The sequence below is a fragment of the Companilactobacillus kimchii DSM 13961 = JCM 10707 genome (assembly GCF_001435445.1).
Classification (GTDB): domain Bacteria; phylum Bacillota; class Bacilli; order Lactobacillales; family Lactobacillaceae; genus Companilactobacillus; species Companilactobacillus kimchii.
Genome location: NZ_AZDH01000001.1, coordinates 1 through 57,671 on the forward strand (window position 1 = coordinate 1; position 57,671 = coordinate 57,671).

The 57,671-nt window shown below is 35.4% G+C and carries 56 protein-coding genes and 1 tRNA gene (1 of these 57 running past the window's edge); 20 read left to right on the top strand and 37 right to left on the bottom strand.

Annotated elements, in window-relative coordinates; all coding sequences use genetic code 11:
- Window positions 1–635: 635 nt before the first annotated feature.
- The 3 genes from FC97_RS00010 to FC97_RS00020 form a co-directional block, all read right to left on the bottom strand.
- Window positions 636–1,433: an FAD:protein FMN transferase gene (locus FC97_RS00010; RefSeq protein ID WP_054642577.1), complete on the bottom strand. Its 798-nt coding sequence runs from the start codon at window positions 1,431–1,433 to the stop codon at window positions 636–638.
- A gap of 123 nt (window positions 1,434–1,556) precedes the next feature.
- Entirely contained in the window at window positions 1,557–2,333 is a 777-nt protein-coding gene (locus FC97_RS00015) for an FAD:protein FMN transferase (protein ID WP_054642578.1), read from the bottom strand.
- Between the two features lie 103 nt (window positions 2,334–2,436).
- Entirely contained in the window at window positions 2,437–3,729 is a 1,293-nt protein-coding gene (locus FC97_RS00020) for a nucleobase:cation symporter-2 family protein (protein ID WP_054642579.1), read from the bottom strand.
- A gap of 128 nt (window positions 3,730–3,857) precedes the next feature.
- Here FC97_RS00020 and FC97_RS00025 point away from each other — a divergent pair, with 128 nt between their 5' ends.
- The 9 genes from FC97_RS00025 (at window position 3,858) to FC97_RS13630 (ending at window position 16,229) form a co-directional block, all read left to right on the top strand.
- Window positions 3,858–5,294 (top strand): C69 family dipeptidase, encoded by a 1,437-nt coding sequence (locus tag FC97_RS00025; protein WP_054642580.1) that lies wholly within the window; start codon window positions 3,858–3,860, stop codon window positions 5,292–5,294.
- Between the two features lie 139 nt (window positions 5,295–5,433).
- Complete coding sequence (greA, locus tag FC97_RS00030; protein WP_054642581.1) at window positions 5,434–5,904, top strand: transcription elongation factor GreA; 471 nt, start codon at window positions 5,434–5,436, stop codon at window positions 5,902–5,904.
- A 170-nt stretch (window positions 5,905–6,074) separates the two neighbouring features.
- On the top strand, window positions 6,075–6,992 hold the full coding sequence (locus FC97_RS00035; RefSeq protein WP_054642582.1) for a DMT family transporter: 918 nt from the start codon (window positions 6,075–6,077) through the stop codon (window positions 6,990–6,992).
- A 94-nt stretch (window positions 6,993–7,086) separates the two neighbouring features.
- Window positions 7,087–8,091 carry a D-2-hydroxyacid dehydrogenase gene (locus FC97_RS00040; protein WP_054642583.1) on the top strand — a complete coding sequence of 335 codons (1,005 nt, stop codon included), beginning with the start codon at window positions 7,087–7,089 and terminating at the stop codon, window positions 8,089–8,091.
- A gap of 433 nt (window positions 8,092–8,524) precedes the next feature.
- On the top strand, window positions 8,525–10,936 hold the full coding sequence (locus tag FC97_RS00045) for a hypothetical protein (RefSeq protein WP_200958240.1): 2,412 nt from the start codon (window positions 8,525–8,527) through the stop codon (window positions 10,934–10,936).
- A 598-nt stretch (window positions 10,937–11,534) separates the two neighbouring features.
- Window positions 11,535–12,662, top strand: coding sequence for a 5-methyltetrahydropteroyltriglutamate--homocysteine S-methyltransferase (locus FC97_RS00050; protein WP_054642587.1), 1,128 nt, complete (start codon window positions 11,535–11,537; stop codon window positions 12,660–12,662).
- A 237-nt stretch (window positions 12,663–12,899) separates the two neighbouring features.
- Window positions 12,900–13,283 carry a YxeA family protein gene (locus FC97_RS00055; RefSeq protein ID WP_054642588.1) on the top strand — a complete coding sequence of 128 codons (384 nt, stop codon included), beginning with the start codon at window positions 12,900–12,902 and terminating at the stop codon, window positions 13,281–13,283.
- A 213-nt stretch (window positions 13,284–13,496) separates the two neighbouring features.
- On the top strand, window positions 13,497–14,867 hold the full coding sequence (locus FC97_RS00060) for a DHA2 family efflux MFS transporter permease subunit (protein WP_054642589.1): 1,371 nt from the start codon (window positions 13,497–13,499) through the stop codon (window positions 14,865–14,867).
- A gap of 231 nt (window positions 14,868–15,098) precedes the next feature.
- Window positions 15,099–16,229, top strand: a complete 1,131-nt coding sequence (locus FC97_RS13630) for a GGDEF domain-containing protein (RefSeq protein WP_082397505.1) — start codon at window positions 15,099–15,101, stop codon at window positions 16,227–16,229.
- A 51-nt stretch (window positions 16,230–16,280) separates the two neighbouring features.
- Here FC97_RS13630 and FC97_RS13740 read toward each other — a convergent pair whose 3' ends face one another.
- The 6 genes from FC97_RS13740 to FC97_RS00090 all read right to left on the bottom strand — a co-directional run bounded on the left by FC97_RS13740 (window position 16,281) and on the right by FC97_RS00090 (window position 21,933).
- A complete protein-coding gene (locus FC97_RS13740) occupies window positions 16,281–16,415 on the bottom strand; it encodes a hypothetical protein (protein WP_256970469.1) in 135 nt (44 codons plus the stop codon).
- Window positions 16,416–16,627: 212 nt separating this feature from the next.
- Window positions 16,628–18,091 (bottom strand): DHA2 family efflux MFS transporter permease subunit, encoded by a 1,464-nt coding sequence (locus tag FC97_RS00070; protein WP_054642590.1) that lies wholly within the window; start codon window positions 18,089–18,091, stop codon window positions 16,628–16,630.
- 169 nt (window positions 18,092–18,260) lie between these two features.
- Window positions 18,261–18,536, bottom strand: coding sequence for a hypothetical protein (locus FC97_RS00075; protein ID WP_054642591.1), 276 nt, complete (start codon window positions 18,534–18,536; stop codon window positions 18,261–18,263).
- 134 nt (window positions 18,537–18,670) lie between these two features.
- Window positions 18,671–19,600 (bottom strand): DUF7916 family protein, encoded by a 930-nt coding sequence (locus tag FC97_RS00080; RefSeq protein ID WP_054642592.1) that lies wholly within the window; start codon window positions 19,598–19,600, stop codon window positions 18,671–18,673.
- A gap of 26 nt (window positions 19,601–19,626) precedes the next feature.
- Window positions 19,627–20,973: a PTS sugar transporter subunit IIC gene (locus tag FC97_RS00085; protein ID WP_054642593.1), complete on the bottom strand. Its 1,347-nt coding sequence runs from the start codon at window positions 20,971–20,973 to the stop codon at window positions 19,627–19,629.
- A gap of 312 nt (window positions 20,974–21,285) precedes the next feature.
- Entirely contained in the window at window positions 21,286–21,933 is a 648-nt protein-coding gene (locus FC97_RS00090) for an NAD(P)H-binding protein (RefSeq protein WP_054642594.1), read from the bottom strand.
- Window positions 21,934–22,151: 218 nt separating this feature from the next.
- Here FC97_RS00090 and FC97_RS00095 point away from each other — a divergent pair, with 218 nt between their 5' ends.
- On the top strand, window positions 22,152–22,577 hold the full coding sequence (locus tag FC97_RS00095) for a MarR family winged helix-turn-helix transcriptional regulator (RefSeq protein ID WP_056967589.1): 426 nt from the start codon (window positions 22,152–22,154) through the stop codon (window positions 22,575–22,577).
- 4 nt (window positions 22,578–22,581) lie between these two features.
- A complete protein-coding gene (locus FC97_RS00100) occupies window positions 22,582–23,520 on the top strand; it encodes a nucleoside hydrolase (protein WP_054642596.1) in 939 nt (312 codons plus the stop codon).
- A 57-nt stretch (window positions 23,521–23,577) separates the two neighbouring features.
- On the opposite strand, the gene FC97_RS00105 is transcribed toward FC97_RS00100, so the two are convergent.
- The 10 genes from FC97_RS00105 to yycF all read right to left on the bottom strand — a co-directional run bounded on the left by FC97_RS00105 (window position 23,578) and on the right by yycF (window position 34,888).
- Window positions 23,578–23,928 carry a bacteriocin immunity protein gene (locus FC97_RS00105; protein ID WP_054642597.1) on the bottom strand — a complete coding sequence of 117 codons (351 nt, stop codon included), beginning with the start codon at window positions 23,926–23,928 and terminating at the stop codon, window positions 23,578–23,580.
- A 194-nt stretch (window positions 23,929–24,122) separates the two neighbouring features.
- Window positions 24,123–24,752 (bottom strand): helix-turn-helix domain-containing protein, encoded by a 630-nt coding sequence (locus FC97_RS00110; protein ID WP_054642598.1) that lies wholly within the window; start codon window positions 24,750–24,752, stop codon window positions 24,123–24,125.
- 157 nt (window positions 24,753–24,909) lie between these two features.
- The gene (locus FC97_RS00115) at window positions 24,910–26,535 is read right to left on the bottom strand and encodes an SLAP domain-containing protein (protein WP_056967591.1); all 1,626 of its coding nucleotides are present in this window, start codon (window positions 26,533–26,535) and stop codon (window positions 24,910–24,912) included.
- Window positions 26,536–26,683: 148 nt separating this feature from the next.
- Entirely contained in the window at window positions 26,684–27,163 is a 480-nt protein-coding gene (rlmH, locus tag FC97_RS00120) for a 23S rRNA (pseudouridine(1915)-N(3))-methyltransferase RlmH (protein WP_025085807.1), read from the bottom strand.
- 394 nt (window positions 27,164–27,557) lie between these two features.
- The gene (locus tag FC97_RS00125; protein ID WP_082397506.1) at window positions 27,558–28,943 is read right to left on the bottom strand and encodes a S1C family serine protease; all 1,386 of its coding nucleotides are present in this window, start codon (window positions 28,941–28,943) and stop codon (window positions 27,558–27,560) included.
- 89 nt (window positions 28,944–29,032) lie between these two features.
- Window positions 29,033–29,857: an MBL fold metallo-hydrolase gene (locus FC97_RS00130; RefSeq protein ID WP_227005313.1), complete on the bottom strand. Its 825-nt coding sequence runs from the start codon at window positions 29,855–29,857 to the stop codon at window positions 29,033–29,035.
- On the bottom strand, window positions 29,829–30,644 hold the full coding sequence (locus tag FC97_RS00135; RefSeq protein ID WP_054642602.1) for a two-component system regulatory protein YycI: 816 nt from the start codon (window positions 30,642–30,644) through the stop codon (window positions 29,829–29,831). Before FC97_RS00135 ends, FC97_RS00130 begins: the two co-directional genes overlap by 29 nt.
- Entirely contained in the window at window positions 30,645–31,958 is a 1,314-nt protein-coding gene (locus FC97_RS00140) for a YycH family regulatory protein (RefSeq protein WP_054642761.1), read from the bottom strand.
- Complete coding sequence (gene walK / locus FC97_RS00145) at window positions 31,948–33,846, bottom strand: cell wall metabolism sensor histidine kinase WalK (protein ID WP_056955973.1); 1,899 nt, start codon at window positions 33,844–33,846, stop codon at window positions 31,948–31,950. Before walK ends, FC97_RS00140 begins: the two co-directional genes overlap by 11 nt.
- Before the next feature lie 340 nt (window positions 33,847–34,186).
- Window positions 34,187–34,888: a response regulator YycF gene (yycF, locus tag FC97_RS00150; protein WP_054642603.1), complete on the bottom strand. Its 702-nt coding sequence runs from the start codon at window positions 34,886–34,888 to the stop codon at window positions 34,187–34,189.
- Between the two features lie 181 nt (window positions 34,889–35,069).
- On the opposite strand from yycF, the gene FC97_RS00155 reads away from it, so the two are divergent.
- Window positions 35,070–35,142 (top strand) — tRNA-Lys (locus FC97_RS00155).
- A 313-nt stretch (window positions 35,143–35,455) separates the two neighbouring features.
- On the opposite strand, the gene FC97_RS00160 is transcribed toward FC97_RS00155, so the two are convergent.
- Both FC97_RS00160 and FC97_RS00165 read right to left on the bottom strand, forming a co-directional pair.
- A complete protein-coding gene (locus tag FC97_RS00160) occupies window positions 35,456–35,821 on the bottom strand; it encodes a TIGR02328 family protein (protein WP_054642604.1) in 366 nt (121 codons plus the stop codon).
- 4 nt (window positions 35,822–35,825) lie between these two features.
- Window positions 35,826–36,197: a YbgA family protein gene (locus FC97_RS00165; protein WP_025086119.1), complete on the bottom strand. Its 372-nt coding sequence runs from the start codon at window positions 36,195–36,197 to the stop codon at window positions 35,826–35,828.
- Window positions 36,198–36,383: 186 nt separating this feature from the next.
- Here FC97_RS00165 and FC97_RS00170 point away from each other — a divergent pair, with 186 nt between their 5' ends.
- The 4 genes from FC97_RS00170 (at window position 36,384) to FC97_RS00185 (ending at window position 39,781) form a co-directional block, all read left to right on the top strand.
- On the top strand, window positions 36,384–37,340 hold the full coding sequence (locus FC97_RS00170) for a LytTR family transcriptional regulator DNA-binding domain-containing protein (RefSeq protein ID WP_054642605.1): 957 nt from the start codon (window positions 36,384–36,386) through the stop codon (window positions 37,338–37,340).
- Window positions 37,341–37,444: 104 nt separating this feature from the next.
- Window positions 37,445–38,299: an ABC transporter ATP-binding protein gene (locus tag FC97_RS00175; RefSeq protein WP_054642606.1), complete on the top strand. Its 855-nt coding sequence runs from the start codon at window positions 37,445–37,447 to the stop codon at window positions 38,297–38,299.
- Window positions 38,296–39,018, top strand: coding sequence for a hypothetical protein (locus FC97_RS00180; protein ID WP_056967593.1), 723 nt, complete (start codon window positions 38,296–38,298; stop codon window positions 39,016–39,018). Before FC97_RS00175 ends, FC97_RS00180 begins: the two co-directional genes overlap by 4 nt.
- 16 nt (window positions 39,019–39,034) lie before the next feature.
- Window positions 39,035–39,781 carry a hypothetical protein gene (locus FC97_RS00185; protein ID WP_056967595.1) on the top strand — a complete coding sequence of 249 codons (747 nt, stop codon included), beginning with the start codon at window positions 39,035–39,037 and terminating at the stop codon, window positions 39,779–39,781.
- A 314-nt stretch (window positions 39,782–40,095) separates the two neighbouring features.
- Here the strand turns inward: FC97_RS00185 and FC97_RS00190 are convergent, their stop codons facing one another.
- The 4 genes from FC97_RS00190 to FC97_RS00205 are packed head-to-tail and all read right to left on the bottom strand — an operon-like array spanning window position 40,096 to window position 43,362.
- Window positions 40,096–40,974: a DsbA family protein gene (locus FC97_RS00190; RefSeq protein WP_056967597.1), complete on the bottom strand. Its 879-nt coding sequence runs from the start codon at window positions 40,972–40,974 to the stop codon at window positions 40,096–40,098.
- A gap of 3 nt (window positions 40,975–40,977) precedes the next feature.
- A complete protein-coding gene (locus tag FC97_RS00195) occupies window positions 40,978–41,340 on the bottom strand; it encodes a tautomerase family protein (protein WP_054642611.1) in 363 nt (120 codons plus the stop codon).
- Between the two features lie 9 nt (window positions 41,341–41,349).
- Entirely contained in the window at window positions 41,350–42,219 is an 870-nt protein-coding gene (locus FC97_RS00200) for an alpha/beta hydrolase (protein WP_054642612.1), read from the bottom strand.
- A 21-nt stretch (window positions 42,220–42,240) separates the two neighbouring features.
- Window positions 42,241–43,362: an NADH-dependent flavin oxidoreductase gene (locus FC97_RS00205; protein ID WP_087882328.1), complete on the bottom strand. Its 1,122-nt coding sequence runs from the start codon at window positions 43,360–43,362 to the stop codon at window positions 42,241–42,243.
- 195 nt (window positions 43,363–43,557) lie between these two features.
- Here FC97_RS00205 and FC97_RS00210 point away from each other — a divergent pair, with 195 nt between their 5' ends.
- Together FC97_RS00210 and FC97_RS00215 are read left to right on the top strand one after the other, a co-directional pair.
- Window positions 43,558–43,923: a winged helix-turn-helix transcriptional regulator gene (locus FC97_RS00210; protein ID WP_056967599.1), complete on the top strand. Its 366-nt coding sequence runs from the start codon at window positions 43,558–43,560 to the stop codon at window positions 43,921–43,923.
- 269 nt (window positions 43,924–44,192) lie between these two features.
- The gene (locus FC97_RS00215; protein ID WP_143442718.1) at window positions 44,193–44,489 is read left to right on the top strand and encodes a hypothetical protein; all 297 of its coding nucleotides are present in this window, start codon (window positions 44,193–44,195) and stop codon (window positions 44,487–44,489) included.
- Here the strand turns inward: FC97_RS00215 and FC97_RS00220 are convergent.
- The 4 genes from FC97_RS00220 to FC97_RS00235 all read right to left on the bottom strand — a co-directional run bounded on the left by FC97_RS00220 (window position 44,486) and on the right by FC97_RS00235 (window position 48,540).
- Entirely contained in the window at window positions 44,486–45,031 is a 546-nt protein-coding gene (locus FC97_RS00220) for a 5-formyltetrahydrofolate cyclo-ligase (RefSeq protein WP_054642615.1), read from the bottom strand. The two genes, FC97_RS00215 and FC97_RS00220, sit on opposite strands and share 4 nt — an antisense overlap.
- 67 nt (window positions 45,032–45,098) lie before the next feature.
- Window positions 45,099–46,688, bottom strand: coding sequence for a cation:proton antiporter (locus FC97_RS00225; protein ID WP_056967603.1), 1,590 nt, complete (start codon window positions 46,686–46,688; stop codon window positions 45,099–45,101).
- Between the two features lie 174 nt (window positions 46,689–46,862).
- The gene (locus FC97_RS00230; RefSeq protein ID WP_054642616.1) at window positions 46,863–47,483 is read right to left on the bottom strand and encodes an NADPH-dependent F420 reductase; all 621 of its coding nucleotides are present in this window, start codon (window positions 47,481–47,483) and stop codon (window positions 46,863–46,865) included.
- Window positions 47,476–48,540 (bottom strand): LLM class flavin-dependent oxidoreductase, encoded by a 1,065-nt coding sequence (locus FC97_RS00235; protein WP_054642617.1) that lies wholly within the window; start codon window positions 48,538–48,540, stop codon window positions 47,476–47,478. Before FC97_RS00235 ends, FC97_RS00230 begins: the two co-directional genes overlap by 8 nt.
- Before the next feature lie 347 nt (window positions 48,541–48,887).
- Between FC97_RS00235 and FC97_RS00240 the strand changes: the two genes are divergently transcribed.
- On the top strand, window positions 48,888–49,391 hold the full coding sequence (locus FC97_RS00240; protein WP_054642618.1) for a GtrA family protein: 504 nt from the start codon (window positions 48,888–48,890) through the stop codon (window positions 49,389–49,391).
- Window positions 49,392–49,462: 71 nt separating this feature from the next.
- Here the strand turns inward: FC97_RS00240 and FC97_RS00245 are convergent, their stop codons facing one another.
- From FC97_RS00245 to FC97_RS00265, 5 genes are read right to left on the bottom strand one after another with little or no spacing between them, the layout of a single operon-like run.
- Complete coding sequence (locus tag FC97_RS00245; RefSeq protein WP_056967605.1) at window positions 49,463–50,689, bottom strand: MFS transporter; 1,227 nt, start codon at window positions 50,687–50,689, stop codon at window positions 49,463–49,465.
- A 19-nt stretch (window positions 50,690–50,708) separates the two neighbouring features.
- A complete protein-coding gene (gene aroE, locus FC97_RS00250) occupies window positions 50,709–51,575 on the bottom strand; it encodes a shikimate dehydrogenase (RefSeq protein ID WP_054642619.1) in 867 nt (288 codons plus the stop codon).
- A gap of 3 nt (window positions 51,576–51,578) precedes the next feature.
- Window positions 51,579–52,472 carry a shikimate dehydrogenase gene (locus tag FC97_RS00255; RefSeq protein WP_054642620.1) on the bottom strand — a complete coding sequence of 298 codons (894 nt, stop codon included), beginning with the start codon at window positions 52,470–52,472 and terminating at the stop codon, window positions 51,579–51,581.
- Window positions 52,473–52,529: 57 nt separating this feature from the next.
- A complete protein-coding gene (locus FC97_RS00260; RefSeq protein WP_054642621.1) occupies window positions 52,530–53,369 on the bottom strand; it encodes an SDR family NAD(P)-dependent oxidoreductase in 840 nt (279 codons plus the stop codon).
- A gap of 25 nt (window positions 53,370–53,394) precedes the next feature.
- Window positions 53,395–54,246: a sugar phosphate isomerase/epimerase family protein gene (locus FC97_RS00265; protein WP_054642622.1), complete on the bottom strand. Its 852-nt coding sequence runs from the start codon at window positions 54,244–54,246 to the stop codon at window positions 53,395–53,397.
- 211 nt (window positions 54,247–54,457) lie between these two features.
- Between FC97_RS00265 and FC97_RS00270 the strand changes: the two genes are divergently transcribed.
- The gene (locus FC97_RS00270) at window positions 54,458–55,363 is read left to right on the top strand and encodes a LysR family transcriptional regulator (RefSeq protein ID WP_054642623.1); all 906 of its coding nucleotides are present in this window, start codon (window positions 54,458–54,460) and stop codon (window positions 55,361–55,363) included.
- A 63-nt stretch (window positions 55,364–55,426) separates the two neighbouring features.
- Here the strand turns inward: FC97_RS00270 and FC97_RS00275 are convergent, their stop codons facing one another.
- The 3 genes in view from FC97_RS00275 to FC97_RS00285 are tightly spaced (at most 15 nt apart) and all read right to left on the bottom strand, a layout consistent with a single transcriptional unit that may run on beyond the window.
- Window positions 55,427–57,352, bottom strand: a complete 1,926-nt coding sequence (locus FC97_RS00275; protein WP_054642624.1) for a copper-translocating P-type ATPase — start codon at window positions 57,350–57,352, stop codon at window positions 55,427–55,429.
- Window positions 57,352–57,624 carry a cupredoxin domain-containing protein gene (locus FC97_RS00280; RefSeq protein ID WP_054642625.1) on the bottom strand — a complete coding sequence of 91 codons (273 nt, stop codon included), beginning with the start codon at window positions 57,622–57,624 and terminating at the stop codon, window positions 57,352–57,354. The genes FC97_RS00275 and FC97_RS00280 overlap by 1 nt, the downstream gene beginning before the upstream one ends.
- 15 nt (window positions 57,625–57,639) lie before the next feature.
- Window positions 57,640–57,671, bottom strand: partial view of a cupredoxin domain-containing protein gene (locus FC97_RS00285; RefSeq protein ID WP_054642626.1) — the end only. It continues 340 nt past the right edge of the window; 32 of the gene's 372 nt are visible here — the last part of the coding sequence; its start codon lies beyond the right edge, outside the window; it ends in the stop codon at window positions 57,640–57,642.

Sequence of the window (57,671 nt, forward strand, 5' to 3'; positions counted from 1 at the left end):
TTGATGGGTTTTTCTGTCCACTTAAATGTTCAACTTAAATTTTACAATCTGCCTTACATTTAAGAATTCATATATATGAACTAATGAAACTATTTCTCCGCTAGTAAGAAGGTACAAGATAATTAGGTACATTCTTTGATCTTCGTTAAAATATCTGTTTGTATCGGGAATATTCTGTATCTGTTTTTCTAAAAAGTTTTTTGATTCATTAGGGATAAAGAATTGCCCTGAATTAGATCTAGTAATCGAGGACAAATTATTTCTTTTCAATTCAATATTTATTTTTTTCAATGAATATGAAAGTTGTCTCGGTGTTAAATTTAATTTACGTTCCAGTTCAAAACTTTTACTAACCTGAAAATGAATTATTTGCTTTAATACGACCGTTTCCCTGTCATCCAACATTTCACCTCCGCTCCACGTCTATAGATTAGCCCAGAAAATAGCAAATTGGAATGCGCTTTCATTTCGACTTTTGTCCTACATTTTCGAAATGAGTATGCAAAATTGAACTTACCTTCAATAGTGAAATTTTATAATTTTTAAACAAATACCATATCAGTAAGTTTTTCAGTACAAAAAAAGCTTCAATAATTTGAGTTTTCACATTCAAACTATTGAAGCTTTTTTGGGGTTTATTTATTTAATACTGTTTCTTTATTATCAATAATTGAGCCTAAATTGAAGTTCAAAATATTATCTTGTTTATCAACAACAATACCGGTTAAATTGTAATGTTTAATGAAGGACATGAACTCTTCCTTCTTAGATGAAGAACCTACTAGGGCCCAAATACTAGCCTCAATCAGACTACTCCTAATAACAGTTGTCTGATGATTATCGGCCTGGTTCATTTTATAAGTGTTACCTAAAAATTCGTCATTTTCAAAAGTCGAAATAGCGCCATTCTTCAAATAATAGGTCGTCAAATCTTCTTCAACGTTAGAAATATTAATTTCCCAATGGAAATCAGAATTTTGTTTGGTAGCAAATTTAATACTTCGATCACCACTCAAGTAAACTCCCACTACTTCGGGATTTTTCAAAAGTGGTTTGAGTGTTTCATCAAATACCTGTTCAATTGCCCAGTTTCTAACTATAACTGAAGGATCAAACTTACCTGCAAAGTATGGTTTATAAATACCATTAGTCATCTGTTCTGACAATATGGCTGAATTATAAATCTGTTTAAAATCATTTGAGGCTGTTAGAGGTTTTTGATCGCCACGTTGAAACTTGGATACTAAAGAGTCATATCTAAAGGCAGAAAATTGACGATCAATTTCTTGCAGACGTTCATCAATTCTTTCTGTCGCTACTTTTAGGAGTTCCATAACGGTAACGTTCGTTGTTAGTGTTGCTAATTTAATTAAAAAATTCATATTCATTTGATTGATTGTTTTAGTTTTTAAATAATACTTTTCATTTTTCATTTAATGTACCTCGGTTTCTAATTCTTAATACACTTTAAAGTATATCGGGTGAATTTGAATTATTTATGACTAAAATTAGAATAAAATGACAAAAAAATAAGATGTATAACGTCGTTATACATCTCACTTTAAAGCTATTTTATCTGTAAACCCATCACGAAAGTTTTCCATACCGAGATTCCTATCGACAATCATTCCAGTCAGATGGTACCTCTCGATGAATTGTGGGAACTTATTAGTTCCGGCAGATATTCCGGCTGAAGACCAAATCTTAGCATCCAAGGTATTATTAGTTACAATCGTTACTTGCTCAATATTGCTAGATTCTTTTCTCAAACTGTGAACTTCATTAGAAGTTGAAACTGCACCATTCTTCAAGAAATAAGTTGCCAACAGAATATCTAGATTATTGGGATCTTTAATGGCAATGCGCCAATTGAAATCAATATCAGGTCGACTAGCCAAACGAACATCTTCACCACATCTCAAGGATACTCCATCAATATTGTCGACACTGAGTAGTCTAATTAAATATTGATTGAACAGTTGGTCAATAATCCAACCATTTAACAAACCAACCGGATCATATTTACCATTATAGTAGGAACTAAAGTAATGTTGTGTCATTTGCTCAGCTGTAATTGTTTGTTCATAGACTTCTCTAAACGTTTCAGAAATCATTAAAGCTGTTTCGTCGCCATCTTGAAATCTGCTTAAGAAAGAATCCTTATTTTCTACTGAGAACAATTCATCATACTTCTTAACTTGGGTATCGACCTGCATAACAGTTTGATCTAAAATACTCTGATCAAAGATCTCTTCTTTAGGTACTGCCAACTTAATTTCGAGTGGCAGATCAAATTTATTTAAAACGGTACTTATGTATTTATATTCAGTCATATTTATCACTCCTTTGCGTAAAAAAATACGTATGCTCATCTAATTTATCGATAAGTATACGTACTAAATGTGATGAAAATATGACCAAAGTTTGTGGAAAGATTTAAGCTTCTTTTTTATTAGAATTCAAAAGTAAATTCAGAATAATTGCTGAAAAACTCCCGACAACTAAACCATTATTTAAAATAGTTTGTAGTGTTGATGGTAAGAAATGAAGTAGAGTTGGTTGAACTGTTACTCCAAGTCCCAAACTGATTGAAACAGCCATAATCATAATATTATTATTATTCATTTTAACTTTAGATAGCATCTTGATACCTTCAATACCAACGGTACCAAACATAATCAACATAGCGCCACCTAAGACGGCATTAGGAATCAATTCAGCTACCGCACCAACCTTAGGGATCAGGCCTAAGATGATCAATAAAAAGGCTGAGAAGTAAACTGGCTTATTCTTCTTGATTCCTGATAATTGAACAACCGCAACATTTTGCGAGAAAGTCGAGTATGGGAAAGTGTTAAAGATACCACCAAGAATAGCAGCTAACCCTTCAGATGCATATCCACGTTGCAAATCATTCTCATCCAAATCACGTTTTGTCAATTCAGCTAAAGCATAGTAAACACCAGTTGATTCGATCATACATGTTAAAGCTGCTAAGAGCATAACAAGAATTGATGACCATTCAAACTTAGGTGTTGCAAAATAAAATGGACGTGGAATTTGGAACCAGTGCGCTGAGCCAACACTTGCAAAACCAATCTGACCCATACCGATTCCCATTAAATATCCAGCCACAATACCAATCAGAACCGCAATCTGTTGAATAAATCCACGGCCCCAAATACTTACGACAACGATAATTAATGCTGTTGAAAATCCTAAAATTAAATTGGTTGGGTTACCGAACCCTTTAGCAGTAGCGTCCCCACCACCAATATTTTGGAAAGCTACCGGTATCAAAGTAAACCCAATCAAAGTTATTAGAGAACCAGTAACAACTGGTGGAAAAAATCTCTTTAATTTGGCAAATACTTTCGAAATTAACATGATAAAAATACCAGCCACGATAATAGCGCCATACATATAGGCTATTCCAAAGTGATGTCCTATATTTTGTAACGGTGTTACATATTCGACCGCCGATCCTAAAACAACCGGTAATCCAATCCCAGTCAAAGGTGTTCGCTTAATTTGTAACAGTGTGGCTACCCCACACATAAAAATATCTACTGAGATTAAGTATGTCATTTCCTTAGCGCTGAAGCCCAAAGATGCACCGATCAAGATCGGTATCAAGATATCTCCTGAGTACATGGCTAGTAAATGTTGAAATCCTAATAGCAGATTCTTAAAAAAAGAATCGCTCTTATCATTCATATTAAGATCCATTATTGCCCCTCCTATATTTAGAAAATTATAACATCTTTTCTGAAAGTTATTAAAGGCGAAGTTTGGATTAATTAAAACATTATCTATGATAGAATGAAGGCAGTATAAAATAGGAGGAATTCTAAGAGATGAATAAAAATCATTTAGATGACGCTTGTACAACTATCTTAGTTGGTAAAAACGCCAGTATCGACGGTTCAACAATGATCGCCAGAAATGACGATACATTTTTTGCCGTTGCCCCACACAGTTTCGTATTAAACCCTGCTGTTAAAGGTGAAAAAGGTCGCAAAGTTAAATCATGGTTAAACGGCTTCGAATCCGAAGTTCCCGAAAATGGCTACAAATGGCCTGCAGTTCCTAACGTTGACTACAAGAAATTCGGTTATTATGACGAAAGTGGTATTAATGGTAAGAATGTTGCTATGTCAGCTACTGAAAGTACTTACGGTAATGAACGTGCATTAGCCTTTGACCCATTAGTTAAAGATGGTATGGACGAAGACGTTATTGTTCGTATGGTTCTTCCTTATGTTGATTCAGCTAAAGCTGCCGTTCAACGCACTGGTGATCTTATCAAAAAGTTTGGTTCACCTGCTGGTAACTCACTTCTATTCAGTGATAAAGACGACGTTTGGTACATGGAAATTGTTACAGGTCATCACTGGGTAGCTCAAAGAATCCCTGATGACAGTTATGCCGTTTGTGCTAACCGTGTTTCTATCCAACAAGTTGATTTCAATAACTCTGATGAATTCATGTGGTCAGAAGGAATCCAAGAATTTGTTGAAAAGAACCATTTAAACACAGACAAAACTGGTTTCAACTTCAGACATATCTTTGGTACAGATAATCTTAAAGACCGTCACTACAACACACCACGTGTATGGTTCGGTCAAAAGTACTTCAACCCTGAGATTCAACAAGATCCAGAAGATGGTGAACTACCATTCATCATGAAGACAGATCACAAGATCACTGTTGATGATATTGAATATGTTCTAGGTTCACACTATAACGAAACACCTTATGATCCATATAGCCCATATGCTTCAGAAGATGACAAACATCGTTACCGTCCAATCGGTTTGAACAGAACACAAAACTCACATGTTCTTCAAATCAGAAATGACGTTCCTGAAGAATATGCTGCTATCATGTGGTTATGTATCGGATTCCCAACATTTACACCATACATTCCATTCTACACAAACATGAATGAAACAGACGATTCATATAACGACGCTTCACTCAAGTTTAACTTCAAGGATGCATATTGGATGTATAACGCTCTATCTGTTCTTGTTGAATCAAACTACAGTGAATTCATCCAAGATGATATTGACTACTTAACAGATATTCGCCAACAATTACGTGCCTCAGTTGCTGAAACTGATAAGCTTGCCGCTAATTATTCAGGAGACGAATTAGTTGAATTCTTAACTGACAGAAACCAAAAGGTTGTTAAGGAAATGAGAGACAAGACACATGACTTCTTTGGTGAACTTTATACAAAGGGTATCAATCTTTCAAAACTTACATTCAATATGGATGCTAACCTATAAAATCAAATGATAATCTCTCTGACTCTCGATGGGTTGGAGGGATTTTTTGTTATGTTTTATAGTTGATCTCCCCTTGCTTTCAAATTTAAATTGAACTATCTTTCTACTTAGAAATATTAATATATCGAGGTTTTTCAAAATGGAACCAACATTTAACAGGATGACTCCTGCCGGATATAAAGCTATTGAGCAAGAGATCAAACATTTGAAAGAAATTCGTCCCAGAAAGATTAAAATATTGGCTGCCGCTGCTGCTTTGGGTGATCGTTCTGAGAATACCGAATACTCAACTGCTAAAAGAGATCTTGGTCACTTGGAAGGTCGTCTACGCTTTCTATACAAACAGCTTCAATACGCTGATGTCGTCGTCCCTGCTGACAATGACAAGCTGGATATCGGTAAATTCGTAACGGTTGAATTCTTGGATGATCATGATCAAGTTACTTATCAATTAGTTGGTAAACAGGAAGCCAACCTAAATCAAAACAAGATTTCCTTTGCTTCACCGATTGGTAAAGCTCTGGAAAATCATAAGGTCAATGATGTCGTAACGGTAAGTGCACCTGATGGTTCCTATCAGGTCAAAATCATCGAAATCAAACTAAATTGATTTTATAATTATTTAAATATGGTACGTACCGATTTAAAAGAATGCCCGTTTAAAGCTAACCCTGTTACATACCTATTCTTGATAAACATCATGATATAAAAAAAAGAATAGTCAAAACTCGACAACCACGGGTATAATAAAGTATTGATTTTTTAGGAGGATGTTTTTTAATGGATGAAAGTAAAAAGTTGGCCAAGAAGACCCTTGATCGTGGTTTCTGGCTGGCATTTTGTGCTTCTGCTCTTTGGGGAGTTTCGGGTACCGTTTTACAGTTCGTAGCTAAGAACTTGAATATTCCCACAATGTGGTTTATTGGTACCAGAACACTTATAGCTGGTATCCTTTTGTTAGCAGTTGGCTTAGTCGTTTTACCTAAAAAGGAATTCTTTGCTGTTTTTAAAAATAAAAAAGATTTTCTAACACTACTTAGTTTTTCCGTTTTTGGTTTATTAGCTAATATGTTTACCTTTTTTCACGCTGTTAAAACTGGTAATTCATCAACAGCAACAATTCTACAGTACCTCTCACCTTTGTTTATCATGATTGGTGCCGTAATCTTTACTAAAAAGAAAACTTCACGTGTGGACGTAATTTCCTTTATCATTGCTTTAATTGGGGTTGTCCTTATGATTACTCGAGGTGACTTAGGACATCTCTCAATTCCATTTATTTCAGTTCTTTGGGGTATTGGTAGTGGTATCACCGCTGCACTTTATATTACGATCCCACAAAAGCTGATTGCTAAATATCATGGAATCTTAATTACCGGTTGGGGTATGTTAATCGCCGGATTAATTTCCAACTTATTCAATCCTTTCTGGGTCAATGCTCCTAAGATGACTGCTGGAAGTATTCTAGGTGTTGGTACAGTTATCTTGCTTGGTACAGTTCTGGCCTTCCTATTGATGGTTATCAGTACTAAATATACTACAGCCGCTATTGTTAGTATCACTGATGCTGTGCAACCTTTCACTACTTTAATTTTAAGCGTCATTTTTCTTCATTACGCGGTTAACCTTGCCGAAGTAATTGGTGCCGTTATTGTTATCGTAGCCATTTATGTATTGAACCGCTATGATACTGAATAATTGAATTTTTGAAGCTGAATAATTGATTCGGCTTCTTTTTTTTTCACAATTTTGTTTTAATAAGGGTGTGCGTTAAAAGGAGGAATATTCGTTTATGAAAATATTTGCATATGGAATTCGTGAAGACGAAGAACCATCTTTAAAGAAATGGGAAGAGGCTAATCCTAATGTTGAAGTAGGCTTCACTAAATACACTTTAACAGCCGATTCAGCTAGATTGGCTGAGGGGTCTGACGGTGTCGTAACATTACAGACTTCTCCCTACACTAGAGAAGCTTTGGAAGTACTTAATAAATTAGGTATTAAGTACATTTCTATTCGTAATGTCGGCTTTGATAACTTCAACTTCAAAGATCTCAATGATCTTGGATTTACTCTAACAAATGTGCCCGTTTATTCTCCAAATGCCATCGCTGAGCATACCGTTCTATTGATGGGACGTTTACTACGTCGTGTACCCGAATTCGATGAGAAATTCGATAATGGTGATTTCACTTGGGCTCCTACTATTGGTAAAGAATATCGTGAACAAACAGTTGGTGTTGTTGGTACCGGACATATTGGCCGTGTAGTTATCAAGATTTTACAAGGCTTCGGTGCTAAAGTTGTAGCTTACGATGTTTACCACAACGACGACATCGAAAAACAGGGATTGTACGTAGATAGTTTGGAAGAACTATACAAGCAATCAGATATCATTACTTTACATGTTCCATTATTCGATTCTAATAAATACATGATCAACGATAAGGCCATCTCACAAATGAAAGATGATGTTTATATTATCAACTGTGCTCGTGGTGAATTAATTGATACTGATGCTCTTATTAAAGGATTAGACAGTGGTAAAGTTGCTGGAGCTGGACTTGATGTTCTTGATAACGAGAACTCCGTCTTCGGTAAAGTTTGGAGTAGTGTTGACAACATTCCAAACGAAAAAATCAAGAACTTAGCTAAGAGAACGAATGTTATCATTACTCCACATAGTGCCTTCTATACAGAGACAGCAATTCATAATATGATTACAACTTCATTCGATTCAAACAAAGCCTTAATTGAAGGTCTTAAGCCAAATAATATTGTTGATACAACTAAATAGAACTTAACTAAGAGACACTTTCCTTTCGGAAACAGTGTCTCTTTTTTTGTAGCGTCACAAATATTTGTAACGATAAAACTTTGAATTTTATTTTTTTAATAATAATTAAAATTTCAAAAATAATAGTGTTGGTATAAGCTGTTTTAACAATATTTATAGATAATATTTTTACTTTCTAAAATTAAATAAATTTATATTGGCCTATTCTTCCTCAAATAATTGTCCCTATTGATTTCTAGCCATTATGTAACGATGCCACAAAATCGAGACACCTATTAATCAATCTTTCCGTTGCTATAATAAGGCTGATAGCCTTTACAGCCTGTAATTATTTTTTGAGGAAGGAATGGATTATATGGATGTATTCAAAGTCTTAAAACATCTGCTTATATTTTTTTGGATTGCTCTTTTATTTTGTTTAATAATCCTTTCTTTGGCAACGACAACAACCATTACTTTGGCCAACAGTACTACTGAAGACCAGGAAGCAATTGATAGCGCTCCTCCGGGGCTTGATATTCACAAATTTTTTAGAATTTCTCCACCCCAAAAGAATGTTAGTGATGATCCGTTTATAAATAACAACGCTCAAACTACTAAAAATGGACAAGTTCTTGATTTAGCAAATGGTTCTGGTGCCTATGGAGCAGCTTGGTCTGACACTTCGGCTGGAAACTATATAGATATCCGCAAAGATCAAACCGTCTCTGCTTGGTTATACTTTGGTGCAGCCACTAATAATGAGCTTTTAAATGGCCAAGGGATGGCTTTAGTTTTACAAAACGATCCTCGTGGTTATAACGCTATGGGTGCCGGTTACCAAGGACTTGGAGTTTATGGATACGACAAAGCAACTACCTCGTATTATTATTTTACAGAAGGATCCCCTGTCGTGGCTAACCGTGATTATATTGCTAGTACTGCTGTTAAAAACAGTATGGCTCTAGAATTCGATAGCCAAATAAATGACGTTCTTTCAACAAGAGATGAGGCCCCTATTCAACTTCTTTATAAATCGGGTGACTTGTCGAACCTTTACAAAGGTACATACTATTACACATTAAATGGATACGATACAAAGGATACTGCTAATAGAATTCCTATTCCTTCTACCTATCCCTCCAATTCTTCATTTGGAGCTAGCGGTGGTTACGGACATATTGCGGTAACTTATCCGGGCTTAGCAACTAGTTATGCTCTTTTACCAATAGGGGCTTCCAACCAATCCAACTCTGCTTGGAAGGGGTTCACAACGGCTGCTTCTATTATTCACTCTGGAGCTAAGTCGGCACAATTGGTTGATGCTGGTACCGATGACAATCCTATTTATTGGCATCATGTTACCTTCACTTGGAAACACGCTCAAGACGATAAATCAGCACAAATAAAATATGCTTTTAATGACAAATATTTAGATGGGACAATTAACAATGATAGTAGTACTCTTAGCGGATATCCTCGAGTTGATCAAACTGTAGACGTTGATCCTAGTGTTTTTGGTAGTATCAAGGACAATAAATTATATTGGGGATTTACCGGCGCCAATGGGAGTTCAAAGGGTGTTTACAGTAAATTAGTAGTTTTCGAATCAATTCCTGCACTAGTTCACGCCGATGCAAAAACAAATATCACTGACAACACTTTGGACAAAGTGATCACAGATGACTCTACTGACAAAAGCATTGCCCACGGTGACAAATTAACAATTAACTATGACATCAATTATGATACCGAAAATAGTCGTGTTGATTGGAATAATATTGCCGCCGAAATTGATTTACCATCTAATATTAATTATGATTCCGATAGCAATGGAAATATTGCTGCAATTAATTACAAAAATAGCTTAAATGGAAACACAAAAACCGAATACATCAGTGGCACAAACTTAACTTCCCAAACTTTGAAATTCAAACTAGCAGAGAACCTAGGCAAAGTTAGCAATACTGCTTATACCAGTGCCAATATTTCAATCAATGGTACAGCTGAGAACACAACTGACCACGACATCGACGTACCTGAAGAACCAGCCAAATTTTCAGGTGAGAATCAAATTTCCACAACTAGTACTCCAGAATTCACGGTGGCCTATCAGAAGAATTGGTTATTAACTTTTAAAAATCCTGCCCCAATAAATATAGTCTATAACGATGCTAACGAAAATTTAAATTTACCCACACATCTTAGTTATGACAAAAACCATCATTTCAAAGCAGAGGACCCTATTCGTTATGATATAAGTGTTGGCAATAAAACTTATACTACCAGTACTCAAGCCAACTCAACCGATACATCAGCTATTGGAACTATTCCTTTGAGAAGTATTATTGGCAATGATTTCTGGAATATTTTTAAAGAAAAAACTACTCAAAAGATTACCGTCACCGCTACCGATAAGGATGATATTAAATCGAATACTGTTACATATACCGTTAATGTCTTACAAAATAAATTTTTGAATGTGAATGCATCCAAGGACTTAGATTTCCAAGATGTCAACTATTTATCGACCAACGAATACTTAAAAAGAAAAAATGGATTCTCAGTCAGCGTTACAAGCTTAAGAAATCCTTGGAAACTATCCGTTTCAACTTCAGAAATTAAAAAAGGCAACGTTAATTTTAATGGAATATTAGTCTATAAAAAGAAAGATGGAACTGTTTATGATCTAACCTCAGAAGAAGTACCTATTGCCGAAAACGACGTTGTTAGTGATCAACTAGTAACAACAGTAATTTCAAAAGATTGGACAGATAATACTGGACCTTTACTGAAACAAACTGGAATTAGCGAAGCCGGCAAGTATAGTGGAACCGTAACTTGGTACGTCACCAACAGTATTTAAAAAGATGTTTGACAAAAGATAATTCGGGGTGTAACTTATTCACCAATCAAATAATTAAAATCTATTTAATCAAATTAGACGTTGAAGAGAAGAGTAAATTAATCCAGTAATTTCCCAGTGACCGTCAGCCAGTGAAAAGACGGAATGAACAATTAATTGAAGATGAGCTTGGAGTCTTATCCTAGTGAAAGCCAGGAATACGCAAGGATGCGATATCATCCCAGACATGACAGTGTCGTTGAGGTATTTTGTGTAAGCAAAGTATAAATTAGGGTGGTACCACGAGTAATCGTCCCTACAGTGCAGATAAATTCTGTATTGTAGGGACGATTTTTTTTACACTCCCTTAACGACTGTGTCGTTTTAGGGAGTGTTATGGGAATGTCCATAGGACATTCGTATTTCCTTTTATCTCTTAATGACTTTGTCATTTAGAGAGTGTTATGGGAATGTTCGTAGAACATTCGTATTTCCTTTTATCCCTTAACGACTCTGTCGTTTTAGGGAGTGTTATGGGAATGTCCATGGGACATTCGAATTTCTCTAACTCATCATTCAACCACCACAAAAGATTAAATAGACCCAGGAGGATTTAAATATGACAGTTAAAACAACAAGTAAAATTGGATTCCAACATGTAGGAAGTTTTCTCAGACCAGACGTCCTTAAACAGGCCCGCCAAGACTACTTCGATAATCAAATTACTCAAAAGGAACTAACCACCGTTGAAAATGAAGCCATCAAAGATCTTGTTAACAAAGAAGTTGCCGCAGGCTTAGATTACGCTACTGATGGCGAATTCCGTCGTTCATATTGGCATTTGGATTTCTTCTGGGGATTTGAGGGTATTGATCATATTCATTACGGCGAAGGTTATCATTTTGCTCATGAGGAAACTCGTGACGATACTGCTATCTTATCGGGACACATCAAATTTAATCCTGAAACTCATCCCTTCATCAAAGATTTTGAATTTCTCAAATCATTAACTGATCATTTAGACATCGAACCTAAGCAAACTATCCCTGCTCCTTCACAGCTCTATATCGAATTGATTCGTGGAACTAACGATGATAAGATTAAAGAATTTTACCCAAATATCAATGATTTATATTTAGACATCGAAAAAGCTTATCACGACGCTATTTTGGCTTTCTACGATAAGGGTGCTCGTGTCATTCAATTAGATGACTGTTCATGGGGATTATTCCTAGATGAAGGCTTTTTAAAAACCCCTGACGGTAAAGCTTATGCCAACTCAGGTATTCAAGATATTCTACTTGAATTGAACAACAAAGCTATTGAAAATCTTCCTGAAGACCTAACCATCAATACTCATGTTTGTCGTGGTAACTACCATTCTGACTTTGCCTTCTCCGGTGGTTATGGCCCTGTCGCTGACACACTATTTGCTAAAGAAAACGTTGATACTTATTTCTTAGAATACGATTCAAAACGTGCCGGTAACTTTGAACCACTTGCCAAAGTATCAGGTAACAAAAAAGTTGTTTTGGGTTTAATTACAACTAAATCAGGTGAACTTGAAGACCGTCAAGAAGTCATTAATCGTATTAAAGAAGCTAGTCAATATTTGCCACTGGATCGTCTCTGGTTATCAACTCAATGTGGTTTTGCTTCTACTGAGGAAGGCAACGTTCTAACTGAACAACAAGAATGGGCTAAATTAAAATTAGTTAAATCAATTCAAGATGAAATTTGGGGTTAATAATTATTGATAGCGCTTTCAACGAGAACTATAATATAAGTAGAAATTAAAGTTTATCTATGTTGGAGGTACTGATTATGATGAAAATTTTAGCAGACTTATTCAACAGGATTGTAGACTACACACTTCACTTTGATTGGTGGTAAACCGGCTTACAAATCTGTAAGAATAATGTAAGTAGATCAAATGTAAAAAAATAATTAAATCCCTTAGTATATTTCTCAGGAGGTAACGCAAATGAGAAGTTTTCTAAGGGTTTTTCTTTTAGGCATTGTTATTATAGGATTAGGATATTTAGGTGCTTGTTTCTACACTAAAGACAACACCAGTCAGGTTTCACAGGCATTTAATAACTACAACATCTTGGTCAAACGTGAGCCTAGATATGTAAAAATTGATAATAAAGATGCCAAGGATAAAGATGGCTATGGTAATTACACGTACAACTTGAAGAGTTACGACGAGAATGGTAAAGAACATCCTATCGAATTCATGGGTATGGGTAAATTGAAACAGGATCATTACCTAAAACTTGATACTAAAGGCAGTTACGTCTATTCATATAAAGAAGTTTTCAAAAAAGATATCCCTAGTGATGTCTATACTAAATTGAATCTATAATATTAAAAATAAAAGAACAGCTTCCATTAAGTATTCAAGGCATGTTTTATGTACTTGAATATCTCCTAATGGATGCTGTTCTTATTTAATTATTTAGATTTTACGATATAACCAATTTAGGAATAAAGTTAATAACCAGAATTCAATTTGACCACAACAATTTTGATAACTAAAATGGATAAGTTACTACTTTTCATTTTAGGGGTTCGAATTATGTCAAAACAAATCAAAAAATCACTGTACATCATGGTCTTTGGGACCTTCTTCGGTGTCTTGTGTTCAACATTGATGAATACTGCTCTACCAACCTTTATGCGTGTTTTCAATGTTAACTCTTCCACCGTTCAATGGCTAACTAATGGTTACACTTTAGTCAACGCTATCATGATCCCCACAAGTGCCTATTTTATAAAGAAATTTTTTTTTAGACATTTATTTATTGCCTTTTCTTCTATTTTTTTAGTCGGAACTCTACTAGGTGCTGTAGCTAACTCATTTATGCTAGTTATCGTCGGTCGTATGATTCAGGCTATCGGTACCGGTATGATGATGCCCTTGGTCAACGTTCTTGCCATGCAATATACCGACAGGAGCAAACAGGGAGCTGTTATGGGAATCATTGGATTAGCCTTTAATTTCTCCCCTATCATTGGACCAACCTTGTCTGGAGTGATCTTAGAGTACTTTGCATGGCAATACCTCTTCATTTTGATCCTACCATTTATTATCGCTGTGGTTTTATTATCAATTTTCCTATTACCACAAATTGAAACGACCGAGAATCCTAAATTTGATACTGTCAGTTTGATCACCATCAGTTTTGGACTTCTCTTCTTATTAACTGGTTTCTCTAATATCGGACAATCGAGTCTCTTCACCTTTAACGTCTTAGGTTATACCGTAATAGGTTTAATTTTGATTGTTATCTTTTCAGTTATGGAAAATAAATCATCCAAGCCGATCATTAATTTCGAAATTTTTAAGCATTCACAATTTACCTTTGCAACTGTTATCAATATGTTGATTGTTTTAACTATGTATGGCAACACTATTCTTTTACCACTAATGATTCAGACCATCCTACACAAAAGTCCTCTAATTTCAGGACTAGCTTTGTTACCTGGAGCTACCTTAACGGGTTTCATGTCTCCTGTCAGTGGACGACTTTTTGACAAATATCCCATCAAACGGATTGTGGTCACAGGCGTGTTGATCGACTGTTTCGGTACCTTCATGCAGGCTGTGATCGACGTCAATGCTTCAGTCTTAATGTTAACCGTCGGACAAACTATTCGTCAGTTAGGGTTAGTATTGATTCTGATACCTATTCAAACCCACGCTTTAAGTTCCCTACCTAAGAAATATATTTCTGATGGTGTGGCTACTTTCAACACTTTGAGACAGATAGCCGCTTCCTTTGGAACAGCCATCATCATCGCTGTTATTACCTTAGCTGACAAAGTCATGACTGGTAGCACTGTTAACCAAGCCACTGGTATTCAAGCTGGTTTCCTAGCATGTTTAGGATTCTTAATCGTCGCTTTGATCATGACCCACAAATTACATCGACCCGAAATTGATTAACAAATAAAGGTGATCATATTAACCGTTTAATTTGGTAAATATGATCACCTTTTTGATTTGAAGATGAAAATTCATAAGTAAGAACTGAAAAATCTAAATACAACTACACTAAAGGAATTTTAGTAATTTTTTCCAATAAATCAATAATTTTGTCTATTAATTTATTCATACGAAATGATTATAATTACTTACAGGAAGTACTAATCAAAAGGTTCCAGGAGGAACATAGTTTTGTTAACTAAAATTTTTCTAGATAATGCACCATTAATTACTAGCCTCTTTTTCATTATGGGAGCCTTTATTGTTTTTCAGATCCTCTTTGCGGGAGTTAGATTAATTTTTAAAGTTATCCATAGAAATATCGATAAATATCTTATACGTTCAATTTTAGGAATCATTTATATTTTATCTTTATTGTTCATCATGCAGCTTTCAATTCGTGACAAAAATCAATCTTGGATTTATATTAATTTTCAACTAGTTTCAATCATTTTTTACACTGTGATACTAAGTGTTCCTTTTAAATATCACTTATTCGGACCAATCGTCGTGGCCTTCATGATCTTTAATTCAGCATTGAATAGTTGGGAATCTTGGTGTTCAGGAATTGTTTTAATTTCCTTTTATTACTCACTGAATTACATCAAAAGCCATACTAAAAACAAATTTCCTTTTTTCCCCTATTTACTTGTCAGTTTGATTCTAGGATCTGCCTATTGGTTCCTTATTAAAATCAAGTTTTCTATCAGCAATCCTATATTCTTCAGACAAGTTATCTATCTATTCATCATTGAATTATTTACTTTCGGTTATATTGCAATTCTTTACACTGACTTAGAATCAAGAGCTGCTCTATTCCGGGATGCTACACATGATAAATTGACCCAGGCTTATAATTACGATGCTTTTGATATCGATTTTCGATCACTCTTTAAGGATAATGTCATTTCGGATGGAAAATTCACTATGATGATGTTCGATATCGACCATTTTAAGAGCATTAACGATACTTATGGACACTTGGCTGGGAATAAGGTTTTACAGACCGTGGTCGAGGTTGTACAGTCCGTACTGGCAAAGAATGACAAGAGTATTAAACTATATCGTACCGGTGGCGAAGAATTCAACATTATTTTCCCTCATTATCATGTCAAAGAGACTCAAACAATTGTTAAAGAAATTTTTGAAGCTGTTAACCACACAGAAGTGGATGTCGATAAAAATAAGATCCATATCACTATTTCAGTTGGTGTTTCCGAGATTAGCAAAAAAGATGTTTCCGTCAATGATTTTTATTCTCGAGTCGACAAGGCCTTATACCATTCAAAACGCAATGGTCGTAAAGAGATCACTATTATCTAATAGGACAAAAAAAGAGCTAACAGATTTAATCTGTCAGCTCTTTTTATTTAATTATTTAGATTCTTTTGCGTCGCGACCTCTTAGGAAGTCAAGAACAGCTTGTGTACGGGCACGTTTTTCTGCACCATTTTTTTGGTTTACAGGACGGCGGTGGCCAGTCATACCTTTATGTGTATTTTGTGACATCTAAAAACCCTCCTTCCCGTTACAATTTAACTTATCTTATTAACCCTATTATTGTAAAGGAATTATAAATATATTTCAACCATTTTTTGTGTTGAATTTCAAGTAAAATCATCAGAAATATTTCACAATAACTCTGTTGAAATAGAAAATCCCGACTGAACGAAATATGTCAGCCGAGATTAAACAAGTATCAATTGTTTTCTATTTTTTAATTACTCTGTAACAGCTTCTTTGTCTTTAGAAGTTGCTTCTTCTGTTTCTTTAACATCAACAGTTTCCTTGCTCTTATTATGAACACGGAAAGCTAAGATGAATCCGAAGACAGCTAAAATCAATGTAAACATGAATCCATAATGAGCACCGTTAGTGAAAGCTAATTTTGCTGAATGTCCACCATTAGCAAAGTAGTTTGCTTGACCTGTACTCAAAAGAATTGTGGCAATACCAGTTGCTACGGCACCAATAACTTGTTGAAAAGTATTGATGATAGCAGAACCATCTGCGGATTGATATGCATCCAATGAGTTGAGTCCATATGTTTGTGATGGTGACATAGCCAATGGAACACCAATCATCAAAATAATATGAGCTACAATGATATAACCTAAGGAACTATTTGAATTACTAAATAGGAACATTGCTGAACCGACGATAGAAATTAGGAAGCCTAAACGAGACATCATCTTAGCACCAATCTTATCGTAAGCACGGCCTGCACCAAATGAAACAACAGCGTTAATAACACCACCTGGTAACATTACAACACCAGTTAAGGCTACGGCAATACCTAAACCATTTTGCAAGTACATTGGTAGTAAATACATAGCTGACAATGTAATACCAAAGTTTAACATAACTAGAACTGATCCGGTTAAGAATTCTGGAGTTTTCAAAACTGAGAAATCCAAAGTTGGAGTTTTAGCATGCAACTGTTGTCTAATATAAATAACTAAGAAAATGATACCTACGACTAAAGCAATCAAAGCCATAGCAATATTCTTGCTCAAGAAACTGATACCAAAAACGATCAAACCAAAACTGATAGTTGAAAGAGCAATAGCCAACCAATCAATTTTGGGCTTAGTTACTTCAAACACGTTAGTCAAATTCTTTTCCATAATGACCAAGCCGATCAATAGGAAAACGATGAATGACCAGAAAATATATCTCCATGATAATGCACCCAAGATAATACCTGAAATTGTAGGTCCAATAGCTGGAGCAAACATGATAACTAAGGCAGCCATACCTAGAGCGGCACCTAATTTATCAGGTGGGAAGATTCTCATAGCAATTGAAAACATAAGTGGCAAAATAAGTCCGGTAGCGATACCTTGAATCATTCTACCTGCCAAAAGCATTGGGAAATTCATTGCTAATGCGGAAATTGCTGAACCGACGATGAAGTCCAACAAACCAAATCTAACTAATCCCCTAGTTGAAAAATGTTTTGTTAACAAACTAGAAAGCGGTAAAACAATTGCAATTACAAGCATATAACCTGTAACTAGCCACTGTGCTGTTCCTGTTTCAATATTAAAAGCTTTCATGATTGATGGAAGGGCAATATTTAATGAAGTTTCACTAAACATTCCTACAAATCCACCGATTAAGACACCCAATAGTGACAAGATTGGATGTTCGGGTCTTGTATTAATTTTTTGAGATTGACTCATAATTTTCCTCCAAATTGTTGCAACAGTGGATTAATATACCAGAAAAAAATTATTTTCGTAAGTGTTTTCTGAAATCTTTTTATATTTTTCATTAAAATAGGTAAAAACACGAAAAAAATAGGAATATTACTAGGTATTAAAACCTAATAACATCCCTGATTAATAAAATTCAAATTCTCAGTGAATTAAATTCGATTGTCGACAATACTGTATAATCATTTTTTTCTAAATCAATATTTTCATAAATATATTCAATAATATAGTCTTTAGATTTCTTGGATGTGACTCTGTAACCTCTTGTCCCATAAGGAATTACATAAGTACTAATACTTTTTAATATACTATATAAATTGGATAGTTTCTTAGAATCTTTCAATTCTATTAAGTAATCATATCCAAAATTTTTACTAATATTAAACTTTGAAGAAACATCTTTTAATGACATACATATCCCCTCCATATAATCCAAAAGCTATTTCATACTATTATAAGCCTCTTTTGCAATCGATTACATAAGCTATTCAAAATAGGGATGTTACCAGGTATCACAGCCTAATAACATCCCTATTGAATTAATTTCTATCTATTAATGGAACGTGCCATACGAACAATTGCATGGCGTTCACCACGAATAGCTTTACTCATTGCAAAGATATTTTCAAATGGTGACTGAATTCCCCAGGCAGCATCACCGACGTGTTGAATATCTACACCATCGATCTTGTTTCTGATAGCCACATTTTCGATATAGCTAGCGCCTGATCCTTCTTGGCTAGTTCCAATTGTACTCATAACTAGTGCACCTTTATCATGAGCCAATTTAACGACTTCTTTAAGTTCAGCGTCATCAAAACCAGGCACTGTTCCTACGGCAGGAACCAAAATTACATCAGCCCCAGCTTCAAGAAAGGCATTTACGGATTCTTCACTGACAACTGGTTCATCAACTCCGGCTCCATGCATCTTTCCAGCAATAACTAAGCCATGGAAGTTCTTTTTAGCAACTTTAATGTTGGCAGCAATTTGAGCATTAGTAACACCTGTACCTGGATTACCAGTCAAGACAACAAAGTTGAAACCTAACTTCTCTACTTCTTGCAAAGTTTTTTCGCTTGCCATACGGCCTTCAGGAATAATTAAGCGATCTTCGGCCATTTTAGCGTTAGGATCAACTGGTTCCAAGTTGACACCAATTGGACGTCCTACTAATTTTTGAAGACGATGAATACTTTCACCATCATGATGTGCTTTAGCAGTAGCCAAAGTTTCTTCACCAGGGTATAGTCCCAAGATAATTGGATTCAAAACATCCAATCCATTAAGCAAAATCAAATCGGCCCCAAAGGCAGCGGCAATTTCTGAAGTTGTGATGCCGTCCATTGGTTCATGACCAACAACGTTCTCACTCAAAACAACTCGACCTTCACTGGCTTTGATACTTTGCTTCAATTCAGCTCCGTTCATTGCCAGCATATCGCTAGTATCTGCACTGATTAATCGTTTCACCATATTGAAAATTTCTCCTTTATTTTCTTTTAAGCAACTACTTCTTTACCAGCTTCTTCAAGCTTTTGTTGCTTGTTCATAGCAATTAAGAATGGGAAGTACATTAGAATATCAAGCACGATATTTACAGCTTGTAGGGCTGATCCAGTCCAACTATTCGTTACTAAGAATCCAGAAATAATTGGAGGCATTGTCCATGAGGCCATTGTACCATTACATAATGGAACCAATCCTGTTGCCATTGCAAAATAGGTTGTAATAGCATTTACACAAGGTGCCACGATAAATGGAATAATTAAAGTTGTATTCAAAACAACTGGCAAACCAAACATTGTTGGTTCGTTGATGTTAAAGATACCTGGTGTGATCGTCAAAGGTCCCATAACGTCTAATTGTTTACTTGATCTCTTCATAAAGATCAAAATACCAATACCCATAACAAGTCCAATAGTGGCACCACCACCACCCATGTATACAAAGTTATCCATAAATGGTTGAGTAATGATATGAGCATGATGAGCTAAGTCAAGATGTCCAGCTTGGAACAATACACGGTTAGCATCAGTATTCATTAACCAAATAGGTGAAATAATTGGATTAATAATATTTCCACCATGAATACCAATAAACCAGAATAAACTGTTAAGCATAATTGCTACAATAGTTCCTCCAAGAGTATCTCCCAAAAGACCTAGTGGTTTGGATAGAATATGGAATAATAGCAAATGAACATTGCCTAATCCTGTCCATGTAAAGATTGCGTAAAGAGCACCAAAAATAGTAATAACTACAGCTCCGGGAATCAAAGCACTGAAACTTTTTGCGACTGCAGGTGGTACTGTATCTGGTAATTTAATTTGAATATCGTTATTAATAAACCACTGGAAAATCCATCCAGCTAATAATCCTAGTAGAATGGCAACGAACAACCCTTGGCTTCCTAAGAAGTTATAAGGCATTCCTTCAACAGGAACTTTGTCACCACTCATGATACTTGGTGTTACAACGAAGTATGCTGCCAAAGCAATAACCCCTGCTGATTTTCCATCAGTCTTATATTGCTCTGCATAACTTGCAGCGATACCGAAAGCACTAATTAGTCCAATTAAACCAAATGATCCATTAACTATCTTGGCAAAGATTGCTGCGACAGTTACCCCTTTAATAGTTGTCTTAGCTAACCAAGCTGTCCATACAGGTATTGGAAAGTTATTGATAACCATGAATAAAGAACCAATGATAATAAGTGGCATTGATATTGCAATACCATCACGAATTGCAATCAAAGGTTTCATTTGCCCTAATTTAACAGCGATTGGCATTAAATGTTTCTCAACAAAGGCCATGAAGCCCCCGCCTTGTTTACTGTTAGCCATAATAATTTGCTCCCTCAAGATTTATTGCAACCGGTTGCATAAAGAACCTTATCATGATGGTATAGTCCAATCAATAGAGATCTGTTTTTTTCGAAAAAATATATTTTGCACTATTTAAAAATATTATTATTGACATAACAATTTTTATTATAAAAAAGACTGTTTCACATAACGCCCTTGGTTGGCTTTCTACAACGGTTCACTAGTTGCGTGAATACAGATTTGCATAACGGTAGGAACTTATTTTTTTATTTGTGACAACACAAAAAAAGATGTCAAAATCACAGCTTGATTTCGACATCTTTTATTCAATTAATACCAAGCAGGCTTATCACCATCAGTATTTGGTTTATTGACACCAATTGATTCACGCTTAAATTTGTCAGGATCTTGAGAAATATCTACAACGATTTGCGCAATTGATCGTCTTGAAACTTCAGTACCCTTGAAATCCTCACCCTTTTGCGTAACTTCATAGTCAACTTCTGGCTTATCAGTTAACCAAGCTGGACGAATAATTGTGTAATCTAAATCAGAATCTTCAATTACTTTGGCAGCAGCTGCGTAATTTGTAATGTAGTCCCCTAAAATCTTTTTATTCCATTCACCAAATTTACCAGGTACTTCATCATAAATACCTAATGTTGAAATCCAAACCAAACGTGTCTTATTAGCAGCGTGCATTGCTTCAACAACAGCCTTAGCTTGAGCAGTAATGTTATTGCCTGCTAGGTTAGCGTAAACAAGATCAACATCTTTCATTGACTCAACCAAATTTTGAACATCAGTTGTGTCACCCTCGATTGCTTCTGTCAACTTGTCATGTGAATCAACAAAGTCATTAAGACGCTCTGCATCTCTAAGATAGAGTTTCAAACTTGTATCCGTCGTATCAACAAAAATATGTTCTGCTAAACGAGCAATTTTACCGTTAGCACCTAAAATTAAAACTTTAGCCATTTATTTTTCCCCCTGTTTTTAGTTTCCATAGTCCAATATAGAGTTCTTTTGAAATTTTTACAAAAAATAATTCTCGCTAAATAATTATTATTATAAATTTCAAAAAGTCGAAATATTATTGGAATAATATCGATAATAAATAGCTTCTCCTTAAAGATTCTGCTGACTACGAAATGTTATAATTGCTTCGTGTTCTAAATCTCAAAGGAGGATTTTTTATGGCGAGTGATGTTGCTCATTTAATCAAGGTTGCATCCAATGAAATCTCGCGTGACATCAATACTTTTGCCCATAAGTATGATTTGACCGGTACGCAAGTGCAAATTATTCATTTCGTAGCTCATTGTAAAAATGACACTTATCAAAAAGACATTGAGGAAAATTTCAATATCCGTCGACCTACAGCTACTAACATTCTTAAAACAATGGAAAAAGATGATTTACTCTCACGCGTTCCCGTCAAAAATGATTCACGTCTGAAAACAATTATCCTTTCTGACAAAGCAAAAGAATTATTACCTACTATCGATAAATTTATCGAAGATAATAATCAAAAAATTTTATCTACTCTTGGAACCTTGGAACGCCATAGCTTCATCCATGCGTTGAAGAAGATTCCCCAAAAATTAAAAAGTGAGGTCTAATTGAATGACAAAAGTAATTATGGACTGTGATCCTGGAATTGATGACGCCATTGCGTTAACTGTACTCTTGGCCCATCCCGAAAAAGCTGATTTAATCGGCGTAACCACTGTCGGTGGTAATGTAAAATTAGATTACGTAACTAAAAATGCTAAAAAGCTATTAACTTTCTTAGGTTCAAATGCCGAATTAGCTTCTGGACAAGCAACACCACTAGTTAAGCAAGTCGAAACTGCTGGTGAGATCCACGGTAAAACTGGAATGGACGGTTATGATTTTCCCAAAAACAGTCAAGATTACCCATTAGTTAGTCATAACGCCGTTACATACATGTACGATCGTATTTCTAAAAGTGACGAAAAAGTTAATATAGTTGCCACAGCACCACTAACTAATGTTGCCTTATTATTAAAGACCTTCCCCGAAGTTAAGGAAAACATTGAGCACATCTATATTATGGGTGGCTCAACTCTTCAAGGTAACATTACCTTAGCAGCCGAATTCAACGCTTACGTTGACCCTGAAGCAATGGATATTGTCTTCAACTCTGGATTACCAATCACCCTTTCCGGACTCAATCTGACTGAAAATAAAGCCTATTTAACAATGGACGAAATCAGCAAAATTAAAGATTTAGGTCGTGTCGGCGTCATGGCCAGTTCAATCCTAAATTTCTATACTAAAGCCGAGTTAGAAAAGGGTATGACTAAGATTCCAATCCACGATGCCTGTGCCGTTATCAGTTTAATTGCCCCTGAATTATTTACTAAGAGCACTAACTATTCAATGGATGTTTCCTTGAGTAACGACCAATATCGAGGGATGACATATCCTGACCGTAGAACCGATGCTCCACAAAAGAACAGTATTAAGGTTCTCGAAGACATTGATCGTGAAGCCTTTGTTAAGTTCTTGTTTGATTCAATTCAAAGTTATGAAAAATAAAAAATGTTCATACCATATATGTAGTATGAACGCTTTTCTTGAACCGAATATTATAAATTATAACTGATTAAAAAAGTCAGACTTTGTATTAAAACTTGAATAATAAAGACCAGTATTACCAGACTTTTGAGCAATTACGGCTATTTTATCAATAAGTTGCTCTTCTTCTTTTGGAAAATATATCTTCCCCGCAGGACCCATACTGTAGATAAAAGTCGTCAATTTACTTAATAACCTTTCTGGATACTTATTAGTATCAATTGTTTTATTTACTTGGACTAAAACGTCTGATATATCTCTTAATTCAGATTTCTGTTGATAGTCTTCTCTGTTAATAATTAAATCATTTAATGCTCTAATAAGTGACTTTGCACTTTTAATTTCATTTTCTCTATCAATTTTTTTCATTATTATCCTCCGCTAAACATAAGTATTTGATACAAGCTACAATTAAAATTTAGTTTATGTTTATCTTATGAACAAGCTACTATAAAAAGACTTATTGAGGCTCTGAATTTAAGACATCATATTGCCCATAAAAAGAGTTCTAATCGCTATAACGATTAGAACCTTTTTTTAATTCTCAAAGTTTACTGCAACAATTATCGGAGTTTAGATTTAATTGTTTCTGGAATAAAAAGAATAAGCGTAGTTAATGTAATACTAAGTAGAAAATCAAGAAAAATTGCTCCAATTATAATCCCAAAATTCCAGTACATATTTTGGGTGATTGCAAGGTTCCCAGTTGCTACGAATAAGATACTATTTAAAACAAAGAATACTATAAAATAAGAAAAAAATTTAAATAAATATTTCAAAGAATGAAATTCATATCCATTCGAATATGAAACCAAGTAAGAAATTAAGCAAATCAAAAGAATGATTATAACCAAGTGATAAGGTATTTTCCAGTTAGTTAAGAACTGTATAAAAAGAAATATAAAGCTTACCAACAACAATAAATATAAAAATGTAGATTTTTTTTGAGCTCTAATACCATTCTTTATTTGTGTCTGATAATAATCTTCTGCACCACTGCTCTCTTTCATTAAGTCATCAAGAGAAACATGATACATATCACTTATTTTTAATAGTGTCGTTATATCAGGAAAGCTTCTTCCATTTTCCCACCCTGAGACGGTTTTTCTTGAAACATTAAGAGATTGCGCAAATTTCTCTTGCGTCAATTTATTTTTTTGCCTACATATTTTAATTTTTTTAGAAAATTGCATATTACTCCTTCTTAGTTATTTGGAAAAGATATTTAGTAGTTTATAACTCCACAATCAATGGAATATCTCTCTTGTATGTAGTTTATTTAGAAACAAAAAGATCGATGAGGGATTTTTAAATTCCACATCGAACCTTTTAATTATGAATAATACTTTTTTATTTATTAATTCTTACAGCAAATTCAGGTTCACTGACAGCGTATGTCTTCAAGTTAAGACCACTGTTCAATCTAACTGTACTGATCCAAACCCATTCGTTTGAAGAGATTTGGCCCCAGTATGAACCGTATTTATTTACAACTAGCTTAGAAATCTTCCATGATGTGTTAACTGGTAAGGTTTGTCCGTAAGCATTAGTTGATGGATCATATGTCTTTTGAGCAACTGTTGTTGTACCAATTAAACCGTTACCTGGTGTTGGAATACCAGGATTAGCTGTTGCTGTATTGGTATTGGTATTAGTGTTAGTAGTCGTGTTAGTTGTTGTTGAAGTAGTTGAACCATTTGATCTAGTAATTGTTAAATCACTAGCTGGAATCCATTCATTATTACCAACTTCATAGTAGATCATACCGTTAGCGTTCATGATACGTCCTAATTTCCACTGACTGCCATTTGGAAGGGATGATCCGGTACTCTTTCCAGCATCATTAACAATAGCTAATTCAGCAGTTGCTGTACCAATTTCACCGACATCAGGATTAGCAGTTATTTTAACTTCACTATTAGTGGATGTTGATGTTGTGGGTGTCGTAGTAGTTGAAGTTGTTGTATTGCTACCATTAATAGTTAAGTTATTGGCAACAACATACTCGTTTGTTCCAACTTCATAGAAGGAAGTACCATTGATTTTAATAGTCTTACCAAGTTTCCATTGTGTACCTTGAGCCAAGGTCATATTTGTTTCCATTCCATCTGCGGTAACAATGCCAGTTCTAGCAACGGTTGTTCCAATCTTTCCAACTGAATCATTAGAACCAGTATCAGTGGTTGATGTTGTCGTTGAAGTTTGTCCATTAACATTTACCAAATTAGCGTCAATATACTCATTAGTTGCAACTTGATACATTCTCTTACTACCAACTGTTATCAAAGTACCTAATTGCCATTGACTACCTTGTGGCAAAGTCATACCCATTGGTTTTCCGTCTGGACCGTAAATTGAAGCTGTAGAATTCAAAGTTCCAATCTTTTTAACGGCTGTATTTGTGGTTGTTTGAGCTTGCTTACCAGCGGCTTGATTACTTGTATCACTAGAAGTCATATTAGTAATAGAACTAGCAGCAATCCATTCGTTAGTGGCTACTTCATAGTAAACAGCGCCATTGATAGTAGAGATAGCACCTAATTGCCATTGGCTACCTTTTGGTAAAGTACGGCCGGTATTTTGACCATTACTATTAACGATGGTTGTATTAGCACCAACAGTGGCAACGTTACGAACATCAGCATTATAGTTAGATGCATATTCGTTTAACTTAACACCATTTTCAGCGATATCCATTGAGTCAAAAGCAACCCATTCATTATTGCCAACTTGATAATAAGTTTTACCACGTAATTGTTTAGTTTGACCTAGTTTCCATGAACTGAAGTTAGGCAAAGTTGATTTAGTAATATTACCGTTATCATCAACGATTTGTCCGCCATCACGTCTAATTGTTCCTACTAATCCAACCAAACCGCTAGCTTGGGCAGTTTGTTGTGGAAGAGCGGAAATTGCAGCTGGTGCTAACATAATTGCTACAGCAGAAGCTGCTAAAATCTTTTTACTATTTTTCATTATCTACATCCCCAAAGGAAATTATCTGAGTACTTATTTATTCAACTTTAATTCTAGAAGGAAATTTTTTATTAACAATGTATTATCCAAAAACAAAATAAATTCTTAATAAAAAAGCAGCTCATTTCTGAGCTACCCTTACGTAATTTTATTTGTGGTATGTACGATGGTTGATAATCATAAATGAACGATAAATTTGTTCAGTCAAAACTAAACGCATCAATTGATGAGGCAAAGTGAATTTACCAAAACAAACACTATAATCAGCACGTTTTGTGACTTCAGGACTAACTCCAAGCGATCCACCGATTACAAAAGTAATATCACTTGTTCCATATGTGGATAAGTCGTCAATTTTCTTAGCCATTTCCTCTGAAGTTAATTCCTTACCACGCAAATCAAGTAAGATCACATATTCCTTATCCTTAATTTTACTTAATATTCGTTCGCCTTCAATTTGCTTAACCTTTTCATCTTGAGCTTCACTAAGATTTTCTGGCGCTTTTTCGTCAGGACACTCTACTATTTGAAACTTGCAGAAAGCTCCCAAACGCTTGGCATATTCAGCAATCCCTGCTTTGAAATACTTTTCTTTTAACTTACCAACGGTAACCATTTTTATATTCATAATTAATAAATCTCCTCAATTAAATATCATACGAAACTATCAGTTAATTGCCAAATGATTTCTAAAATCCGAATTATCATGACAATTTATTTTTGCACCGAAAAATAAAAGTTTGTCTAAGCTTGTGTAACAACATTCCTTACTGATATAAAGCCTTTTTAGTCAATAGATATTTTGTATAGTTAAAAGTTATTAACAGCTGTGGGTAAAATTGTGGATAACTTTTCTACAACGTTATATCAAATTTTTATCGACTTTTGCACATGTTATTCACACTTGTGGATAACTCCTGTTGATTAGTCTTTCTTATTTCCGAAGAAAAATTAATATATCTAAAAAAATGTTCAAAAAAAGACGTGAAACTGGCATTTGTCCGTTTTCACGTCTTTTTTCATTAATCTGATGTTTTCTTTGTTAAGTGTACTTTAGCTGTATTCAACTTACCATTACGGTAATATTGAATGTTTACAGTATCGCCAATTGAATGCGAGTACAAGGCTGTATGTAAGTCTGCAACAGACTTCACGTCTTTATCGCCTAACTTCACGATCACATCGTATTTCTTCATACCAGCGGCCTTAGCTACAGAACCACTTGTTGTACTATAGACAACCACACCCTTAGTTACACTACTTGGTAACTTCAAGCTTGATTGTGAATCATCTGTAATTTGATCTAGGTCAAGTACTTTGATACCCAATGAAGGTCTTTCAACTTTACCGTTTTCAACCAATTGATTGATGATCTTAACTACTTCATTACTTGGAATAGCGAAGCCCATACCTTCAACTGATGAACCATCAGTACTTGAAGCTAATTTCATTGAGTTGATACCAACAATTTGTCCTGCGGCATTAACTAATGGACCACCTGAATTACCAGGGTTAATCGCAGCATCGGTTTGAAGAACAGTGGCTTCACCCGTAGCTTGTCCGGTATTTTGATCTTGAGTTGTCACCGTTCTATTTGTAGCAGAAATGATACCTTGAGTAACTGTTGTAGCGTATTCACTACCTAATGGTGAACCAATAGCAATTACTGGGTCCCCAGGTGTTACGTTATCTGAGTTACCAAATGAAGCTGTAGCAGGTACTTTACTACCAGGAATCTCCAATACAGCTAAGTCAGTTGTGGAATCAGTACCGACCAATTTAGCGGCGACCTTAGTACCATCTTCAAGAATGATTTCCAAAGAGTCTGATCCAGAAACAACGTGGTTATTAGTTACGATATAACCTTTACCATTTTGTTTAGCATAGATTACACCTGATCCCTCACTGTATTCTTGTAACTTACTATTATTAGAAGAACTTGAACTAGAATCTGATGAGTTGGAATCTGATGAATTACTATCACTTGATTGTGAATTATCAGAAGAGTTACTATCACTGCTTCCACTATCACCAAACAAGTCTCCAAAAATGGATGAAATATCACCATTGCTAGATTGTTCTTTTTGTTTTTGAAGATTAATTACGGAAACAACCGCCCCATTAACTTTCTTATAAGCACCCGACATTGAACTAGAAGTGTTCACCTTGGTATTACTTACTTGAGTCGTACCAGCAGTATTTCCAACTGTAGCGGAGTTTGAGGAGTTATTACTACCACCGAAGTAAGTGAACCCTGCGAAGGCAATAACAACACCTAAAGCGGCAGAAATAAAAGCTACAATTCCTGTCTTAAGTAAAGAATTGTTGCTAGATTCCTTGCCATTAGAACTACGCTTCTTTTCTTCTACTCTTGATTCAGATTTGTCCTTTTTTTCATCGTTATTCATGTAATTATTCACTCCCCATATTTTTTATCTATAATATAACTTTCAATTATGAAAAAATTATGAACTACATATGATTTATTTATAAAATTCTACAAGGCAATCAAAGGATCAGCCACAGCCGGGTCGGTATCGTTGATTTTAAAGTCATGTCCAACTGCAAAATCATGATCTTCCAAAACCTGAGTAACTTCCGTACGTGCAACTTGCTTAGTGTTATTTTCATGACTCAAATGACCCAAATAAATCTGTTTAGTATTATTACCGATAACGTCCATCAATGTATGAGCACCATCTTCATTCGAAAGATGACCCTTTTCGCTAAGGATTCTTTGTTTCAATGGCCATGGATAAAAGCCTTCGCGTAGCATTTCTACATCATGGTTGCATTCCAACAAATAACCATCAGCATTCTCAATTGTCTTTTGAACACGTTCAGAAACATAACCAGTATCAGTTAAAATAACAAATTCCTTGCCATTATGATAAAACTTATAAAATTGTGGATCAGCTGCATCATGTGAAACGGCGAAACTTTCAATATCTAAGTCATCTAAAGACATAATCTTGTTGTGTTCAAAGACATTGATTTCATCTTCAGGTACTTTACCAATCTTAGGCAACATTGCTTGCCACGTCTTTTGATTGGCATAAACATTCAAATTATATCTTCTAGCTAAAACACCAACACCTTTAATATGATCAGTATGTTCATGGGTTACGAACAATGAATCAACGGTATTGATATCTTTACCGATACTCTCCATTGCCTCTTTAATCTTTTTACCTGAAAGACCCGCATCAACTAAAACATGATGTTTCGGAGTCTCAATATATGTAGCGTTACCTGAGCTGCTGCTAGCAAGCACACTAATTTTTAAACTATCATCATTGGGCATTGTAACTGTTATCTCCATTTGTTGAATTCTTTATAATATTGCCCGTAAAGGCATTAACCTTCTTAATAGAACTTACTTTACTATCTTTATTTCTAATCGTTACAAACCAAACCGGAATGTAAATAGTGCTATTTTTGGCTACCAATAACTTCGTATAAGCTAAGTTTGCGTAAGAAATCTTGGAGTTGTTTGGTATTTCGGAATTAGCATACAGATTAGTAATAACTTCTTTTTCACTCTTGATCGTCTGACTTTCATGCAAAATAATCATCGACTTAACATGAGTTTGAGTATAACTAACAACTCGACCACTTTCAATTGTAAAGGTCAGCTGACAAGTCTTATCATAAATTTCACCTAACTTGGAAGTTCCCACATAAACCATTTGCGAAGTTGTCGACAATTGTGGTGCATATTTATAATCGCTACCAAATAACACATTTGAATCTTTCTTAATGAATTTATCCATTATTTTTTGTCTGTCTTCCGTTGTAACGGCAATAGTACTATTTAAACTACTTGTAAGTTTACGACTAGTTTCATCATATTGAACTTCTTGATTACGTAATTTATTAACGTTTTGAGCCAAAGAATTATCCGGCTGTGAACCTAAATAATAAGCACTACCATTCTTGGTATCCAAAGTTCCAAAACTGATATTACGCTTTCTCATTTCCGTAACGGTTGAAGTATTAGTACTGGAACTGCTGACCAACTGTTGACTGTTTCGAAATGACAAGAATAAAAAGATATCTAATGAGAAAAAAACGATTAAGAAAATTGCTTCAATTCTTCTAAAATCCATCTATTCATCCTCCGCAACTTCATTTGCCCAATCGCTATATGGTTTCCAGTGATTTTCAATCTTAATATAATAAGTTGGCTTCAAATCGACAACTTTTTCATTATCGGCTTCACTTTCCCATTGATATCCGACTTCAATATTTTGGACATCATTAGGTGAATAACCTGCTTTCTCAAGGCCTTTGAAAATATCACTTGTTGATTTCAATTTAGTTGAGGCCTGATCTGAAGGAACTGGGACTTCTAGTACTTTATTTAGAAAATGTTCTGTACTCCCTTTACGACTAAATTTAATTCGAATTGAACCAAATTCACTCTTTTTGAAAATTGGAAAGCCTTCAACATATTCTCTGAAAACAAGATTCTTGTCTTTCCAATTGGCACTATACAAACGTAAGTTAGAAATAGAATTTTGAAGATTAACCACTTTTTGATAACCACGTTGCAAGAAAGCCAGTTGAGTCTTAGGAACTGAGGTATCTGTATAGTCCTCAAAACTCAATTCACCTGAATTGTGATCTGAAACTAGACGTTTTGATTCACCGTAATTATAGGTATAAACGCCATTATCTTCAGAAGTGACCAATCCATTGGTATTTGAATCGAATAATGCTGTTGTATACTCGCCGTCATCTTTACTGCTGATTACATATGAGTAAGATTTCAACTTGATAGGCTCTGTATAGAAAGTGAAAACACCATGTTTCATAATGTTTAAACGAATCTTCAGATTGATATTGGCTTTCTTAACTAATTTAGAAATTGGATCAGATGTCGCATTTCTGACTGGTGCCTTATAAACAGCGTAATTATTGTCATTGGCCAAGTAGATATTACTATCCTTCTTATCCTTCAAATTAATCAAAATTCGATTGAAAGAATATGACTTGTCATTGCGTAAACTATTGTTATTTAGCAAATAACCCAAAATGCTTGTTGAAATTGAAGTTGGATAAACTAACTGAATAACATCTTTTGATTGGATAATCTTTTGATAGTAAGCTCCATCCTTTTTAGAAACCAATTTAGGACTATCAATTTTCCAATCCTGCATAATCTTTTGAATACTTAAAGCAATATTATCGTTACTGTTATAAATTAACTTTTGATCTTCATCATCATGCCAAATTACCGATGTGGCACTAATGACTTGATTAATTGGTACTTCATTTTTATTCGATTGTGTCGACGTAACGTCAATGTTGCGTCCTCGTTGATAACGAGCCGTATTAGTCCATATAAAGAATGAGAGTACGATACTCGTTATAACGGCAATGACTAATAAGATCTGAATGATCAAGCGACTAAACTTCATCCCATTCTCCTCCTGTCTCGTTAGGGTCAAATGGTAGGGAAATGTAGAATGTTGATCCCTTACCTTCGGCACTATTTACCCAAATTCTACCTTTGTGTTGTTCAACGATTTCTTTGGAGATAGAAAGTCCGAGTCCAGTACCACCTTGTTTTCTAGAACGTGCTTTATCAACACGATAGAAACGCTCGAAGACCTTCTTGATATCCTTTCTAGGAATACCCAATCCTTCATCAGAAATACTAATAATAATATGCTTATTAGTTTCCAACAAACGGCATGTAATAACACCACCATCTGGTGAATACTTGATGGCATTATTCATAATATTATCAATTACTTGTGTCATCTTATCGGTATCAATTTCTACCCACAAATCTTTACTAGTAAAAATACGTTTGATTCGATAATTCTTGGCAATCTTAGAACCATTTTCCTTAGCATCAGCCTTCTCTTTTTTCAACATCATATCAAAGCGATCCAGAATATATGAGAAAAATTCGTTAAAGTTAACTAGTTCTTTATCCAATTTCGAACGGCCTTGATCCATTCGTGACAAGCTCAACAGATCTTTGATCATTCGGATCATACGATCAGTTTCTTCGGCAGTAACACCCAAGAACTGTGGTGCCAATTTTTGATCTTTCCAAGCACCATTATTCAAAGCATCAATGTAACTACTAATACTTGTTAATGGAGTTCTCAACTCATGAGAAACATTGGAAACAAATTGACGACGTTCACTATCGATCTTTTGTTGTTCAGTAACATCATGTAGGACACAAACCATACCACTAATGAAACCACTGTTTCTTTGGATCAATGAAAAATCAGCATTCAAGATCAATGAATTATCGCCATTGGCATCATCATAATCCTCGTTCGAGTCATTGGTTTCAATTACCATCGGATCAGGATTCTCCAACAAATCGTCAAAACTCGTCCGATCTTTAATCCCCAAAATATCGACTAACGGTTGACCAATGGCTTCGTCCTCATCTTTATCCAAGAACTCTTGTGCCATCTCATTAATGACCGTTATGTTACCGAGACGATTTGTCGCAATAACACCATCGGACATTTGCGTCAAAACGCTATCCAACCTTCGTCGTTCAGATTCCGAGTTCTCAGTCGCTTCTTCGACTTTAACCGACAGATCATTAACAGCCATAGCCAATTGTCCTAACTCATCAGGTGAATAAACACGGACCTGACCAGAATAGTCTCCTTCAGCCATACGAACGGCCTGCTGCTTCATTTCATCGATTGGTCTAGTAATTGCTCGAGAAATGAAAATAGCAATCACAGCACCTAAAAGCCCAGCCACTAGAGAAGCTGTTAAGAAAATCAAAATAATGTTATTAATGCCGGTATAAACTGATTCCATGCTGGCACGAACATAAATTGCTCCCACAACTGTACTATTATCTGGAGATGTCACTGGCACTATTGACTCGTAAGAACTACCGTTATCTCTTTCGTAATAAATTTGTGTAATCCTCTTATCCGTCCGAATACTCTGCTTGATATTATCCTTCAAAGTTTGTGTACCGATAATACTATTACTTTCGGAATCCTTGGCCCCTACAATAATTCCGCTTCGATCAATAACCTGTACGTCAGTAATATCAGTACTAACTCGCGAATAATCTTGAATTGCATTGCTGATATTATCACGCGTATGATCATCATTATCAGTCAAATTCTCTGAAATCTGATTCAATGTATACGCTGGAATAGAAACAGAAGTTTCAAAGTTTGCCACGTTCTGATCTTCCAATTGACGTACAAAATAGGCCCCAATGATTTCAATTGTGACTATAAGAATCAAGATAAAAGATAATCCGATTTTAAAATTAATTGAATGTAAAAAAGCAAATCTATTTTTCACAATACTTCCACCTAAACAATACAGACTTAGCTACATTATACAGCTATCCAGATAACAAAAAAACTGACTGACATTTTTATATGCCAATCAGTTTTTTATTTTATTTTTATTTTCAATGATGAAATTATTCGATTTCTTTTGATGGTTGTATTGTTGGTTTCGTTTATTTGCAGCTGCTGTTTTTCATTCTACGATTTATTTGCTTATGCTACTGCAAATGGGCTCCGTGAGGGCAATCCATTGCGGTTTGCTACAGTATCGGAATCGCACGCATAAAACGCCGTGCAATTTCGATACTTAGGCAAATCCTCGTGGGCTGAGCGCCCTTACTGCGCCCTCTCTATTCTCCATCAGGATCTCTCAAATAATATCCAACTCCACGTCTGGTCATTAACCATTCTGGTTGACTAGGATTATTCTCAATTTTCTCACGTAGACGTCTTACGGTAACATCAACTGTTCTAACGTCACCAAAATAATCGTATCCCCAAACAGTTTGAAGTAAGTGTTCACGCTTCATTACTTGTCCTATATGTTGAGCTAAATAGTGTAATAGCTCAAATTCACGGTGTGTTAATTCAATTTCTTTTCCATTTTTAGTTACTGTATATGCATCGGGAAGGATGGTTAGATCACCGATTTTAATTTCACTAGTCTTCTTATCATCACTCTGCATATGACTTTGTGATCTAAGACGTGCTTTAACACGAGCAACTAATTCTCTATTTGAGAATGGTTTTGTAACGTAATCATCAGCCCCGAGTTCTAGGCCAATGACTTTATCAATCTCAGTATCCTTAGCTGTTAACATAATGATTGGAGTATCTTTAGTTTTTCTGATAGTTCTAGCTACTTCAAGACCATCAATAACTGGGAGCATTAGATCTAGTAGAATCAAATCTGGATTATCTTCATCCACCTTATCTAAAGCCTCTTGTCCATCAAAAGCAGTTATGACTTCGTAGCCTTCATTTTCCAAATTATATTTAACAATATCGGAAATTGGTTTTTCATCATCTACTACTAGAATTTTTTTAGCCATTTTATATCTCCTTGACACGGTTATTATACTAGTTATTTACCATTAAAACAAAATCTCCATAAAGCTACCTTAAATTTTTTGAACTTTTTTTAAAAAAGTACTTGCCATAAATTTGGAGCCTATGGTAAGATATATCTCGTTGGTTGAGAGGGAAACAACTTATCAATCAATTGAAATTCATGGGTGGTTAGCTCAGCTGGCAGAGCAACGGACTCTTAATCCGTGGGTCTGGGGTTCGATCCCCCAACCACCCATAGCAATTATCGCTTAACCGATTATGATGAAAATCATGATCGGTTTTTTAGTGTCTTCTTTTTTCAAACAAAAACTGTTAGTAATGGAACTAGCAGTTATTTATATTAACACTTTCTTCAAAGACGTAGCAAGATAACAAATTAATGACAGTAGCTAACTTCATGATAATGTGAAGTAATAATTTATAAAATAGCTTCACTCTTCAATTGGTAATTAGAATCTTAAAATTTAATCAAAAAAATAATCGTCTAAACTTTTGAAGTTTTACGATTATTTAACTAAATTCAACATTAGCTATCATCTTAGATAATTTCACTGAATAGAAATCCCTTTTTCCTTCAAATTATCAACACACTTTTTTAAATATGCATCATTATGTTCAGGATATATGGGACATGTATCAGGTATTTCTTCCAATTTATTATATGGCTCACAATGTATTCCTCTATAATTCGGATCAAACCAATTATCATTAGGTCTATATCCACGACTAATCATCTCATTCATGACCAATAGGTGAAATTGATATAGCTTATAAGGAGAATACTTAAAAACATAGTCCACCGTAGAATGCTTTTTACCCCAGCCGTTACCCCTAAGGGCTGCAATTTCTCTATGTTGGCCTAGTAATTGTTGTCTAGGTAACTTTGAAATTAACTCTTCATGCCATAATCTCATGTTATTATTTTTCCAATTCCCTTATTATTCTTGATTGCATAAGATACTTTATTTGATACTTATAAGTCAGATCTCTTAGGAAAAGCCCCAATTGGTCGTCTTCTGGTTCTAAAGATGCAATCAATTTAACATATTCTTTTCTTTCAGAATCAGTACATATTTTTTTAAAGTAACCCCAAATATGTTGATAAACATTGGTTAATGTTTTCTTTGTAGGTTCAACATTTTCTAAAGATTTTATAATTCTTTCAAGCTCTGTTTCCTTAGCTTTAGACCATTCATTGTTTTTAGCCATCAATCGAATTTGATCATACGCCTTTTGGGATTTTGACATTACCCAATATTTGTTATATGCCCACTCTTCTTGCCAATTAATAATTATCAACACCTTTGTATAATGGTTTATTATTCTATAAATTCAAATCATATATACATTATGCTTTGAGTACAAGAAATTGAATTTTTAAATATAATTTAACGACTCTTTGTAAGAAAGCCAACTAAAAGAGACAGTCTTTGCTAAAATTAAATTGCTATTAAAATCTCAATTGTGGAGCGAGAAATGAATTTAATCGAATTCGAAAATGTTGCTAAACAGATCAAGAATCAAAGGATCTTCAATAATATTTCTTTAAAAATTAATCCAAAAGAAAAAATTGGTTTAAAGATGTCTCACATTGAATCAGCTACCTTCTTTGATTTATTGGAACAAAATACTCTGCCCAGCTCTGGCTCAATTATCAATCACACCCATAATATCTCAATTAAGCGTTATAACGATGGTATTTATCAAAAAATGACCGTTAAAAGTTACCTTCAATTCTTTAATCATATAGCCAATCAACACGTCGACATAAAGAGGCTGGCACCTCAGTTTTCTTTAGGAGATAATTTGACGATGAAAACCACCGCTCTCACTACTGATCAAATTGAAAGGTTGCATCTTTTTCGGATTGCCCTTTCACAACCAGACTTAGTTTTTATTGAAAGTCCCCTAAGAGACTTATCAAACGAAGGAGTCAAATCTTATCTCAAAGCCTTAGAAGTCGTTCGTCAGAAATCAACTGTTATCGTTATTTCATCATATATGGAGGAACTCCTACAATTGAGTTCTACCATATATCAATGTATCGACCACCAATTCGAGAAGATTGATTTAGAACTAGATAAAGATTCCACTAAACCACAAAATGTCTTCCGTCTCTCCAGTCACCTTGATGATAAAACAATTTTTTTCAGTCCTAACGAAATCGACTTCATCGAAAGTATCAATGGTGTCAGCAATTTTTCCGTCAATTCTGAATATTTTCCTTCCCCTTTAACAATGGAAGAACTCGAAAAGAAACTTATTCACTTCGGCTTTTTCAGATGTCACCGTTCCTATCTCGTAAACTTGCAACGCATTTCAGAACTGATCAGTTATTCCAAAAATAGCTACACCTTGATTTTAAAAAATAGTAAAGAAACCCTTCCTTTATCTCGAGCCAAATTGGATCAACTCAAGGATCTACTTCAATAACGTGGGTACATTTCAGCCCATCTCTTCCACAACTCGCTAATTTTTGAAAACTTATTTGTTCTTTCCTTGTATTCTATGTTTGTAAAAACAAGGGAGGAAACAACATGGCAACCGCACCAATAATAGAAGTTAAACATCTCTATAAAAACTTCGGCGACCAAACAGCTTTAAAGAATCTTGATTTTTCAATCCAAAATGGTGAGATTTTTGGTTTCTTAGGTCCTTCTGGGGCCGGTAAAACAACAACTATCAAAATTCTCACAGGACAACTCGTCGCAAATTCCGGCACCGCCACCGTTTTAGGAAACAATAGCTACTACTTTAAAGAGGATATTTATGAACATATCGGTGTCGTAACGCACGACAGTGGTTTGTATGAAAGTCTCTCTGCTTATGATAATTTAAGGACCTTTGCTCGTATCTTTAACGTTGATAAAATGAGTATTGATTCTTTGTTAAAACGAGTCAATCTATATAATGATAGAAAGAAATTAGTCAAAAAATTCTCACAAGGTATGAAACAAAGACTAATTTTGGCACGAGCCATCCTCAATCGTCCTCAAATACTTTTTCTGGACGAACCGACAAACGGTATTGATCCCGGTACAACTCAAAAAATTCATCAATTGATCTTAGAATTAAAAAATTTTGGTACTACCGTTTTTCTGACTACACACAATATGAATGAGGCCGCCAAACTTTGCGATCGAGTGGCTCTTCTAAACAATGGAAAGATTGCTGAAATAGGATCTCCACAAGCTTTAAGTTTGAAGTACAACAAAAAAATTCAATACAAAATTCTTTTAAAAGGTAATACTGTACTGAAATTAACTGATTCCGACGAAACACGGCAGAAGATCAATTGGTGGATGGAAAACGGCGAACTACAGACTATTCATTCCTGCGAACCAACTTTAGAAGACATTTTTTTAGAAGTAACGGGGAGAAAACTAAAATGAATATATCAATACGAAAAATAAATGCAATTTTTATCTTGAGATTACAACTAATTTTGAAAAACTTTTCATTACTCATGGCACCGTTGATGGCAATCGGATACGTTATCGCTTTTAAAAACTTTTTCCCGTCCAATCTTCTCTCTCTTAGAGCCCTAACTTTAAATATGGGGATCATCCTAAATACAACAATGGGTGGAATCATGTTTGGGTCTTATCCAATTGCTGAAGAAAAAGAACATCACACCCTAAGAGTTTTAATGACTTCATCAGTCAATGCTACTGAATATTTTATCGGGAGTTTGCTGCCTTCACTTTTAATTCTTACCTTAGTAAGTATTATTCTCGTGCCTTTAAGTGGTACTTCTTGGCGACAAGTATCTATCATTAATTATTTAGTTATCACTATTGTCTGTACTATCATCAGTATCTTAGTAGGTTTCACAGTTGGAATTTTTTCTCACAATCAAACCAGTGCTGGTGTTTTAAGCCTATTACCTACCGTTATTTTCACTTTCATTCCTATGTTTAAGGGCTTTAACAAAACTATTTCCGCTATATCCGATTTTTTATACTCAGGAGTAATCGCCAAATTTATTAATCAGAGTTTACTCAAGCATAGATTTACCTGGAGTTCATCTGACGTTGGCGTTTTGATAGTCTGGTTAATTATTTTTTCTGTTGTCCTAATTTATGCTTACAGATACAAACGTTTCGACTAGTCTGGAGGAATTTATTATGTTAATAGATTTTAGTGAAATTTTAAAGACATTCGGTTTTTCCAATCAAGAAATATCCAATCGACTGGATATTTCTATCGCTAAAGTTGAATTAATTAAGAGCAAGCAGCTTTACCCTAATAAAGCTTTGGCTCAAAAAATTATTCGATTTTCTAAACAAAAGGTTAGTTTGACCCCACCAGTAGTAGCTGATGATTTTCAATTCGGTCAACCAATCAAATTAAAACGAGTGATCTTTTCTATTATCTTAATTATTTTTGTTAGTCTTCTATTCACCGGCTTTGGCCATCAACCTTTCTGGGTCTTTTTATTAGTACTATTAATAGGCCTATTCGTAACATTACCTAGTTGTTTTAACGATTATTGGTTAATCAATAGGAATGGTCTCAAAATAAATATATTCAGCTCTTCTGGCACTACTAAGCTTGCCCAGCTGCTCCACATAATTCCTATCACTCAACGAACAATTCCATACCAAGATATCGATCACATTAACATTATTTATCGAACAAGACCCCGTACCAGTCCCTTCGACATCAATCCAGATATTTTTCAATTAGTCTGTACTCTGAAAAATAATCAAGAGTTATCCATAGATCTCAATGTATCTTTTGAAGAAAACCTTCTAAATTTAGTTACAATATTCACTTATCAAGGCGTCGACGTGTATGATCAACAGAGAATTCTTCTCGCCTTAACTAAAAAGGAGAATCTCTTTCAAAAATTCAATCCAAAATTCTCCTAAAGTATAAACATGCTAGTTAACCTAATATAATCAGTAAAAAAATAAGAACGGCTTCTATTGAGGGATATTCAAACGCATAACGTATGCCTTGAACACTTAATGGAAGCTGTTCTTTTAATTTAAAAATTTCATTTGGATATAAGGAGTTAAAAATTCCAAAATACGGCAGTTTTACTCGCTAATATTAGAACCAAGGAACCAGTGGCCCACAGACTTTTTGCAGACGACGGCATATTTCTACTAAATTTGGGTAAGAACCGCTAACAGGTTAATATGAATACCTTTTTGTTTAGAACAATTATGAAGCATAAGTTTTAACTTTCGTTATTTTTTTCAATAAAGTAACTACTTTTTACTTTTTTGAAACTGATTTTCGATTTATTAACTAAGGGAGCTATTATTCCCAACAATTCATCATTATCTTTCAATCTGAATGCTTCTATCATTTCATTAGACGAGATAACCGGATGTTTTTTGATAAAATCATAGATATTTTGCACGGTTGGCTTAGTTCTTTTCCCTCTAATTTCTTTCTTCGTTAATTTATTTATAACTTGAATGAAATCTTCATATTTAGCCAACGAAGTTATCAATGCAGCTTGATCCTTATATTGTAATAAATAAGTTGGCAAGGTATTGATATTTAAAATTTTAAATATTTCAAAATCTTTATCTAATGCTTCTTGGCTTTTTTTACTCTCATATGCCTTCAAAAATTGGTCTTTTGGTAAACCCGTTTTAACGGCCACTTTCACTAACTCATCTGTATGAGTTGTAGGATTAGTTTCAACCACGGTAGAGTAACGAAGGTTATAAAGAAATTGCTCACTCTTAGTTTTATCTAGTAGTTCAACAGCCTTATAGGCTCGATTCAATGGTAAAGAAGACGTATGCTCCTCATCAAAAAGTCTGAAGTTATTCATAATTATAGGAAGATGTGCAATCCTTTCCTCCTGTAAATAAATCTCTGCCAATTTAGCTTTGTACTTGTTCAACGCTACTTTTTTCCCATACAGCTTTAAATCATTATAGTCGACGAGATCGTATACATTCTTCACTAATCCGGCCATTTTGGTGTTAAAAACTATTTTATCTCCAAAATGTGTCTCTAATTTTCTAAAAGTTGGCATACTCTCATATGACAATCCCATCATAGGATCAGTAAAAGTTGTAATAAATAATTTATCATTCATAGTCTACCCCTCTTTCGGCTGTTCAAAAGCCCATCCATTTACTCCCCATATTGGAATATCTTTATAATCAATAAAAATATTTTCCGGTTCGATCCCCAAAACTTTATTGAATAATATTGTGATTGCTTGCGATAATTCAGCATAGCCAGCATGGCTAGGATTACCAAAAATTGATACATCTATATATGCCATTGGCACTGATTTCTCACCCCTAATGTAAAGATGACTTTTTTCTTCAAAATCTAACATTAATGCTTGTTCACTTTTTCCAGGAACATATTCAATTGCTTTTCCCAAACCTTTTTTCAAACTATTTTCTTGGGCATCAGTTATTTTTGTATTGGTTTTTGTAATAATAAAAGGCATTTTTCTTCCTCAATTCTTCTCTATCTGTCCTTGCCAATTTGTAACAACTTCAAGTATTTTATCGGCTAACTCTTGTTCTTTTTCTTGATAGGTGTGACCTGTGCCCTCAATAAATATCAACTGATTGTATTCTGAAGATGCCATATGATTATTGATATTTTTCAAAAATTTAACAGGATTACCTTTCGTAAAACAATCCAAGGTACCGATGAATAATGCTCCATGCTTACTTATACGTTCTACTTGAGAAAAATCGGCATTCTTTTTGTCATGCACATTATCCAAAATATCGGAATATAACCATTGATATGCTGTATCAGCTGTACATGGTAGCCATCCCAATAAATCAAAGGGCAACATAGTCTGCCCCAGTCCAGTCCTCAATTGCTGGTTTATTACCGCTTTTTGAGGATCAGATACGACGCTTGTTAAATGTCCCAGATTAGCTGGGCTCAGTAAGATAAAATCATCTATTCTTTTATCCTCATTGTTAGCAAGATAATGAATAACTTTATTTGAACCTAATGAATGACCAGCCAGAACAATATGTTGGTAGCCTTCCTGTTGGGCAAAATTAATATACGCTTCAATATCATCATCCCCTCGATTAAAATCTTCGTTCCAAGAACCAAGAATTTCCTTCCTTTGGGTTAATTGATTTTTACTTTCAATTTGTCCATAAGCATCACGTGTTGGTGCATATAAAAAATCAATTCCATTATCTGCAAGTGTATCTCCGATATTGTAATAAAACGGATTAGAATAAAAATTCCCGTGAACCCCTGTTATCGCAATAACTAACCACTTTGAATTATTTTTAGAGAAAAGAACTCCTCCTAACGAAGTCCCTGTTCTTGTTGATACGATTATTTCTTTCATAATATATTTCTACCTTAAAATTTACTTTTGCTTGGCTAACGGATAAAAGTCCATTCCTTGAAGGGTTCCGTACAACATTGCCGGTGTATAACGGTAAAAATCTGCCCTGGCCCAATCAAATTTGGTTTGAATTTCAAATTCTCGACCTGACTTAATTAAGTCAATCAAATTAGGATTCAACATAACCGTCTTTCCTAAAGCAATGAATTCAGCCCAACCAGTTTTATAAGCTTCAATCATTTCATCAGCTGTGTATAATTTACCTACCCCAATTAGAGGTAAACGACCATTAATATGTTCATGAAGTACTTGCATTCTAGTAAGATCTTTATCGGCCCCAGGACCACGACGAACCTTATGATAAAATCCCCAAAGAGATACATGCAGATACTGTAATGGTTTTTCCATTAAACGATCAATCAAAGCTAATGTTTCTTTCATTGTTAGACCATCATCGCCTGGTTCTTCTGGTGAAAATCTGTATCCAACAATGAAATCAAGTCTATTCATTTTTTGTTTTACAGCATCAACGGCATCAATTATCTCCAAAGGAAAATTAAAGCGTTTCTCCATTGTGCCACCCCAATGGTCTGATCTATGGTTATAAGTTGCTGAAACAAACTGTTGTATCAACCAGCCGTTAGCACCATGAATTTCCACACCATCTAGTCCAGCTTCAATAGCCATCTCTGTAGCATTAGCAAAAGCTTGGATGGTTTGACGAACTTCACTATCTGTCATTTCGTGAGCTCCCATATAATAGTTGCTAGTTGGGGCTACAATATTTTCACCTTTAGTCATTTCTCGGTCAGCTCTAATACCTGAATGTGATAGCTGAATAACAGCTTTAGCACCTTGTTCATGAGAAATTCGAGCGTATTCTTTTAAAGTTGGAAGGTCTTTACCTGTAATAGCATTAGGAGATTCAAAACCTACTCCACTATTCTGTACGTTAGTGAATGGGACAATAAATAATCCGAATCCTCGGAATCTGTCTTTCCAAAAACGTCTTGCGTTATCAGTCAATTCTCCATTTTCACCAGAATCATAAATAGTCAATGGAGCAACCGTTAAACGATTCTTGATTTCTACTCCGTTATTAAGAGTGTATGGTTCAAATAATGGTTCATATTTTTTATTCATCAGAAATCTCCTTAAGTAGAGAGCGGAGCAAACCGGAAAAATTGGCCTGCAAAGCTCATTTCAATCTTTCAAAATTTAAATTAAGGAATTAGTACCCTTAACTTGATTGCTAGGTTATAATAATGTTCAGGAAATATAAAAACAAGTACGCACATTTTTCTTCCTTAAAATAATGTACGCCAAAGGAGATAAAAAATGGATCAAAAAACCTTTGAGAACAAGGCTGAACAGTTAAATGAAAAAATGCCAGAATATTGTCCAATTACATATTCAATGAGCATTATTGGATCGAAATGGAAGATTCCTATCCTCTGGAAATTAATCTTAGATGACGGCCAACATTATAATCATTTAAAGCGCATGGTCGGTGGCATCACTAATACAATGCTAACGAAAAGCTTGCGTGAACTAGAAGATGATGGTCTCATTCTTCGACACAGCGATGGCACAGTTCCACCTTCAGTTACATACCACCTAACTGATCTAGGAAAAGATCTCGTTTATACCATGGAGGAACTTTTTGACTGGGGCCAAAAACTACACGCCGCTCACGAAGAATAGCAAGAAAGCATTTTATCTTTTAATCAATCGCATATACAAAAATGGCATTGAATCTCAATCGAGATACTCAATACCATTTTTTAATACTTCCATTTTTCTAATTTATGATAAATAAAAAATCCCCTAACTTGGATTTAAATATCCAAATCAAAGGATTCATTCACTTATTCATATTCAGCGTTTACTGACAAACAATTATTTTTTTGAATTTACTTCTTGCTATAAAACCCGTTCGACGGGATATAGTCGTGGTGAATTAAGAAAGGTCAGTGAATAATATGTTCGCTTATATTGAAATTATTAATAATCAATCTAAATCAGAATTTAGCTATGTTAATTTTGAGATCAAGGACAACTTGTTATCAATCAAACCTCTAAAGGGAATTTTACCTGCCGACAAAATCAAAATCCCTCTTGATCAAATCACCGACATTAACAGTGATGACTACTATGGTTGGGATAAAATCGAATTTATTTTTAATCATCAAAAATATATTTTCCTTTACAGTGGTTATGGTGAATATGATTATCTCAAAGAACACCTCATATCCGCCATTATGGCCTAATCTGCCAAAATCAATTTTTGAATCTTAACATCATGGTCTTCAATTTCCCAATCGGCCGTAGCAAAATGCATTGCTGAAGGTACTAAAGCTACTGTAGAACCAGAATATTGAGCCAAGAAGCGATCATAATAACCGCCACCAAAGCCCACGCGATAATTTGAATCTTCTGCAAAAGCTAATCCGGGAACAATCACTAAATCCGGTTCCTGATTAACTAACGATTCATCATATGCTGGTTCAGGGATTCCAAACTTACTAGTAATCAAATCTTCACGACTGTTAAATGGTAAAAAGGCCATTTGACGGTGAGGCATTGTCTTAGGTAAATAAACTTTTTTACCTTCTTTACGGGCTGCTTCCACAATAATTGGTGTTGGTACCTCAATTGGACTGCTAACAGTTGTCGCAATACTTTTAGCATTTTTCCATTCAGTTGTTGCCACCAACTTCTGCAATAACTTAGCAGCTTCAACTTTAGTCTTAGCCTGATTGGCTTTTAATTTCTGAATTTGTTGTTGTCTCAAGGCTTTTTTATCTATGATAATTCCCTCCCAGTCTTCAATTCTTGCTCTATAAGTTTACATTTATTACCGACGAAAAGGAACTAACTTAATCTGTTTCTTCATCTTCCGAAACTGTTGGTCCGATTACCAAAGTCTCTGCTAAAAGAATTTCATTGTAAAGTTCGAAAACATAGTTCTGATACTTTACTTCACTTTGCGAAATCATATCTAAATACTCTCGTTCCTGAACGAAGGCATTCATAAAGGCACGCATTTCCAACTCTTTTTCTGCACCCGTAAACTCTGGATGGCGTACGACCTCAACCCAGGCTTTGATAAAGTCTCTGGTTCTCGTACGCTGTTTTTGTGCCATCAAGTCAAAAATAACTGATTTCTTAACATTATCGGGTAAATACATTTTATTAACTGAATCAATTGCTCGATGAACCATCTCTACCCTAATTTTGTCGATTTCTTTTTCTGCATCATCATCTGTTACGTCTTTCTTCAATAAGAAACGAAAAGCAATCGTCGGCACTATCAAACTCAAGATAATGAGAACACTTTCTGACATCAAAACTAAATTGAAATCGGCATTGGTTACGTGATATTCAGCTAATGTGTAGGCCAACGCTAATGTAACAGCCCCGTGAACACCACCTAAGGCAAAGATCCACGACGATTTATTGTTAAAATCTAATCGTAAGCGACCGTAAAGATATCGAGCCAAAACATTAACCAAATAAAGTGTTATACCAATCATGATCCAAGTCAACGAGGCATTTGTAAATTTCTCATCAGAAATAATCTTGGTAAACATATATCCTAAAATTACGAAAACTGTACTATTAAAAATTTCTGTAATCATTGAAACTAAATCGAATCCTAAATGAACTTGGGGTGCGTTAATCAAACGACTTCGTTGTGCTTCAGCATTGTGAACTAAACCAGCACAAACTACGGCAATAATTCCCGAAACATGAATTTCTTCAGCTGCGTAATACAAAACAAATGGTGTCAGAATATAGATTAAACTCTGCGCATTCAGAGAATTATACGAGCTTCTTAAAAGTATCTGGCGGAACAGAACCATGATCCACGCTGCCGCAAAGCCAAACAGAACACCACCTCCGGCCGAAATAAGGAAGTCGCCTAAAGTTTCTCCGTAATTAATGTATCCGTTGATGTACCAAAGAATTGCCATATTAAGCAGGATAATTTCAGAAGCATCATTGAATAACGATTCCATTTTTAAAAAGGTGCCTTCATTTTTGGGCATCTTCAATCCATTAGTGACTGACTCCATTGCCGTAGCGTCGGTTGGTGTACTGATAGCTGCCAAAATGAAAGCTAGTGGCAAACTGATTCCAGCAATCTCCCAAACACCAAAACCGGCTAATATCATACAAATAACGACCAAAAAAACAGTTGTCTGAATAATATGTTTCAATTCCTTCCCAACTGCATTCAATCGTGTTGCCTGACCCTCAAAAAATAACAATGGTGCAACAATCAAGCCAATAAAAATATCGGAATTAAAAGTCATTACATTCTTGCCCATAATCGGAATAAAAAAAATCAGGGCACCAATGATCATACTAATGTAATTGACCGATATTTTTGAAAATACTTGGGCCAAAAAGATACTAACAACCGATGCCAATATCAAAATAAATGTCGAAACCATTAAACTCATAAAATCTTCCCCTTAATGTTTCCAATTAATCAAATTAAATATAGCACACCCTTGTTCAGAATGGCCTTTTGACGCAATCTCTATCGGTTTACTACTATATCGGTTATTCGCCAATTCACAAAACAATATGTTTAGATACGTACAAAAAATCCCATCTCAATTAAGAGACGGGATTTATTTATTTAACAACTTTTTAATACCGATCATATCTTCATTGGCGCCAAACAGCACGCCACCTGGCTGTAACTGCGATGTAGCATGTAAATTACCTATATAGTAAGGTACAAATCCAAAATCAATAATCAACTGTTTAACTTTTGCCAAAGCAATTTCATCAGTTCCCGCATAAACAATTACACGCTGCTGATGGGACATGCTGGCTAAATCGTGATATCCCATGTGATTAAAGGCTTTTACTACAACGCTTTGAGTCAAATATGCTTGAACCTTTTCCGAAGAGGTCTGTTGTTCATCATAATAGTAGTTACTTGTTTTACCATCGATTTCCCACCAGTAATTCATAGAATCAACTACCGTTTTACCAGCAAACCATTTAGCATCAATATTTTGATACTTACTGAGTGGCAGAGCTAGAAAAATAATATCAGATTTCTCAATAACATCACGGGTATACATCGGTTGGGCTTCAGGAGCTAAAACACTGGTAGCTAAGGTTATCTTGGCTGGATCTTTAGAACCAGCTATATTGACTTGATAACTAGCATCGAGTGCCAACTTAGCTAAAGTCATTCCCAATTTACCAGCTCCAACAATACCTATAATTAATTTACTCATTTTCATTAGCTTCCTGTAAAATCTCTTTAACTCGTGGAATTACTTTAGTTGCGTAAAGTTCAATCGTCCGCATACGATCCTTCTCCAGCTGTCCACCAGTACCGTAAACCAAGTCGAACCGATCTAATCCTAATTCTGAAATTGTCTGAGCAATTCTTTTAGCAACCGTTTCTACTGAACCAACATAGTAAGCGCCCTTAATAACTTCAAAATCATAACGTTCTTTAGTCATTTTAGGCCATCCACGATCTAATCCTACACGATCCATACTATTTCTGATGTATTCCCAACCGATATTGTAGGCTTCATCGTCGTCATCTTCAGTAATGATTCCATGTGAATGTACTCCGATAGCGCCAACTTTTGTTCCGTAATCTTCAGCAGCCTTTTTATAAAGTTCAATATATGGTGCAAAACGACTGGCCTCTCCAGCAATGATAGCTAACATTAATGAATAACCATAATAAGCCGTCCGCAAAACAGATTCTGGTGTTCCACCGACACCAATTGATACTGGTAATTTATGTCCTTCAATTCGAGGATACGGACGCACGTTAACTAATTTTTGAACGTGTTTTGATTCCCAATCCACATGCTCTCCGGTGATTAGATCATTAAACAGACCGACTTTTTCAACAAAAAGATCATTATAGTCTTTTAAATCATATCCAAATAAAGGAAATGACTCTGTGAAAGAACCACGACCTAAGATAATTTCAGCTCGACCGTCAGAAATACCATCAATAGTCGCAAAGCGTTCATAAAGACGTACCGGATCATCGGAGCTCAATACCGTTACACCAGTACTTAGATGTATATTTTTAGTCGTACTAGCTAAAGCACCAAGGACTACTTCCGGACTAGAAATTGAATATTCTTCCCGATGGTGTTCACCCAAAGCAATTACATCCAATCCTAATTGATCAGCTAGTTGCCCCTCTTTAATAATGTTTTGAAGTGATTCACGATATGACATTTTAGTATGGAAAGTATCGTTGTATGCCACGTCGCCAAAAGTATCCAAACCAAACCTTAATTTATCTACGTCAATTTTCATAATTATTACCTCTAGAATTATCTTTCCTCGAATTATACTTCATGCTGTGTAAACATTTCCATTTCTAGGATTGCTCGTTTCTATCAAATAACTTTAAGGTTAATTAAATTGTTTCACATGGAACATATGGTGTTGGATCACTCATCAAACACTATATATAGTGTTTGTAATTTCCTCCCGTTTTAGTTATAAAACACCATGATATTTAGTTCTTTCATCCCACTTCTTTTGATAAAATAATTAAATATATATTTAATCTTTTAAAACCCACAATATTTGTCTTCATATACTAAAAAAGGTTTAAGATAGAATTATATTCACAATTTCTAGGGGAAGTTGATACACATATGAATAAAAAAACTGATTTAGAAGAAGAAAATTCACTAACAAAAATTGTCGACGATGTTTCTGAGGGTATTAATGATGCCGGTCCTGTATTTTCAACTGAAGATTACGCCGAAGCTGAAAGCAATGGTAAACAGGCCGTTCGTTACTTACTCTGGGGATTACTTTCTGTTGTAGTTAACTTTGGTACATTCTTTATCCTTTATCGAGTGCTCAAGGCCAATTATCAAGTTGCTAACATTGTTGCTTGGTTCTTAGGTGTGCAAGTTGGTTTCTGGGTTGATCGAATCATTGTCTTCCGTCACAAATCCAGCACAGCCTTCAAAGAAATGTTGGCTTTTTATGGCACACGTATTTTAACTTTCTTAATTGAAAGTGCTACGCTTTGGGTTGGTATTTCATTAATGAGCGCTAACGGTGCTGGTACTAAGGTAGTTGGACAAATACTAGCTATCGTTGGTAACTACATTCTTTCCAAGTTCTTTATTTTTAAAAATCGTAACTAATTCGCTTAAATCAAAAAATGTTCATGTCAACCAAAGATATTGGTCGATATGGACATTTTTATTTTTCATATTTAATTTTCCAAATTAACTGCTGGTGCATCCGTTTTTACTCTTTCATGACGCTTAATAATCAAAGCCAAGCCGATTCCAATAATCGTGATAACTACATTTAAAAGAATTATCATTCTTGGAGCATCGGCACCGGTCATCTTTGTCAAATAAGCAGCAATTGATAAAACAGCATAATTGGCAGTACTGGAAGCTATCATAACTAATGAGGTAGCTAAACCCTTGCTTTCAGGAAAAAAACTAATAGTTGTTGAAGTTGCCAATTGTAAAACGCCCCCGGCAGCGGCATATCCTATCACGAAACTTCCTATATAAAGAATGACGGGACTAGTTATGAAGTAACAGAGTAATAACATAATAACGGAAATACTTGGATAAATAACTAACACGGTTGTTTCTTTCAATCCTAAATGAATCAAGCGTGCTGTTAATAAAACGGCTACTGTAGCACCTACAGCATAGAAGGACTGTAAAAGACTGGGATTCTTAACGCCATAACTTGCACCTAATTCTTGATTACAATTTAACCAAATCATAAAAGTCGTTGAACTTGTAAAACCAATTAAAATTGAAGCAATCGCAGCGGCTGAAAAATGATGCTTCGTTGCAGTCTTATTTTTACCTCTAGCAGCTTTTTCTTGTTGTGGAAATGGTAAAAACATTACTAAGAAAGCATCTGCCAACATCAAAATACCACAACCAATGAAAATAATTTTATAAGATAAGTGAACACTGGCTACTAACCCAATCACAAACGGTAAGAGAAATTGAGCTACTGTAATTGAAAATTTCGTAAACAGATTAGCAATCGAAGCTGATTTAGGAAAAATTTCCATAACGCTTGGGGAAATACAAGTATCCAAGAAAGAATTGGCGACGCCATTGATAATTCCCATAGCATAGGCAATCCATAACTGATGTACCGAAATCACACCAAAGAAGAATACTACGTATAAGAAAATACCAATTAGACCGCTAACCCTACGTCCAACTTTATCTGAAATAGGACCGGCAAATGGATAAGCTAACAATCTGCCTAATCCATAAGCGGCAATTACTGAAACAACCATTGAAACGTCAATTGCTCCGTTAGAGAGTGTCGAAGCTCCCCATGCCTTCGCAAATTCAGCCTTATATTGTCCCATAATCGATAATGCAATTCCTAAAATAAAATAAGCAAAATATAGAGCAAAAGCAGTTGGGTAATACTTTTTCTGACCATTCACCATTTCGCTATCCTCCGTTAATTTAGAAGAACAATTTCTTAACATCATCTACTGGCATATCTTCGCCGGTGTAAAGTTTAAAAGCCGCAGCACCTTGTTGGACTAGCATCCCTTTTCCACCAATAATTTGGCTGCCATGATCTTTTGCATCCTGCAACATTTTAGTTACAGCGGGACTATAAACCGTATCTGTAACAACTAATCCCGGACGGAAAACGGAAGTATCTTTGATATTAGTCTGATCAACATTTGGTGCCATACCAGCTTTAGTAGCATTGGCTAAAATGTCACTATTTTTAATGGCCGTATCTAAAGCCATCTGATCATTAATATCGTCTACTGTAACTTTACAACCAGGCATTCTCTTCATAATTTTTTCGGCAATAACTTCAGCATTATGATAGAAGGCATCCTTTGGATTAAAAATATGAATTTCTTTAACACCATCCAATGCCATTTGAACGGCGATTGCAGTACTGGCACCGCCAGCACCCAAGAGAGTCAAAATTTTTCCTTCCGGTTCAACACCGTGTTGGCGAAGATTAGCTACATATCCAGCCCCATCAGTATTATGGCCTGTCAAAATACCATCATCATTTACAATCGTATTAACAGCTCCAATCAATTGAGCAGCTGGCGACAGTTTATCGACTAATTCACTGGCAATTTTTTTACACGGCATCGTAACATTAGCACCACGCATATTAAAAATACGCATTTTTTCTAAAGCTGAGTCCATTTCATTTTCCTTAATATCAAAGGCCAAGTAAGCATAATTGATCCCGGCTTGTTCAAAACTATAATTGTACATTGCTGGTGATCCTGAATGTCCTACTGGTGAACCGAATAAAGCTAACATTGTTGTATGACCATCAATTCTTGCTTCCATGATTTAGCCTTCCTTGACTGTTTCTTTAGCTTGTTGTTGCTCGTAAGCCTGATATTCTGCAGTTGGCATTTCCTTACCCGTGAATAGACCATAAGCTGCGGCACCTTGCCATAACAACATTCCTTTACCAGGAGCAATCGTACATCCCAAAGCTTCAGCATCTTCAATCAATTTTGTCTTAAGTGGATTGTAAACTGTATCAGCAACAACTAGGTCAGGACGTAAATAACTCTTATCAACTAAGGATTGTCCGTCTAGTGGTTTCATTCCCACAATAGTCGCGTTAACTAAAATATCGGCTTGAGCAATCTCTGCTTTCAATTTAGCTTGATCGGCAAGCGGATAAACATTAACTTTTACCTCTGGTTTAGCTTGTTCAATCTTTTCTTTAGTTTTTTCAGCATTTTGATAAAATTCATCATCCTGGTTGAAAATGGAAATTTCTTTAGCTCCGTCCAAAGCACATTGAACCTGCAAAGCGGTTGCAGCACCACCAGCACCCAAGACAACTAATTTCTTACCTTTGATATCAACGCCGGTTTCTTTCAGATTACGGACAAAACCAATTCCGTCGGTAATGTGACCAGTTAACTTACCATTATCATTCACAATGACATTGATGGCTCCAATAATTTTAGCTGCTGGTGAAAGGTCATCAACTAAAGTTGCAGCGATACTTTTGCATGGCATAGTGACATTGCTACCACGTACTTTAAATAGCCTGAGCGCATCAATTGCTTGTGGCATCTGTTCCTTTTTGACATCAAAAGCTAAGTAAGCGTAGTCCAAACCTTGTTTTTGAAAACTAAAATTATACATAGCTGGAGAACCTGAATGTCCAACTGGTGAACCTAATAATGTGAATAAACCTGTTGTCCCTGAAATACGTTTTTCCATGATAAGCACTCCTTATAAAAAAGGACCGGGACTTTCGTCTCAGTCTCTTAATTGGTTTTATTTTTTAGCTGGTTGGTGATGATCAATAGCGTATTGACGACGGCCACCTGGCTTTGGAATCATATCTGAGATCATCATATGAATTCCACCATCGACCATAACTTCACTACCATTTGTATAATCTGAGCGATCACTGGCCATGAATAGAACAGTATTAGAAATATCGGTCAAGTTACCGATTCGTTTGCTAGCAACTAAACGTTTTCTGCCATCTTCAACTTTAGGATCACTGTAGAAGTTTTCTGACAATGGTGTCTTAACCAAGCATGGGAGAACGCAATTACTGCGTAATCCAAATTGTCCCCATTCGGCGGCCATCTGTTTGGACATCATATTAACAGCCGCTTTAGTGGTACTGTATGCACCACTGTATGTTTCTGGTGACAATGAAGCAGCGGTTGAAATATGAACCAGAGTACCGTGGCCTTGCTTGATCATAACTTTTCCAAACCTTTGTGACATTAAGAAGTAACCTGTGATATTAACGTTCAAAGCTTGCTTCCATTCATCCAGACGTAAATCTTCTAGTGGAGAGAATCTCAAAATAGCGGCAGTATTGACCAAAACATCAACTTTTCCAAATTTATCAACGACTTCTTTAACAGCTGCGTCAACTTCCGTTTCATCAGTGGTATTACATTGAATTGCCAAGGTTTTAACACCATATTTATCAGATATTTCTTTAGCTAAGGCTTCTGTTTTATCTTTTAGTAAGTCGACCAAAACAATATTGGCCCCTTGTTCAGCGAAATCATTAGAGAACTTTGTTCCCATTCCACCGACAGCACCTGTAATTACAACGACTTTTCCTTCTAATCCTAACCATGTATCACTCATATTTTTTGTACCTCCCAATTGCTAACTAAGCTGTAACTGTTTCTTTCAAAATTTCAGGCCATGCTTCTTCCATAACCTTAACTGTGTTCTTATATGTATAATCAGCTACGTAATCGATTCCTTTAGCCATGTATGCATCAGAAATCACTTCTACACCAATAACTTTTGGATCAACTCCCGCATCTTTGATCATCTTAACGAATCCAGCTGTATCCAAGTCCCCAGTACCGGGGGCTAGACGATCATGCATTGATTCATCACGTAAAATTGATTTAGCGTATGATCTTGTATAAGCGTCATCCAACTGAATAGAAATAACACGTTTAGCTTGTTCCTTCGTCAACATATCATATGGTTGATCAGCTCTAACCCAGTGCCACATATCCAAAAGCATATAAACATTGTCACAATTAGCTTTTTGCATGATCTTCCAAGTTTTATCTAAATTAGGTAAACCACTGTATGGCATTGGTTCTAGTGCAATGATCCACTTGCCCGCTCTAGCAGCCAATTCTTGAAGTTTCTTAGCTGTGTAGTCGATCGGATAATCTTCCATCAATCCAGTATTGATATGTTTTACACCGAACAATTCACACATGTGGAAGCACATCTGTTCCTTATATTTTTGCTCATATGTTCTTGGTTCTTCACACCACTGAACGATATACTCAACTTCAGTACATCTAATATTGTATTTAGCAAGAATATCGAGAATATCTTGATCTGTTAAACCTTCATTCAAGGCATCAACATAGGTTTCAGCACGAAGTCCAATTCCATCGTAACCAGCTTCACTAGCGGCCTTACAACGGTCTTCAAAACTGCATTTATCACCTAACGTCCAAGAACTAACTGTAATGGGATGTGTCTTTGTCATAATTAATTCCTCCAAAAGTTTGTGGATTTTGCATGCATGTTCTTTAATTCACATATTTGTTTACGAGTTCAATGTAACCGTTTTACAAATTGTCGTCCAATTACTCTTTATCACAGTCATCTATAGCCAAAAGTTATTGATTCTGCTATATTGGCTATATAAAGCGGTTTCAACAATGAGCGAAACTAACTTTTTAAGGGGATATTTTGTTATGAACTTAGATCATCTACGTTATTTTGTGGCTTTATCTAGAACTGAAAATTATACGCAAACGGCAAAAATGTTACATATTACACAACCAAGTTTGACTAAAGCGATGCATTCCTTAGAAAAAGAGCTCGATTTAGCCCTATTTAAACGAGATGGCCGCCGTGTTACCCTTACACCAGAAGGAAGACTGTTTGCTAATAGCGTTTCTACATCGCTGATCTCATTGGATAAAAATATCGCTGAAGCTAAAAGTCTTAATGAGGAAAAAACAATCATTCGTTTAGCATCCTTGCGTACCTTAAGCATCAAGTGGTTACCTGACATGGCTCAACGTTTTCTAAAATCTACTGAAAATCCGACAATCGATTTTCAATTCAATACCGACACCGGACTCTCACCGGATATTCTCAATGGCTTACGTTCTAAAAAATATGACGTAGCTTTTTGCTCTCGATTGGATAACTATCCTGATTTAAATTTCTTTCCTGTAGCTGAACAGACGATGGTTTGCATCACACCAATTGACCACGCATTAGCCAACCATTCTAGCGTAAATCTGGCAGAAACTTTAAACTATCCTCAAGTTACTTTTTCAGAAAGCAGTGGTCTGTATTCCATTATGAATAAGTTGTTCAATGAAGTCGGTGGTCATCCGATTGTTGCCTACTCTGTTGAAGAAGATCAAGCAATCGCTGGCCTAGTTGCCAATGGATTTGGTATTGCCATCGTTCCTAACATGTCAATCATGCAGACTATGCCAGTTAAAATAATCCCAATCTCATTTCCCAACGAGCAACGAATTCTTTACATGGCAACTCTGAAAAGAACTGAAAACCAACCAGCTATTGCTAGTTTCGTTAATTTTGTTAAATCTCAAAGCAAACAACTTTCAGTCAATAATATTTAAGCCAAAAAAAATGGTACTAACCAGAATCTTCATTCTGATTAGTACCATTTTTGAATTTATTAATTATGCTGTTTTAACTTTAGTATCAATTTTAGCCTTATTTAACAAGACGGAACTAGTTACAACTGACAAGGAACTGAAAGCCATAGCCAATCCAGCTAATTCAGGACTCAATGTCAGACCGACAGCAAAGAATAGCCCAGCTGCAACGGGGATTCCCAAAACATTATAGATAAAGGCCCAGAACAAATTGAGTTTGATACGGTTAAAGGTCTTTTTACTCAATTCAAGAGCTTTAGCGACATCGCGTAAATCGTTCTTCATTAGAACAATCCCACCAGATTCAATTGCTATATCAGTTCCAGAACCCATAGCAATACCAACATCAGCCATTGTCAAAGCTGGTGCATCGTTGATACCATCACCAACAAAGGCCACTTTCCCTTGCTTTTGAAGCTTTTCAACGTGATCAGCCTTATCACCAGGTAAAACATCAGCAATAACTTCGTCAATTCCAACTTCTTGAGCAATGGCTTTAGCAACACGTTCATTATCACCAGTCAACATAACCGTTCTTAAGCCACGAGCCTTCAAAGTGGCAATGGCTTCCTTAGATGTGGCTTTAGGAGCATCCTGAATGGCAATCATTCCGATAACCTCCTGATTCAAACCAACAAAGACTACCGTTTTGGCTTCGTTTTGTAATTGCACCATTTTATTTTCTAACTCAGTAGAAATCTTAACATCATTCAATAACTTATCATTTCCAACGAAAGCTTTTTGACCATTAACGACAGCTTCAACACCCTTACCTTCAATAGCTTGGAACGAATCGGCCTTATCTGCTTGAATAGTATCCGCTTTAGCCTTGTCCAAAATAGCTGTAGCCAAAGGATGTTCTGATGATTCTTCCAAAGCAGCGGCGAGCTTCAAAACTTGTTGTGAATCACCGATAATATTAGTAACTTCTGGTTTACCATTTGTGATAGTACCAGTCTTATCCATTACAACTGTCTTAACATCATTAACTTCTTCAAGAACTTCACCGTTCTTGATCAAAATACCCATTTTAGCTCCACGACCAGTTCCAACCATTAAAGCAGTTGGTGTTGCTAAACCTAAAGCACATGGACAAGCAATAACGACTACGGAAACTGCAAAAATTAGAGCTTGAGCAATTGTAGCGCCTAAGAAAACGTACCAAACTAAGAACGTTAAAATTGAAAGGATTAGGACAACTGGTACAAAAATTTCAGAAACTTTATCGGTTAGATTTTGAATAGGTGCATGACTATTTTGAGCCTTTTTAACCAATTCAACAATTTGTGACAACATCGTATCACTACCGACTTTTTCAGCTTTAAACATGAAAGTTCCATTGCTATTCATAGTTGAGCCAATAACCTTATCACCAATCTTTTTAGTTACAGGCATACTTTCACCAGTAACCATTGATTCATCCACGGTCGAGCTACCTTCAGTGATGACACCATCGACTGCAATTTTTTGACCGGGTTTAACTCTGATTAAATCACCTTGGACAACTTCGGATAGCGGTATTTTAACTAACTTGCCATCACGCATAACCTCGGCTTCTTTAGCCTGCAAATCAACCAATTTTTCAATTGCATTTGAAGCGTTATTACGCATTCTTTCCTCAAATACTTGACCAAGTAATACGAAAGTAACCACAAAAGCGGCACTTTCAAAGAAAACACTTTGATGAGTAATCATGGCATAAATACTGTAGATATAGGCCGTGGCAGTACCAATAGCTACTAAAGTATCCATGTTAGAATGATGTTTTTTAAATGAAGCCCAGGCGCTTTGTAAAAATGGACGTGCGGCCACCGCCATAACGATAGTTGTCAAAATAAATTGAGTCCATTCACCACCGGGAATCATAATACCAAAAGGCATCAAAATCATTCCTACTAGCATTGGTAGTGAAAATACTAGAGCAATCCAAAAACGTTTTGTTATTGTCATTATTTAATCACTACCCTTCCCGAGAACATATCCATGCCGCAACTGAATTCGAATTCACCTGCTTTATCAGTTGGAACTGAAACAGTTTGAGCAACATTTAATGGTAGCTGTTTTTCGAAATTCATTGTTTTCGAATGAACGACATCCAAACATCCCTGTGCGTTAGTTCTGGTAAAAGTAAGTTCCGCAGGAATACCTTTTTCCAATTTAACAACTTCAGGATCGTACCCGCCTGCAACTGTGATGTTAACCTTTTGTGTTTTCTCAACCATAATAATTTCTCCTCTTTATTTAATGATTACTTTGCCGTGAAACATAT

Excerpts from the sequence above, each read along its gene's own strand:
- FC97_RS00170 (WP_054642605.1), top strand. The coding sequence starts at position 36,384 with ATGAATTTAATCGAATTCGAAAATGTTGCTAAACAGATCAAGAATCAA.
- greA (WP_054642581.1), top strand. The coding sequence starts at position 5,434 with ATGGAACCAACATTTAACAGGATGACTCCTGCCGGATATAAAGCTATT.
- aroE (WP_054642619.1), bottom strand. The coding sequence starts at position 51,575 with ATGGAAGCAAGAATTGATGGTCATACAACAATGTTAGCTTTATTCGGT.
- FC97_RS00175 (WP_054642606.1), top strand. The coding sequence starts at position 37,445 with ATGGCAACCGCACCAATAATAGAAGTTAAACATCTCTATAAAAACTTC.
- FC97_RS00025 (WP_054642580.1), top strand. The coding sequence starts at position 3,858 with ATGAATAAAAATCATTTAGATGACGCTTGTACAACTATCTTAGTTGGT.
- FC97_RS00020 (WP_054642579.1), bottom strand. The coding sequence starts at position 3,729 with ATGGATCTTAATATGAATGATAAGAGCGATTCTTTTTTTAAGAATCTG.
- FC97_RS00245 (WP_056967605.1), bottom strand. The coding sequence starts at position 50,689 with ATGGTGAATGGTCAGAAAAAGTATTACCCAACTGCTTTTGCTCTATAT.
- FC97_RS00135 (WP_054642602.1), bottom strand. The coding sequence starts at position 30,644 with ATGGATTTTAGAAGAATTGAAGCAATTTTCTTAATCGTTTTTTTCTCA.
- FC97_RS13740 (WP_256970469.1), bottom strand. The coding sequence starts at position 16,415 with ATGTCACAAAATACACATAAAGGTATGACTGGCCACCGCCGTCCTGTA.
- FC97_RS00110 (WP_054642598.1), bottom strand. The coding sequence starts at position 24,752 with ATGCAATTTTCTAAAAAAATTAAAATATGTAGGCAAAAAAATAAATTG.
- yycF (WP_054642603.1), bottom strand. The coding sequence starts at position 34,888 with ATGGCTAAAAAAATTCTAGTAGTAGATGATGAAAAACCAATTTCCGAT.
- FC97_RS00060 (WP_054642589.1), top strand. The coding sequence starts at position 13,497 with ATGTCAAAACAAATCAAAAAATCACTGTACATCATGGTCTTTGGGACC.
- FC97_RS00085 (WP_054642593.1), bottom strand. The coding sequence starts at position 20,973 with ATGGCTAACAGTAAACAAGGCGGGGGCTTCATGGCCTTTGTTGAGAAA.
- FC97_RS00230 (WP_054642616.1), bottom strand. The coding sequence starts at position 47,483 with ATGAGTAAATTAATTATAGGTATTGTTGGAGCTGGTAAATTGGGAATG.
- FC97_RS00240 (WP_054642618.1), top strand. The coding sequence starts at position 48,888 with ATGAATAAAAAAACTGATTTAGAAGAAGAAAATTCACTAACAAAAATT.
- FC97_RS00200 (WP_054642612.1), bottom strand. The coding sequence starts at position 42,219 with ATGAAAGAAATAATCGTATCAACAAGAACAGGGACTTCGTTAGGAGGA.
- FC97_RS00225 (WP_056967603.1), bottom strand. The coding sequence starts at position 46,688 with ATGAGTTTAATGGTTTCGACATTTATTTTGATATTGGCATCGGTTGTT.
- rlmH (WP_025085807.1), bottom strand. The coding sequence starts at position 27,163 with ATGAATATAAAAATGGTTACCGTTGGTAAGTTAAAAGAAAAGTATTTC.
- FC97_RS00280 (WP_054642625.1), bottom strand. The coding sequence starts at position 57,624 with ATGGTTGAGAAAACACAAAAGGTTAACATCACAGTTGCAGGCGGGTAC.
- FC97_RS00140 (WP_054642761.1), bottom strand. The coding sequence starts at position 31,958 with ATGAAGTTTAGTCGCTTGATCATTCAGATCTTATTAGTCATTGCCGTT.
- FC97_RS00255 (WP_054642620.1), bottom strand. The coding sequence starts at position 52,472 with ATGGAAAAACGTATTTCAGGGACAACAGGTTTATTCACATTATTAGGT.
- FC97_RS00100 (WP_054642596.1), top strand. The coding sequence starts at position 22,582 with ATGACAAAAGTAATTATGGACTGTGATCCTGGAATTGATGACGCCATT.
- FC97_RS00015 (WP_054642578.1), bottom strand. The coding sequence starts at position 2,333 with ATGACTGAATATAAATACATAAGTACCGTTTTAAATAAATTTGATCTG.
- FC97_RS00050 (WP_054642587.1), top strand. The coding sequence starts at position 11,535 with ATGACAGTTAAAACAACAAGTAAAATTGGATTCCAACATGTAGGAAGT.
- FC97_RS00265 (WP_054642622.1), bottom strand. The coding sequence starts at position 54,246 with ATGACAAAGACACATCCCATTACAGTTAGTTCTTGGACGTTAGGTGAT.
- FC97_RS00185 (WP_056967595.1), top strand. The coding sequence starts at position 39,035 with ATGTTAATAGATTTTAGTGAAATTTTAAAGACATTCGGTTTTTCCAAT.
- FC97_RS00160 (WP_054642604.1), bottom strand. The coding sequence starts at position 35,821 with ATGAGATTATGGCATGAAGAGTTAATTTCAAAGTTACCTAGACAACAA.
- FC97_RS00125 (WP_082397506.1), bottom strand. The coding sequence starts at position 28,943 with ATGAATAACGATGAAAAAAAGGACAAATCTGAATCAAGAGTAGAAGAA.
- FC97_RS00130 (WP_227005313.1), bottom strand. The coding sequence starts at position 29,857 with ATGGAGATAACAGTTACAATGCCCAATGATGATAGTTTAAAAATTAGT.
- FC97_RS00090 (WP_054642594.1), bottom strand. The coding sequence starts at position 21,933 with ATGGCTAAAGTTTTAATTTTAGGTGCTAACGGTAAAATTGCTCGTTTA.
- FC97_RS00080 (WP_054642592.1), bottom strand. The coding sequence starts at position 19,600 with ATGGTGAAACGATTAATCAGTGCAGATACTAGCGATATGCTGGCAATG.
- FC97_RS00205 (WP_087882328.1), bottom strand. The coding sequence starts at position 43,362 with ATGAATAAAAAATATGAACCATTATTTGAACCATACACTCTTAATAAC.
- FC97_RS00095 (WP_056967589.1), top strand. The coding sequence starts at position 22,152 with ATGGCGAGTGATGTTGCTCATTTAATCAAGGTTGCATCCAATGAAATC.
- FC97_RS00235 (WP_054642617.1), bottom strand. The coding sequence starts at position 48,540 with ATGAAAATTGACGTAGATAAATTAAGGTTTGGTTTGGATACTTTTGGC.
- FC97_RS00115 (WP_056967591.1), bottom strand. The coding sequence starts at position 26,535 with ATGAAAAATAGTAAAAAGATTTTAGCAGCTTCTGCTGTAGCAATTATG.
- FC97_RS00075 (WP_054642591.1), bottom strand. The coding sequence starts at position 18,536 with ATGTCATTAAAAGATGTTTCTTCAAAGTTTAATATTAGTAAAAATTTT.
- FC97_RS00180 (WP_056967593.1), top strand. The coding sequence starts at position 38,296 with ATGAATATATCAATACGAAAAATAAATGCAATTTTTATCTTGAGATTA.
- FC97_RS00190 (WP_056967597.1), bottom strand. The coding sequence starts at position 40,974 with ATGAATGATAAATTATTTATTACAACTTTTACTGATCCTATGATGGGA.
- FC97_RS00035 (WP_054642582.1), top strand. The coding sequence starts at position 6,075 with ATGGATGAAAGTAAAAAGTTGGCCAAGAAGACCCTTGATCGTGGTTTC.
- FC97_RS00270 (WP_054642623.1), top strand. The coding sequence starts at position 54,458 with ATGAACTTAGATCATCTACGTTATTTTGTGGCTTTATCTAGAACTGAA.
- FC97_RS00070 (WP_054642590.1), bottom strand. The coding sequence starts at position 18,091 with ATGAGTCAATCTCAAAAAATTAATACAAGACCCGAACATCCAATCTTG.
- FC97_RS00210 (WP_056967599.1), top strand. The coding sequence starts at position 43,558 with ATGGATCAAAAAACCTTTGAGAACAAGGCTGAACAGTTAAATGAAAAA.
- FC97_RS00260 (WP_054642621.1), bottom strand. The coding sequence starts at position 53,369 with ATGAGTGATACATGGTTAGGATTAGAAGGAAAAGTCGTTGTAATTACA.
- FC97_RS00010 (WP_054642577.1), bottom strand. The coding sequence starts at position 1,433 with ATGAAAAATGAAAAGTATTATTTAAAAACTAAAACAATCAATCAAATG.
- FC97_RS00055 (WP_054642588.1), top strand. The coding sequence starts at position 12,900 with ATGAGAAGTTTTCTAAGGGTTTTTCTTTTAGGCATTGTTATTATAGGA.
- FC97_RS00275 (WP_054642624.1), bottom strand. The coding sequence starts at position 57,352 with ATGACAATAACAAAACGTTTTTGGATTGCTCTAGTATTTTCACTACCA.
- FC97_RS00040 (WP_054642583.1), top strand. The coding sequence starts at position 7,087 with ATGAAAATATTTGCATATGGAATTCGTGAAGACGAAGAACCATCTTTA.
- FC97_RS00195 (WP_054642611.1), bottom strand. The coding sequence starts at position 41,340 with ATGCCTTTTATTATTACAAAAACCAATACAAAAATAACTGATGCCCAA.
- FC97_RS00105 (WP_054642597.1), bottom strand. The coding sequence starts at position 23,928 with ATGAAAAAAATTGATAGAGAAAATGAAATTAAAAGTGCAAAGTCACTT.